Source organism: Bradyrhizobium sp. 179, assembly GCF_023073535.1.
In the GTDB taxonomy this organism is placed as follows: domain Bacteria; phylum Pseudomonadota; class Alphaproteobacteria; order Rhizobiales; family Xanthobacteraceae; genus Bradyrhizobium.
The window spans coordinates 109,496-167,166 of the sequence record NZ_JADPJR010000030.1 but is presented as its reverse complement, the minus strand read 5'-3'; the positions used below and the strand labels follow the sequence as shown (position 1 = coordinate 167,166).

General features: G+C 64.2%; 47 protein-coding genes (2 of these 47 running past the window's edge). 17 read left to right on the top strand and 30 right to left on the bottom strand.

What is annotated here, in order from left to right; all coding sequences use genetic code 11:
* The 3 genes from IVB12_RS07235 to IVB12_RS07225 all read right to left on the bottom strand — a co-directional run.
* Positions 1–264: the start of a transglycosylase SLT domain-containing protein gene (locus tag IVB12_RS07235; protein ID WP_247297173.1), read on the bottom strand. 534 nt of this gene lie to the left of the window's left edge; the window shows 264 of its 798 coding nt (coding positions 1–264); it begins with the start codon at positions 262–264; its stop codon lies beyond the left edge, outside the window.
* 425 nt (positions 265–689) lie between these two features.
* On the bottom strand, positions 690–1,667 hold the full coding sequence (locus IVB12_RS07230) for a hypothetical protein (RefSeq protein ID WP_247297298.1): 978 nt from the start codon (positions 1,665–1,667) through the stop codon (positions 690–692).
* Between the two features lie 283 nt (positions 1,668–1,950).
* Positions 1,951–2,733: a class I SAM-dependent methyltransferase gene (locus tag IVB12_RS07225; RefSeq protein ID WP_247297171.1), complete on the bottom strand. Its 783-nt coding sequence runs from the start codon at positions 2,731–2,733 to the stop codon at positions 1,951–1,953.
* Positions 2,734–2,842: 109 nt separating this feature from the next.
* On the opposite strand from IVB12_RS07225, the gene IVB12_RS07220 reads away from it, so the two are divergent.
* Positions 2,843–3,109 carry a DUF2312 domain-containing protein gene (locus tag IVB12_RS07220; RefSeq protein WP_025575662.1) on the top strand — a complete coding sequence of 89 codons (267 nt, stop codon included), beginning with the start codon at positions 2,843–2,845 and terminating at the stop codon, positions 3,107–3,109.
* Positions 3,110–3,230: 121 nt separating this feature from the next.
* On the opposite strand, the gene IVB12_RS07215 is transcribed toward IVB12_RS07220, so the two are convergent.
* The 5 genes from IVB12_RS07215 to IVB12_RS07195 all read right to left on the bottom strand — a co-directional run bounded on the left by IVB12_RS07215 (position 3,231) and on the right by IVB12_RS07195 (position 10,302).
* Positions 3,231–3,746 carry a ParB N-terminal domain-containing protein gene (locus IVB12_RS07215; RefSeq protein WP_247297160.1) on the bottom strand — a complete coding sequence of 172 codons (516 nt, stop codon included), beginning with the start codon at positions 3,744–3,746 and terminating at the stop codon, positions 3,231–3,233.
* Between the two features lie 32 nt (positions 3,747–3,778).
* On the bottom strand, positions 3,779–4,114 hold the full coding sequence (locus tag IVB12_RS07210; protein WP_247297158.1) for an ASCH domain-containing protein: 336 nt from the start codon (positions 4,112–4,114) through the stop codon (positions 3,779–3,781).
* A 13-nt stretch (positions 4,115–4,127) separates the two neighbouring features.
* Entirely contained in the window at positions 4,128–5,261 is a 1,134-nt protein-coding gene (locus tag IVB12_RS07205) for a hypothetical protein (protein ID WP_247297157.1), read from the bottom strand.
* Positions 5,249–6,259: a Druantia anti-phage system protein DruA gene (locus IVB12_RS07200; protein WP_247297154.1), complete on the bottom strand. Its 1,011-nt coding sequence runs from the start codon at positions 6,257–6,259 to the stop codon at positions 5,249–5,251. The genes IVB12_RS07205 and IVB12_RS07200 overlap by 13 nt, the downstream gene beginning before the upstream one ends.
* A 266-nt stretch (positions 6,260–6,525) precedes the next feature.
* Entirely contained in the window at positions 6,526–10,302 is a 3,777-nt protein-coding gene (locus IVB12_RS07195) for a vitamin B12-dependent ribonucleotide reductase (RefSeq protein ID WP_247297153.1), read from the bottom strand.
* Positions 10,303–11,061: 759 nt separating this feature from the next.
* Here IVB12_RS07195 and IVB12_RS07190 point away from each other — a divergent pair.
* Positions 11,062–11,958 (top strand): DMT family transporter, encoded by an 897-nt coding sequence (locus IVB12_RS07190; protein WP_247297152.1) that lies wholly within the window; start codon positions 11,062–11,064, stop codon positions 11,956–11,958.
* A 1-nt stretch (position 11,959) separates the two neighbouring features.
* Here the strand turns inward: IVB12_RS07190 and IVB12_RS07185 are convergent, their stop codons facing one another.
* From IVB12_RS07185 to IVB12_RS07175, 3 genes are all read right to left on the bottom strand, one after another.
* Entirely contained in the window at positions 11,960–14,215 is a 2,256-nt protein-coding gene (locus IVB12_RS07185; protein WP_247297151.1) for a CHASE3 domain-containing protein, read from the bottom strand.
* Positions 14,212–14,634, bottom strand: coding sequence for a response regulator (locus IVB12_RS07180; RefSeq protein WP_247297150.1), 423 nt, complete (start codon positions 14,632–14,634; stop codon positions 14,212–14,214). The genes IVB12_RS07185 and IVB12_RS07180 overlap by 4 nt, the downstream gene beginning before the upstream one ends.
* A gap of 226 nt (positions 14,635–14,860) precedes the next feature.
* Positions 14,861–15,526: a BA14K family protein gene (locus tag IVB12_RS07175; RefSeq protein ID WP_247297149.1), complete on the bottom strand. Its 666-nt coding sequence runs from the start codon at positions 15,524–15,526 to the stop codon at positions 14,861–14,863.
* 241 nt (positions 15,527–15,767) lie between these two features.
* Between IVB12_RS07175 and IVB12_RS07170 the strand changes: the two genes are divergently transcribed.
* Positions 15,768–16,178 (top strand): NADH:ubiquinone oxidoreductase subunit NDUFA12, encoded by a 411-nt coding sequence (locus IVB12_RS07170; RefSeq protein ID WP_247277255.1) that lies wholly within the window; start codon positions 15,768–15,770, stop codon positions 16,176–16,178.
* A gap of 437 nt (positions 16,179–16,615) precedes the next feature.
* On the opposite strand, the gene IVB12_RS07165 is transcribed toward IVB12_RS07170, so the two are convergent.
* Positions 16,616–17,302 (bottom strand): DJ-1/PfpI family protein, encoded by a 687-nt coding sequence (locus IVB12_RS07165; protein WP_247297142.1) that lies wholly within the window; start codon positions 17,300–17,302, stop codon positions 16,616–16,618.
* 91 nt (positions 17,303–17,393) lie between these two features.
* Between IVB12_RS07165 and IVB12_RS07160 the strand changes: the two genes are divergently transcribed.
* Positions 17,394–18,332 carry a GlxA family transcriptional regulator gene (locus IVB12_RS07160; RefSeq protein ID WP_247297297.1) on the top strand — a complete coding sequence of 313 codons (939 nt, stop codon included), beginning with the start codon at positions 17,394–17,396 and terminating at the stop codon, positions 18,330–18,332.
* Between the two features lie 231 nt (positions 18,333–18,563).
* On the opposite strand, the gene IVB12_RS07155 is transcribed toward IVB12_RS07160, so the two are convergent.
* Entirely contained in the window at positions 18,564–19,301 is a 738-nt protein-coding gene (locus IVB12_RS07155; RefSeq protein ID WP_247297141.1) for a hypothetical protein, read from the bottom strand.
* 499 nt (positions 19,302–19,800) lie between these two features.
* Between IVB12_RS07155 and IVB12_RS07150 the strand changes: the two genes are divergently transcribed.
* Together IVB12_RS07150 and IVB12_RS07145 are read left to right on the top strand one after the other, a co-directional pair.
* Positions 19,801–20,424: an NYN domain-containing protein gene (locus tag IVB12_RS07150; RefSeq protein WP_247297139.1), complete on the top strand. Its 624-nt coding sequence runs from the start codon at positions 19,801–19,803 to the stop codon at positions 20,422–20,424.
* A gap of 483 nt (positions 20,425–20,907) precedes the next feature.
* Positions 20,908–21,045 carry a hypothetical protein gene (locus IVB12_RS07145; protein WP_247297138.1) on the top strand — a complete coding sequence of 46 codons (138 nt, stop codon included), beginning with the start codon at positions 20,908–20,910 and terminating at the stop codon, positions 21,043–21,045.
* A gap of 602 nt (positions 21,046–21,647) precedes the next feature.
* On the opposite strand, the gene IVB12_RS07140 is transcribed toward IVB12_RS07145, so the two are convergent.
* Together IVB12_RS07140 and IVB12_RS07135 are read right to left on the bottom strand one after the other, a co-directional pair.
* The gene (locus tag IVB12_RS07140) at positions 21,648–22,655 is read right to left on the bottom strand and encodes a Na+-dependent transporter (protein ID WP_247297136.1); all 1,008 of its coding nucleotides are present in this window, start codon (positions 22,653–22,655) and stop codon (positions 21,648–21,650) included.
* A gap of 11 nt (positions 22,656–22,666) precedes the next feature.
* Positions 22,667–23,614, bottom strand: a complete 948-nt coding sequence (locus IVB12_RS07135; RefSeq protein ID WP_247297134.1) for an alpha/beta hydrolase — start codon at positions 23,612–23,614, stop codon at positions 22,667–22,669.
* A 209-nt stretch (positions 23,615–23,823) separates the two neighbouring features.
* On the opposite strand from IVB12_RS07135, the gene IVB12_RS07130 reads away from it, so the two are divergent.
* On the top strand, positions 23,824–24,843 hold the full coding sequence (locus tag IVB12_RS07130) for a DUF2155 domain-containing protein (RefSeq protein ID WP_247297132.1): 1,020 nt from the start codon (positions 23,824–23,826) through the stop codon (positions 24,841–24,843).
* A gap of 9 nt (positions 24,844–24,852) precedes the next feature.
* Here the strand turns inward: IVB12_RS07130 and aat are convergent, their stop codons facing one another.
* From aat to IVB12_RS07080, 10 genes are all read right to left on the bottom strand, one after another.
* Positions 24,853–25,533, bottom strand: coding sequence for a leucyl/phenylalanyl-tRNA--protein transferase (gene aat / locus IVB12_RS07125; protein ID WP_247277247.1), 681 nt, complete (start codon positions 25,531–25,533; stop codon positions 24,853–24,855).
* Between the two features lie 61 nt (positions 25,534–25,594).
* Positions 25,595–26,698, bottom strand: a complete 1,104-nt coding sequence (locus IVB12_RS07120) for a histidine kinase dimerization/phosphoacceptor domain -containing protein (protein WP_247297130.1) — start codon at positions 26,696–26,698, stop codon at positions 25,595–25,597.
* Entirely contained in the window at positions 26,695–27,135 is a 441-nt protein-coding gene (locus tag IVB12_RS07115; protein ID WP_247297127.1) for a response regulator, read from the bottom strand. The genes IVB12_RS07120 and IVB12_RS07115 overlap by 4 nt, the downstream gene beginning before the upstream one ends.
* Entirely contained in the window at positions 27,132–28,649 is a 1,518-nt protein-coding gene (locus tag IVB12_RS07110; RefSeq protein ID WP_247297296.1) for an ATP-binding protein, read from the bottom strand. The genes IVB12_RS07115 and IVB12_RS07110 overlap by 4 nt, the downstream gene beginning before the upstream one ends.
* 98 nt (positions 28,650–28,747) lie before the next feature.
* On the bottom strand, positions 28,748–30,106 hold the full coding sequence (accC, locus tag IVB12_RS07105) for an acetyl-CoA carboxylase biotin carboxylase subunit (protein ID WP_247277244.1): 1,359 nt from the start codon (positions 30,104–30,106) through the stop codon (positions 28,748–28,750).
* An 89-nt stretch (positions 30,107–30,195) separates the two neighbouring features.
* Positions 30,196–30,684, bottom strand: coding sequence for an acetyl-CoA carboxylase biotin carboxyl carrier protein (gene accB, locus IVB12_RS07100; RefSeq protein ID WP_247297126.1), 489 nt, complete (start codon positions 30,682–30,684; stop codon positions 30,196–30,198).
* Between the two features lie 36 nt (positions 30,685–30,720).
* Entirely contained in the window at positions 30,721–31,188 is a 468-nt protein-coding gene (gene aroQ / locus IVB12_RS07095; protein WP_232956704.1) for a type II 3-dehydroquinate dehydratase, read from the bottom strand.
* 225 nt (positions 31,189–31,413) lie between these two features.
* On the bottom strand, positions 31,414–32,319 hold the full coding sequence (locus IVB12_RS07090; RefSeq protein ID WP_247297124.1) for a DUF1236 domain-containing protein: 906 nt from the start codon (positions 32,317–32,319) through the stop codon (positions 31,414–31,416).
* 223 nt (positions 32,320–32,542) lie between these two features.
* On the bottom strand, positions 32,543–33,310 hold the full coding sequence (locus tag IVB12_RS07085; RefSeq protein WP_247297123.1) for a DsbA family protein: 768 nt from the start codon (positions 33,308–33,310) through the stop codon (positions 32,543–32,545).
* A gap of 99 nt (positions 33,311–33,409) precedes the next feature.
* Positions 33,410–34,810 (bottom strand): M48 family metalloprotease, encoded by a 1,401-nt coding sequence (locus tag IVB12_RS07080; protein WP_247297121.1) that lies wholly within the window; start codon positions 34,808–34,810, stop codon positions 33,410–33,412.
* Positions 34,811–35,003: 193 nt separating this feature from the next.
* Between IVB12_RS07080 and IVB12_RS07075 the strand changes: the two genes are divergently transcribed.
* The 3 genes from IVB12_RS07075 to IVB12_RS07065 all read left to right on the top strand — a co-directional run bounded on the left by IVB12_RS07075 (position 35,004) and on the right by IVB12_RS07065 (position 38,256).
* Positions 35,004–36,191: an aminotransferase class I/II-fold pyridoxal phosphate-dependent enzyme gene (locus IVB12_RS07075; protein ID WP_247297112.1), complete on the top strand. Its 1,188-nt coding sequence runs from the start codon at positions 35,004–35,006 to the stop codon at positions 36,189–36,191.
* An 88-nt stretch (positions 36,192–36,279) separates the two neighbouring features.
* Positions 36,280–36,837, top strand: coding sequence for a biotin transporter BioY (locus IVB12_RS07070; RefSeq protein ID WP_247297295.1), 558 nt, complete (start codon positions 36,280–36,282; stop codon positions 36,835–36,837).
* Between the two features lie 84 nt (positions 36,838–36,921).
* Entirely contained in the window at positions 36,922–38,256 is a 1,335-nt protein-coding gene (locus IVB12_RS07065; RefSeq protein WP_247297111.1) for a dicarboxylate/amino acid:cation symporter, read from the top strand.
* Positions 38,257–38,356: 100 nt separating this feature from the next.
* Here IVB12_RS07065 and IVB12_RS07060 read toward each other — a convergent pair whose 3' ends face one another.
* The 3 genes from IVB12_RS07060 to IVB12_RS07055 form a co-directional block, all read right to left on the bottom strand.
* On the bottom strand, positions 38,357–39,589 hold the full coding sequence (locus IVB12_RS07060; protein WP_247297105.1) for an FAD-binding oxidoreductase: 1,233 nt from the start codon (positions 39,587–39,589) through the stop codon (positions 38,357–38,359).
* Positions 39,590–39,627: 38 nt separating this feature from the next.
* Positions 39,628–39,759, bottom strand: a complete 132-nt coding sequence (locus tag IVB12_RS38105) for a hypothetical protein (RefSeq protein ID WP_256466493.1) — start codon at positions 39,757–39,759, stop codon at positions 39,628–39,630.
* 128 nt (positions 39,760–39,887) lie between these two features.
* Entirely contained in the window at positions 39,888–42,995 is a 3,108-nt protein-coding gene (locus tag IVB12_RS07055) for a ribonuclease E/G (protein ID WP_247297103.1), read from the bottom strand.
* A gap of 706 nt (positions 42,996–43,701) precedes the next feature.
* On the opposite strand from IVB12_RS07055, the gene IVB12_RS07050 reads away from it, so the two are divergent.
* From IVB12_RS07050 to IVB12_RS07025, 6 genes are all read left to right on the top strand, one after another.
* Entirely contained in the window at positions 43,702–44,997 is a 1,296-nt protein-coding gene (locus IVB12_RS07050) for an N-acetylmuramoyl-L-alanine amidase (RefSeq protein WP_247297101.1), read from the top strand.
* Between the two features lie 232 nt (positions 44,998–45,229).
* Entirely contained in the window at positions 45,230–47,731 is a 2,502-nt protein-coding gene (locus tag IVB12_RS07045; protein WP_247297098.1) for a penicillin-binding protein 1A, read from the top strand.
* Between the two features lie 107 nt (positions 47,732–47,838).
* Positions 47,839–48,970, top strand: a protein-coding gene (prfB, locus tag IVB12_RS07040) for a peptide chain release factor 2 (protein WP_247297088.1) whose coding sequence is annotated in 2 segments (ribosomal slippage) — positions 47,839–47,907 and positions 47,909–48,970 — 1,131 coding nt in all. Because the reading frame shifts where the segments join, the coding sequence is not laid out codon by codon here.
* 2 nt (positions 48,971–48,972) lie between these two features.
* Positions 48,973–49,854: an NAD(P)-dependent oxidoreductase gene (locus IVB12_RS07035; protein ID WP_247297086.1), complete on the top strand. Its 882-nt coding sequence runs from the start codon at positions 48,973–48,975 to the stop codon at positions 49,852–49,854.
* 143 nt (positions 49,855–49,997) lie between these two features.
* Positions 49,998–50,909 (top strand): DMT family transporter, encoded by a 912-nt coding sequence (locus tag IVB12_RS07030; protein WP_247297084.1) that lies wholly within the window; start codon positions 49,998–50,000, stop codon positions 50,907–50,909.
* Positions 50,910–51,019: 110 nt separating this feature from the next.
* Positions 51,020–52,255: an ABC transporter substrate-binding protein gene (locus IVB12_RS07025; protein WP_247297082.1), complete on the top strand. Its 1,236-nt coding sequence runs from the start codon at positions 51,020–51,022 to the stop codon at positions 52,253–52,255.
* 17 nt (positions 52,256–52,272) lie between these two features.
* Here IVB12_RS07025 and IVB12_RS07020 read toward each other — a convergent pair whose 3' ends face one another.
* Positions 52,273–53,640: a M23 family metallopeptidase gene (locus tag IVB12_RS07020; RefSeq protein WP_247297080.1), complete on the bottom strand. Its 1,368-nt coding sequence runs from the start codon at positions 53,638–53,640 to the stop codon at positions 52,273–52,275.
* 111 nt (positions 53,641–53,751) lie between these two features.
* Complete coding sequence (locus IVB12_RS07015) at positions 53,752–54,432, bottom strand: peroxiredoxin (RefSeq protein WP_247297078.1); 681 nt, start codon at positions 54,430–54,432, stop codon at positions 53,752–53,754.
* Positions 54,433–54,636: 204 nt separating this feature from the next.
* Between IVB12_RS07015 and IVB12_RS07010 the strand changes: the two genes are divergently transcribed.
* A protein-coding gene (locus IVB12_RS07010; RefSeq protein ID WP_247297076.1) for a DUF3971 domain-containing protein crosses the window boundary here: on the top strand, positions 54,637–57,671 show its 5' portion. It continues 766 nt past the right edge of the window; only the first 3,035 of its 3,801 coding nucleotides appear in the window; its start codon is at positions 54,637–54,639; its stop codon lies beyond the right edge, outside the window.

The window sequence follows — 57,671 nt, the reverse complement described above, 5'->3', positions numbered from 1 at the left end:
ATAGGTGCGGAAGAGCGGCCCGTAATGCGCCCACGTCTCCGCCGGCTCCTTGTCGAGGGCATGTCCGAGAAGGACGAACAGCTCGGTCGGCTTGCGGATCAACTGATAGGCGATGTTCACAAGCGCGATGGCCGCAAGCAGGATTGCCGCGCCGGCCGCGATCCGAACCATCCGCGGTGATCGCACGAATGTCTTGCGCATCCACCGGGCGCCTCGCCGGAGCTTGCGAAGGCGAGAGAGGAGGCGCTTGCTTTTTTTTGCCATGCCGTTTCGGGAGTGCGACCAGCGCAGATGATGGACTTGGTTAACGCAATCTAGGCTATTTGTTTGAGCATGATCTTTGCGGAAAACCGGTGCGCACTTTTCGCTCGCGGCTCATGGCGTCAACATCAGCAAGGCGGAGCCCGTCAACGGATTCGGAATCGCATCCTCTCTGACATCCACGGTCGAAGGTACCGGATCATGAAGCGCAGCACAGGTACTCCGGCATCGTGATCGAGGACGACGATCGCCGGCACAGCGTGTCATACAAGGTGTTCTGGACCTTCACGTATCGGAACGGCACGACGCGGCAGGTCGAGCAGGGTATCGACTACACGTTCGTTTCGGCCGGTAGCTCGCAGAATGGCCCTATCCTACGGGCCTTAAATCCAATCGCGCCTTCGGAAAAAAAAGCCTGCCCTGCGGGCTCACCAATCCGGATAGCCGTAAGGTTCAACCATGTAGGGCGGCGGAGGCATCCAGGGGCCTCGCGGCGGTCTGGGCCGTCGGGGTTCGGCCGCTGATACATGCGGCCGGGCATGCGCAGCCGCATCGTTGTTCGTCACGCTTCGCACGACGGGCTTCGCGGCTGCAGACGCGGACGAAGCGGTGAGTTGTGTCTGCAGCGCCTGGACCTGCGCGGCGAGTCGCGCATTGTCCGCCGCATCCTTCTCCTGCGCCGCCTTGAGCTGTTGAATGGTGTCGGCCTGCTCACGCAGGCTCTGCTCGTTGCGGCTCTTCAGCTGCTCGAGCTTGCCGTTGATGCTCGCAAGTTCGCTCGTGATGGCCTTGAGCGATTGCGCAAGATCGGACGACGACGGGTCAGGCGCTGTGGCGTCAGGCTTTGGGGCGCTGTCCGTTTCCTTAGCTATCGGCGGCGCGGGCAGCGGGCTCGACTCGTCCGCAGCAGCCAGTTGCACTGCCGGCGGCTGCGCCGGACTTTCCACCACGGGCGGGGGCCTGCTCGCGGCCGACGGAACCCATCGTGCCATGATCGACGTGCCGATCGATTTGGCCTCATCGCGATATTGCGACGCGAAGGCGGCTCCGAGAAAGCCGATCGCCAGCACCAGGCCGACCAAAGCGCGCACCAGGGTCCGGTCTCCCTTCATGCCTTGATCGCGAACCTTGGCATCAGGCGCCGCCTTGTTTCCGGAAGTTGCGGCTGCCGTCGCACCAAGACTTGCGTGCGAGGCCCGCTGGCCTTCGCTGTTGCGTTCCATTCCGGAAACCAGCCGGTCCAGCCGCGCAAGGTCTTCCTCTGCGCTCTTGATCCGGTCATAGGCCCGCGCCAGCCCGCCGTCGGCGCGCGCCTCATCCGGCTTGGCGGTGTCAGGCTTGTCGGCACCAGGCTTGTGGGTATCAGGGCTGGGGTCGTTCGTTTCAGGCACCGATGCGCTCTCCATCCGGTCGGGCGTCAATGGGAGGCGGTCCGATCACTGCAAGGATAGGTCTCGCCGCTGTCCAACACAACGCGTGTGCAAAGGAAAAATTGTGGCGGGCTCGGGAGCGCGACGGAGCGAGGCCGCTAACGCCTCCGGCGCACGAATTACGATGCAAGTGCACTTAATTGACACCGACCAAGCGTGAATCGAGCCGAGATTCGGCAGGGCGGATGGCGGACGAATCTAATGCACTGTCACCGTGATTCCTGCGGGTTGTCATAGGAATTCCTGCCTCCCCACATCTTCAGCGCGGCTTGCGTCCGCTGATCGCGTGCGCGCGGGCGCTGCAGGTGATGCGGCCGTCCGTGTCGGCGGGCAGGCGCGCCCTCACGCGCTGCATGAGCGCGGCGACGTCGGCCGCCGGCATGGCCGCGATCACGGGTGCGGTGGAGGGGGCCTTCGTCTCCACATTCCAGAACTCGTCGAAATCGGCAAACGTCCGCTGCACGGTGATCTCCCGGGTCTCGATCTGCTGCAGCCCGGCCGCGCTCCAAAGGCCCTGAAGCGCCGCAAGAGTGGACACTTCCATATGCGGCGGACGCGTCGGCGACAGCCCCATCGCGTGCATCTCATCGAGGATCGGATCGAGCGGAAATCCGCCGCCCAGCATGTCCCACATGTAGGTCGCAACGAGGCCGCCGGGACGAACGATGCGCGCCAATTCCGCGACACCCTTCGAGGGGGTCCGCACGAACACGAGAACCAATGCCATCACCGCGGCATCGAAACTTTCCACCTCAAAGGGCAGTGCCATGGCATCGCCGGTTTGAAACACGGCCCCGCGCGCGCCGGGACGCCTGCGGGCAAACGCGAGCTGTCCCTCAGAGGGATCGATGCCCTGCACGTCGCTGGGCGCGCAGCGTGCAAGAATGAGCTCGGTGAAGGCGCCATTGCCGCAGCCAACATCGATCCAGCGCAGCCCTTGTGGTGGCCTAAGCCAGTCGAGAAAGATCTCGCCGACCGAACGGCTCCAGACACCCATCACCTGCTCATAGGCGGCGCCGTCATCGAAGCGAAGCTCGGGCATGGAACCGCTCCCTCGGCGCTTGTCAGCAGGCAATGCGCGGGCTGCGAGGTTAACACATTGGTCATTTCTTTGCGGGCATTTTCACGATCTCAGTCAGCAAAGAGGCACCATGTCCGACATCACCATTCCCGGCGGCAAGATCCGTTCCTTCGTCGAGCGGATCGAGAACCTCGACAGCGAAATGCAGGAGTTGAGCGAACAGAAGAAGGAAGTCTTCGCGGAAGCCAAGGGCGAGGGCTTTGACGTGAAAATCCTCAAGGAGATCATCAAGCTGCGCAAGGAAGACAAGAACGAGCGCGATGAGCGCGAAAGCCTGCTCGATCTCTACATGCGCGCGATGGAGACGGCGTCGCCGGAGCAGGCGAAAGCGGCGTGAGAGGATCGCGGTAATGCAAGGAGAGATAGCCGCGGCTTGCGGCTATCGATGCCCCAGAACGACGACGGGCTGATCGATTTATGATCGGGCTTTTGGTTCGATCTCGCTGCAATCCGGGCCATCAATAGCGCCCGCCGCTTCCCTTTTGCTGCGTGATCCAGTCCGACAATGTTTTCCGTGCCGATCCCGCAGTCCGGCCCGGCGATGCCTTCGGATTGTCGCGGACGCCTTTCATCGAACGGGTGCGCGGCGCTTGCGTTGCGCCAGCGCTCTTCAAGGCAGAAGTCGATGCGTCTGCGGCTTCCTTCTCGAGGCGTAATTGTTTCAATCGCGCCATCTTGATGCGCTCTGCCTCCACTTCGGGTCGTTCGGCGAGCTGCGGCTTGTGCTGAGCAAGCTCGGCCGGGACCAGGACACCGATGATGGTCGTCTCGCCGAGCGCCTTGCAGGCTTCGAGCCGATGCAGTCCCTCGACTAGAACGAGGCGGTCTCCGTCGCGCCAAACGGAAATGGGAGCCTGCTGTCCGATGTCCAGAATACTTTCCGCGATCTCCCCGACGACCTCGGGCTTGATGGTTTTCTTCTGCTTCGTGGGAACGAAGATCTTCTCGATCGGGAAGCTTTCCGGTTTGGGCATGACTTCACTCCGCTTCTACCGGGCCCGCGCAGCTACCCTGCAAGTTCAAACCTAATTGTGGTGATCGGCTGCTCTGGATCGATCTTTCGATAATATTTCTCAAGATCCTTCTGAAGCTCGGTGACGTTCTGAAAGCCCTCCCACTGCGCGTGCTGATCAGAAAGCGCCTTGTAGGGTTCAGTCGCAACCGAGATGACCTTGACTTTGAGCGAATTCGCTCCGTCGGTGAGGTCTATATTTTCCCCCTCAACTGCCGCGATGCCTAAACGGATCGTGGCCGTTTTCTTGCCCTCGCGAGCGGCCTGAAAATCCTCAACGCTCACCTTGATGCGCTTTTTATAGGTGAACTGTCTGTTCACGATAGCCATCTACTTCTCCGTGTTACTTTGCGCCTGGAAGCTTAAACTTGCCCGTAAGGGTGGAATAGGACGTGACGCTCAGTAGAACGCCAACCACCACCGAGATTATGCCCCAATCTATGTGATCTTTGGCCAGAACAGCGCCAATCACTACACCGGCCGCCCCCAGGACCCCTGATAAAACTCCCAACTTCATCCTCGACGGGTCCATCGTCGCGCGAAGATCCAGGGAGAAGTTGGGGCCGATCGGGTATTTCCCTTCGGGTGTAGGGCCTGTAGTTAGATGCAACTTGCAATCCTGCGGACGGAAGCTGTCGATCGCGGCGATTTGGCCTTCCACCGATACATGCTGAAATCTACGTAGCGGTAGCGATTTTCCTTTGAACGCGGAGAGGGGCTCTGCATCGCAAGAAATCGAGATCGCCCGCGGTTCTCCTTCTGGGGCGTTCGAATCTTCCTCCGCTTGGGGCTGTCGGCTTTCGACTTCGATGCCAACCTGATCTAGCCCATTTACGGTAAAGACGGACCGCGACCTCTTCAAACCGCTTGACGAGGGGCGCTCCTCGATGTGCGGCTTGATCCCGATCGCATCCTCACCAGATACGAGCTTCGCGACCCTCCAAAAAGAATCGCCAGCGAACTGCGAGGGCGCGACACCCAACTTGTTAATGATGGCAGCCCAATTTTCTGCATCGGCACCGGCCCGCAAACTGCGGAAGTGCTCGTCTCCTTCCGATACCGCGATCCACTTCGAGAAGGGCGCCTCATTGCCCTCAATCAACGGACGCAGTATCTCGGATAGCGCATGTTCGTTCGGCGCCGGGTAACCTTCCAACTGCAGGTCGATGTAATACTGATCGACGGAGAACGCGGCGCTGCGAAGTGTGGCCAGGCGAGTTCCAACCCATAACCCGTCAGCGAACGGTATCGTACCTGCCGGCGGGTCGCCGTTTTTTTGGTAACTCTTGGATTGTGCGTAGACCAGCAAAACCTGATTGCCGCCGCGCCGCGCTTCCATTTCCGCCAACGCCCGTGGCGAAAAATACTTCGTTCTGTAGTCGTATGGGATGACGCAACCTGCGGGCATAGCCAGCAAGTTATGTACATCCTGGTAATATTCCCGCTTGGTGCTGCTGTCGAAAATTACCCAGAACATCTAGTTCGCTTCCTCCGGCTAACAGGAATCGGCCCTGAACGGACGAAACTGCGCAAGGCTTCCTGACGACTTCCCGACACGACTGCCTTGGCCAGATACTTCGCCTTCCAATACGCTAGGATAGTCTCGATTGCCACTCCACGAGCCCTGCGTCCGCGGCCGGATCTCAAAGCGTCTAGATCAGCCGTATGGAGGACTCCCAGGTAAACACCCTTAGGGTAAGAGCTTTGCAAGATGGTGCTGGAGCCAATGCCGCAATTGCGCATTGCGACACGCAGCACATGGATCGGCCGAACAGACTTGGAGAATTCGCCCTCTGGCGCACTGACAAAGCCTGGCAGGAATGCGCGAGCAGCCCCGAGCGTCCTCGGACTAAATCCCAAGGTAGAATAACCGCTGGTCTGGCCGATGCGCGAGAACAATCCGCCTGGTCTTAGGCCGATCCGATTGAGGATTGCACAGTGCAGCCCCGTCGCAGAGGTCGCCACAACGCCCAGCAGCTCTGACCGATAACGTCTTCGGACCTCCCTGACCACCACGTCGCTCATGGCGAGAGAGGCGATAAGCTTGCCGCCCAGTAGGATGTTGTAGGGCGGCAGCGCCACAATGGTGGCTAAGTCCATCAGTCGGCGCAATCCGCGATCCTTCACGCCCTTCCGGTCAACGCCGGACCAATTCAAATAGGCGTCTCGAGCACCCATCGTGTACGGTCCGCTCGATAGCTCAAACACTCCCATCAGCCGCTTAGGCGCCTGCCCAACGTCGTAGACGAGACACCTAACTTGCCGCCCGACGCGATTGGTTGTCGGGACATGTTGAAACAGCTTGGCGTACCGGAATAGTTCGTGATCGGCGACGCTGCGGCAAATCTTAATCTCTGGATTGATGTCTTGGACCTGGATCGTAGCGTCGCCTAGAAGATTTAGGATCCCCTTGGCTTCCAGCCTCTCGGCGAACGACCGCTCCAGTTCAATTTGTTCAAACCTTAGTCCCCGCATGGCCCGCTCTTGGGCTTTGCGACTTGGCGCCGTTACTTTCCAATCAGATTTACCAGAAAGCCTGACGCGATAACCCGCCGCCTTCAGATCCTCGCGTAGGTTCCTCCGAAAGACAGCCTTTTTTGTCGGAGAACGGTGTCGTTGCTGCGCATTCGCTCTGAGCGTACTGGTTGATAGAATAAAGTCATGCTGCTGAATAGTTGTAAACCACGAGCAGGGTACTGCTCGTGGTTTACAGCGGCATGAGACCAGGCGGTTTATAACCGCTACGAACACCCCGTCGTGCTACCGCAAGTATCACACTTCATGCACGTGCCATTCCGCACCAGCGTGAAGTTGCCGCACTCCGAGCACATCTCGCCCTCGTAGCCCTTGGCCTTCGCTTCCGCGCGGCGCTCGGCCTTGCTGGGGACCGCGACCGTTCCGGCGCTGCCGGCCTTGCTCCACTGGAGCTGCTCGAGCTTCTCCGTGGGGGAGAGATCGTGGCTCGCTTCCTGCTTCAGCGCGACTGCGCCTTCGAGGGCGTCGCCGGCGCTCCGGGCGGTGGCGCCGTGGGAGGCGAGCGAGGTGACGCGGCTGCCGCCGGCAGGCGCGCTGTCGTTGCCTTGCGAGACCGCGGTCGAGCCGCCGCGCATCACGACCAGCTTGTCCGTGCGCGAGCGGGTAAGGCCGCGCGAGACCAGCTTGGTCGCGTGGTGGCCGCCGTCCTCGTCCGGCTCCTTACCTTCCTCGACGCCCTTGCCGAGCGCGTCGAAACCCGTCTCGTTGGGGTCGACGTGGGCGAGGTCGAAGCGGGACAGATAGCTCACCGCGAGCTCACGGAAGACGTAGTCGAGAATCGAGGTCGCGTACTTGATGCTGTCGTTGCCCTGCACGGGGCCCGCCGGCTCGAAGCGGGTGAAGGTGAAGGCATCCACATATTCGTCCAGCGGCACGCCGTATTGCAGGCCGAGCGACACCGCGATGGCGAAGTTGTTGATGAAGGAGCGGAGCGCGGCGCCTTCCTTGTGCATGTCGATGAAGATCTCGCCGAGACGGCCGTCGTCATACTCGCCGGTGCGCAAGTACACTTTATGACCGCCGACGACGGCCTTCTGGGTGTAGCCCTTGCGCCGATCCGGCATCTTCTCGCGCTCGCGCATCACGATGATGCGCTCGACCAGCTTCTCGACGATCTTCTCCGAGACCTGGGCGGCACGCGCCGCCATCGGCTTGTCGTAGAGCTGCTCGATCGCATCGTCCTCGTCCTCATCGTCGCTGATGAGCTGCGAGTTGAGCGGCTGGGAGAGCTTGGAGCCGTCGCGATAGAGCGCGTTGGCCTTCAGCGCGAGCTTCCACGACAGCATGTAGGCGGATTTGCAGTCCTCCACCGTGGCGTCGTTCGGCATGTTGATGGTCTTGGAGATCGCACCCGAGATGAAGGGCTGCGCCGCCGCCATCATGCGGATGTGGCTCTCGACCGAGAGATAGCGCTTGCCGATCTTGCCGCACGGATTGGCGCAGTCGAACACCGGATAGTGCTCGGCCTTGAGGTGCGGGGCACCTTCCACCGTCATCGCGCCGCAGATGTGGACGTTGGCCGCCTCGATCTCGCGCTTGGTGAAGCCCACGGCCTGGAGCAGGTCGAAGCCGGGGGCGGCAATGGCTTCAGCGCCGATGCCGAGCTGGTCGCGGATGAAGTCTTCGCCAAAGGTCCACTTGTTGAAGGCGAACTTGATGTCGAAGGCGGTCGGCAGGGCTTTTTCGACCTTGGCGATGGCTTCATCGGTGAAGCCCTTGGCCTTCAGGGTCGAGGCGTTGATGCCCGGCGCGTTGGAGAGCGAGCCGTGGCCGACGGCGTAGGCTTCGATCTCCGCGATCTCGCTCTCGCGATAGCCGAGCGCGCGCAGCGCTGCGGGGACCGCGCGGTTGATGATCTTGAAGTAGCCGCCGCCGGCGAGCTTCTTGAACTTGACCAGCGCGAAGTCGGGCTCGATGCCGGTGGTGTCGCAATCCATGACGAGGCCGATCGTGCCGGTCGGCGCGATCACCGTGGTCTGGGCGTTGCGATAACCGTGCTGCTCGCCGAGCTCAAGCGCCGCATCCCAGGCCGCCTTGGCATGAGCGACCAGGTCCCGCTGCGGGCACGAGGCGTGGTCGAGCGGCACCGGGTTGACGCTGAGCGCCTCATAGCCGGAGGACTCGCCATGGGCGGCGCGGCGGTGATTGCGGATCACGCGCAGCATGTGCGCGGCGTTCTTCTTGTAGCCAGGGAACGTGCCGAGCTCGGAGGCGATTTCCGCCGAAGTCTTGTAGGTGATGCCGGTCATCACCGCAGTCAGGGCGCCGCAGAGCGCGCGGCCTTCCTTGCTGTCATAGGGCAGGCCCATGGTCATCAGCAGGCCGCCGATGTTGGCGTAGCCGAGGCCGAGCGTGCGGAATTCATAGGAGAGCTCGGCGATCGCCTTGGACGGGAACTGGGCCATCATCACGGAGATTTCGAGCACGAGGGTCCAGAGCCGGCAGAGATGCTCGTAGCCCTCGACGTCGAAATGCTTCGTCGTGGTGTTGTAGAACGTCAGCAGGTTGGCGGAAGCGAGGTTGCACGCCGTGTCGTCCAGGAACATGTATTCCGAGCACGGATTGGACGCGCGGATGTCGCCGGACGCCTTGCAGGTGTGCCAGTCGTTCATCGTGGTGTTGAAATGCAGGCCCGGGTCGGCCGAGGCCCAGGCGGCGTGGCCGATCTTCTCCCAGAGGTCGCGCGCCTTCAGCGTCTTCGTCACCTTCTTGGAGGTGCGAGCCGTCAGATTCCAGTCGCCGTCAGTTTCCACGGCGCGCAGAAAATCGTCCTTCAGCGAGACCGAGTTGTTGGAGTTCTGGCCGGAGACGGTGAGGTAGGCTTCCGAATCCCAGTCGGTGTCGTAGGTGTCGAACTGGATGTCCTTGTAGCCTTGCTTGGCAAACTGGATGACGCGCTTGATGTAATTGTCAGGCACGAGGCTGCGGCGCGCGAGCTTGATCTCGCGGCGCAGGGCAGGGTTCTTCTCGGGGTCGAAGCAATCGTCGCCCGAGCCTTCGCAATTGACGCAGGCCTTCAGCACCGCCTTGAGGTGCTTCTGGTTGATCTTGGATCCCGTGACGAGGGCGGCGACCTTCTGCTCCTCCTTCACCTTCCAGTCGATATAGGTCTCGATGTCGGGGTGATCGACGTCGACCACGACCATCTTGGCGGCGCGGCGCGTGGTGCCGCCGCTCTTGATGGCGCCGGCGGCGCGGTCGCCGATCTTGAGGAAGCTCATCAGGCCGCTCGAGCGGCCGCCGCCGGAGAGCTTTTCGCCTTCGCCGCGCAGGCGCGAAAAATTGGAGCCGGTGCCGGAGCCGTATTTGAACAGGCGCGCCTCGCGGACCCAGAGGTCCATGATGCCGCCCTCGTTGACGAGGTCGTCACCGACGCCCTGGATGAAGCAGGCGTGCGGCTGCGGGTGCTCATAGGCCGACTTGGACTTGGTCAGCTTGCCGGTGAACGGGTCGACGTAATAATGTCCCTGGCCGGGGCCGTCGATGCCATAGGCCCAGTGCAGGCCGGTGTTGAACCATTGCGGCGAGTTCGGCGCGACCATCTGCATGGCGAGCATGTAGCGGAGCTCGTCGAAGAAGGCCTGGGCGTCTTCCTCAGTCGAGAAATACTTGCCCTTCCAGCCCCAATAGGTCCAGCAGCCGGCGAGGCGGTCGAACACCTGTTTTGCGCTGAGTTCGCTGACATAGCGCTCTTTCTCAGGCAGGGCAGAAAGCGCCTCGGTGTCGGGCACGGAGCGCCACAGGAAGGAGGGGACGGACTCTTCCTCGACCTTCTTCAGGCGCGCGGCGACGCCGGCCTTGCGGAAATATTTCTGGGCGAGGACGTCGGAGGCGACCTGCGACCATTCGGTCGGCACCTCGACGTTCTCCAGCTTGAACACGACCGAGCCGTCGGGATTGCGAATCTCCGACGTGGTCAGCCGGAAATCGATTCCCGCATAAGGTGACTGTCCCGAAGTGGTATGGCGCCGCTCAATCCGCATGGTCTTGCCCCGTCCTTAATATTTGACCGAACCGCCTCCATTCAGGCGTTCCGATCGACATTTCGCTTCGCGAGTCCCTTTGGCCGTTCGGGCTCGGGCATCGCAGTTCAGCCGGTGAACCCGGCCCTTGTTCTCCCGACGGGATTGCTCGGTGCGCGCACCTCACATCCGCCGGCATGTCCAGGCCCATCCGCCCCCAAGGGAATGAGCCCGACATGCGTTCAACGCCCCACCGTCACCTCAACCGTCGCCATGCGAGCCTGTTGCCGGCCCGTTCTGGCGTCCGAAACGTCCTCCATCAAAGGGCAGACAAGCCCTCATCCGCTGCCTTTGGCTGGCGGGCGGAGTGTCGATTTGCGAGACCCTTTGGGGGAGTGCCGGCGGGACGCAAACTCACTCGCGCCGAACGGACCGAAAGCTAGGACTCTCCGTTGCGCCCGTCAAGAACTAGTGCGAGTTCCTGAATCAAATACTAAATATGGTGGATTGTGGGGGATAACAGGGGTTTCGGCCGCGCCTGTTGTGGAGCCAAGTATCAGTGAGTCCTCAGGGATTCCCAACCGAAAAAATTTGCATGGTGCACTGTTTGCAACCCTTCATCCCGCTGTTCACAGGGCAGGTATATTTTTGGCCGATGGGATTGCGTCAGCGGGACTCACGTAGCCCTACGGAAGGTGAGGGCAGGCATGCCCGCCGAGGTGGTGGTTTGCGCAGCGAATCCGCGCCAAGCTGACCTTCGATTTTGCCGGACCAACCCCCATGCACGATTCGACCCGCCGGGATGCGCGGCCGCGCATCGCCCCGGCCGGCCTCATGTTCCTCGCGATCACCTCGATCGGTTGGGGCTTCAACTGGCCGGTGACGAAATTCCTGCTCGCCGAGCTGCCGCCGCTGACGCTGCGCGGGGTCACCGGCGTGCTCGGCGCGGTGCTGCTGGCGCTGCTCGCGGTCGTGCGACGGCAGAGCCTGCGGGTCGAGGGCGCGGTCTGGCCGCGCTTACTGACCGCCGCGGTGCTCAATGTCACCGGCTGGATGGTGCTGATGGGCCTGGCGCTGCTCTGGCTGCCGGCGAGCGAGGCGGCGCTGATCGCCTACACCATGCCGGTCTGGGCCTCGATCATCGCCTGGCCGGTGCTGGGGGAGCGGCCGACCCTCTTGCGCACGCTGGGGCTGGCCATGGCCTTTGCCGGCCTTGCCTCGATCATGGGCGGCAACGGCATTGCCGCCAGCGCGGAAAAGCTGCCGGGCATCATCATGGCGCTGTGCGGCGCGTTCGGCTTTGCCGTCGGCACGGTGTTCTCGAAAAAGTACCCGATCCGCCTGCCGCCGATCACGGCGGCGGCCTGGCAGATCGGAATCGGCTGCCTGCCGATCTCGATCATCGGCCTCCTGGTCGAGACCACGCATCTGTCGCGGGTGACGCCGCTCGGCTGGTGGCTCTTGGTCTATTCGACCGTGGTGCAGTTCTGCATCGCCTATGTCAGCTGGTTCGCCGCGCTCGCGCGCCTGCCGGCCTCGGTCGCCGCGATCGGCACCATGGCCGTGCCGGTCATCGGCGTCGTCGCCTCGGCGATCGCGCTCGGCGAGCCGCTCGGCGCGGGCCAGATCGCCGCGCTGATCTTCACGCTGGCTGCCGTGGTGCTGGCGACGCGTTAATTTAGGTTGCCGGCATCCCGCCGCCGAGCGCCTTCCGGATCATCGCGGCGAGCTGGTTGCGGCGGTAGGGTTTCGTCAGCAGCAACACGCCGTCGTCGAGCTTGCCGTGGTGGACGATGGCGTTGTCGGTATAGCCGGAGGTGTAGAGCACCTTCAGGCCGGGCCGGCGCCTGACCACCTCCTCGGCGAGCTCGCGGCCGCTCATGCCGCCGGGAATGACGACGTCGGTGAAGAGCAGATCGAACGGCTGGCCGGCCTCGATCAATTGCAGCGCGGCCCGGCTGTCGGCCGCGGCCACCGTCTTGTAGCCGAGGCTCTGCAGCTGCGCAGTGACGAAGTTGCGCACCAAGGTGTCGTCCTCGACCACGAAGATGGTCTCGGCGCCGCCTTGGGCCTGCGGCGCGACGGGAGTGGCCACGTCCACCGTGCCTTCGCCCGGCGGCAGATAGAGCTTGATCGTGGTGCCGTAGCCTTCCTCGCTGTAGATTTTGATGTGGCCGCCAGACTGCTTGACGAAGCCGTAGACCATGGAGAGGCCGAGGCCCGAGCCCTTGCCGACTTCCTTGGTGGTGAAGAACGGCTCGAACGCCTTCTGCTGGACCTCGGCCGGCATGCCGGTGCCGGTGTCGCTGACGGCGAGCATCACGTAAGGGCCGGGCCGGACGTCCGGATTGTTCTGCGCATAGGCCTCGTCGAGCTCGACCCGGTGGGCCTCGAACAGCAACTTGCCGCCGTTCGGCATGGCGTCACGAGCGTTGATCGCCATGTTGAGCACGGCATTGGTGAGCCGGGACGGATCGATATGCGCCGTCATCGGCCCCTGTTCCAGCACGGTCTCGATCTGGATCTGCTCGCCGAGAGTGGGGCGCAGGAGCTTTGCGATGTCCGCGACCGCGGCGCTGATCTCGACGTTGCGCGGCTGCAGCGGCTGCCTGCGCGCGAACGCCAGTAGATGCTGGATCAGGTCGGCGCAGCGCTCGGCGGCATCGTCGATCAGCCGCGCCGTGCGCTGGAGCTCGGGCTGGTCCTTCAGGCTCGCCACCAGCGTCTCCGTGTTGCCGGAGATCACGGTCAGCATGTTGTTGAAGTCGTGCGCGACGCCGCCGGTCAGCTTGCCGATGGCATCCAGCTTCTGCGACTGATAGAGTTGGCGCTCTGTCTCGCGCGAGGTGGTGGCGTCGTGATAAACCAGTACAGCGCCGGAGATATTACCTTGCCCATCCCGCATCGGCCGGCCGCTGATCATGAGATGGCGGGGAGAATTGTCGCCGTGCGGGCGGACGATCATCTCCAGCTCTTCGAACTGCTCGCCGCGCAGCACGCGCGTCGACGGCAGCTCGTCGGCCTTCAGCGGCGTGACGCCGTCGCCGTGAAACACATCCGACAGCGCGCGCAGATTGCGCAAATTCATGCCGGCGCGATGCAACAACATGCGCTCGGCGGCCGGATTGGATAGCAGGACGGTGCCCTCGGCATCGATGACCAGAACCGCCTCCGCCATGCTGCGAAACGTGCTCTGGAGCACGTTGACCGACAGGCGCAGCTCGTCGTGGGCTGCGACCAGATGCTCGGTGCGCTCGGCCACCGCTGCCTCGAGCGCCTCCTTGGCGGCCGTGGTCTCGGTCAGCGTGCTCTGGAGCGCGACCGTGGTCCGCCGGCTCTCGCGCATCACCAGCCCGACAAGGAGCAGGATCAGCACGGCGCCCGCAACGTCGATGCCGAGCAGCACGATGCCGGTGCGGCGCGAATCCTGGGAGCGCGCGGTGAGCAAGCGTTCTTCCTCGGCGCTCAGATGGTCGAGATTGCGCATCACCGTGTCCATGAGGCCGCGGCCCTCGGCCTTGCCGTTAAGCGCGGCAATGCCGGACTGGTCGTTCTCAGTGCGCAGGCGCATCGCCGCGGCGGCGATCTCGATCCGGCGCAGTGCCAGCGGCTCCGTGCCCTCCAGCAGCGCGACCTGATCGGGATGGTCGCGCACGTCGCGCTTGAGCTCGGCGAGGGCCGGCCCGATCCGGGCGCGGACTGCCTGGAACTCATCGCTGAAACCCGCGCTGCGATAGAGCTCGTAGCCGCGCGCGGCGCTCTCGGCACGGCGCAGCAGCACGCGCAGGTCGGAGATCTTCTTCTGCACCTGGACGGCTTGGTTGACCCAAGCCGCATCGGACCGCGACTTGAAGTCGAGGGCGATCGAGGCTGCGGTGATGATCAGGAGGATGGCAAGTCCAGCACCGAGAATGACGCGCTGCGTTGGAATCAAGGGGCTTCTTTCTTGTCCTTCGGCTGTGCGCTCTCGGCGGCACCGGCGAGGCATTCCCGGATCGTGGTCAGCAGCGCGTCCGGGGTGAACGGCTTGCGCAGGCAGCGGGTCGCGCCGAGCTCCAGCGCCATGCGGAGAAAGTCGGGGGAAGGCGAGGCGGACGAGGCGAAGGCGTAGCCGGACATCGCGATCAGCGGCGTAGCCGGCGCGCGCTCGTGAAAGATGCGGATGGACTCGAAGCCGCGCATGTGCGGCATGAAGATGTCGACCAGCATCACGTCGAAAGCCTGAGTTTCGAGCGCAGCCAATCCCGCTTCTCCGCCGTCAGTCAGCGTGACGTCGAAGCCCTGACGTTGGAGGAGGACTTCGATGGTCGCACCGACCATCGGATCGTCATCAACCACGAGAATACGCGGCATGACACTTCCCAGCAATCGAGGTCCCCACTGTGATGGTGATATCCGCGAATCGTAGGTCGGGTCAATTTTGGATTGGATGGCAAGGGGTATGCACGGCGCGGTGAATAAAGGTCCCTTTGAATGAAGCGTGGTCCGAAATAGGCGCGCAGCAAGTGAAGCGCACGACCAATACGAGAAAAGCGCCGCATCGCTGCGACGCCTTTTGCTTCAAATGCCACAGATCGGCTTACGGGCAAGGATGCCGCCGGCCGTCATAGCCGAGATACGTACCCGATGCCGGGTCGTACGACTTGTAGCGCTGTGCGCAATAAGTGGACGAGTCGCCGCCGCCGTCCGGCACCACGGCCACTGTTGGCTCATCATAATAGCTGTCGTAGTAATAGGGGTCGTCGTAATAGCCATAGCCGCCGCCGTAATAGGCGTACGAGCCGAGGCCGCCGATCGCCGCACCTGCCGCGAAGCCGGGCCAGAAGCCGCCGTGCCTATGATGCCAGTGGCGACCGCTCCAGTTGCCCCCGCCCTGCCAGTTGCCCGCGGTTGCGACACTGCGGCTGCCGCTGAAGGACGGCGACATCGCGGGGCGGCTCACCGTGCCGGCCGCGAAACTGCCACCGCTTGGACGCATCGCGGTGCCGGCCGCGAAACCGCCGCCGCTTGGTCGCATCGCTGCGCCGGCCCCGAAATTGCCGCCACCGCCCTGGAACGCGGCGCCGCCACCGCCCATGCGCGCACCGCCTCCGCCGAAATGAGCACCGCCGCCACCGCCGCCACCGCCGACATGGGCGCCGCCCGCTCCGACCACGGCGGCACGACTCTGCGCGAAGCTCGGGCTCGCCAAGGGAAGAACCAACGCCATCGCCGCGGCAGCACTCAGGTATTTCAGACTGTTCATGGTCAAACTCCTTTCCCGGAAGCAAACCCTATGAAAGCGTTGGGGTTCCTGGGATCACGCCGGTTTGCGTGCGAAAGAGAGCTTCAGCCGCTGCCGCTGTACCCGGGATGAATGGATCGCGGCCGCTTTGCGGCAGATCTTGCTCGGTAGCCGGATCTGCGGAGGCACCGACGGACCCTCCGAACTGGACATTTTGCCGTTCGGATGGCATCAGGACCCGAGTAAGCAGGGCCCTTGCCGCATGAAACAATTCTTTCTCAAGTTCTTCACCTGGTGGAATGGCCAGACGTTTGGCACCCAGCTCTGGACCAAACGGTACGGCGAGCTGGTCGGCCAGGACGAGCAGGGCAATCTCTATTATCGCACCCGCGGCGGGGCGATCGATCCGACGCTCGGCTTCGAGCGGCGCTGGGTCGTCTATAACGGCTATGCCGAAGCGAGCCGCATTCCGCCCTCGTGGCACGGCTGGATCCATCACGTCGTCGATGTGCCGCCGACCGAGACCAACTATCAGCCGCGCGAGTGGGAAAAGCCGCACCAGCCGAATCTCACCGGTACGCCGAAGGCCTACCGTCCTTCGGGCTCGACCCTTGCCAGCGGCCGGCGGCCGAAGGCGACCGGCGACTATCAGCCCTGGACCCCCGCCAACTGAGCGTCTGCCCGGACGCGAATCTTCATCGCGCCACTGGATGCACGCGCATCCGTCTCGTACCGCTGGGGACAACGGGAACAGCGGGGATGCCGCTTGCGCCGGCGTTGCGCTCCCGCCAGCGATGCGGCTCAATGGTCCCATCTTACGGAGATGGGAGACCATCGCGTTCGGTTCGGGCAACAGTTCGCGACTGTCCCGAGATGCAGCGGCCGCCGACCAGGACTCGATCGCGGAGATAGGCCCCCGGTCTGGAAGTTCGAAATCGCCCGATGGAATGTGCAGCCGCCGTAAGACAGGAAAGGCCGCTTGGGAAACCGAGCGGCCTTTTTCTTTGGGGGACCAGCACGAATTTCTTTGGGGGACCAGCACGAAGTGCGCGTGCCCCAGACGCAGCGCAGCGCTACATGTTGGGCGCGTCCGGGACGCGAGAGCGCAGGCTACGCCATCCGCTCCGCTGCGCGCTTCACCGCCTCGAGCCGCCGCGCCTGGTTTTGCGCGCCGCGTTCGCGGAGCAGGGCCAGCACCTCGGCAGGCGCGGTGTCGGGCGAGCCTGAATTGAACGGCGGGGCGGGATTGTATTCCATCTGGAGCTGGATTGCTTCCGCCGTGGTGCGGTCGACCAGGATCGAGACCAGCGTCAGCGCGAAATCAATGCCGGCGGTGACGCCGCCGCCGGTGATGCGGTTGCGGTCGATGCAGACGCGTGTCCTGGTCGGCGTTGCGCCGAACTGGCCGAGCATCTCCATCGCGCTCCAATGGGTGGCGGCGCGGTAGCCCTTCAATAGGCCGGCGGCGCCGAGCGCCAGCGATCCCGTGCAGACCGAGGTGACGTATTTGGCGCCTTCGGCCTGCCAGCGCAGGAAATCGAGCACCTCCTCGTCGTTGAGCAGGTCGTTGGTGCCGCCGCCGCCGGGCACACAGATGACGTCGAGTTGCGGGCAGTCGGCAAAGGTCGTGGTCGGCGTCAGCGTCAGCACGGAATCGCTCGGCACGGGCTCGATCCGCTTCCAGATCAAGTGCAGCTTCGCGCCCGGAAGCATGGCGAACACCTGCAAGGGTCCGGTGAAATCGAGCTGGGTGACGCGCGGAAACACCAGGAGTCCGATCTGGAGCGGTGACGACATGGGAGCCTCCGAGAATGAGCTTGACGCCGGCAGGATCGCATGGTGCCATTCCGTCCGAAATGGCATAATTCCCTCAATTTCGGACATGACTATGATCGGCATCCTGATCTTCCCGGATTTTCAGTTGCTCGACGCGGCAGGCCCGATCTCGGCATTCGAGGTCGCCGCGCGCTGCACCGGCATGGCCCCCGGCATTCGCGTGCTGGCGGCGAAAGCGGGGCTCGTGCGCAGCTCGTCCGGAGTCGAGATGATGGCGCGCGATTTCAAGCCGGCGAATGCGATCACGACCCTGGTCGTGGCCGGCGGCGTGGGCGTCGCGGACGCCGCGCGCTGTGAGGTCACGCGCGCCTTCGTGCAGCGGCTGGCGCGGCGTGGCGTGCGGGTCGCCAGCGTCTGCTCGGGTGCCTATGTGCTGGCCGAAGCCGGCCTGCTCGATGGGCGCCGCGCCACCACTCATTGGGGGCGGACGCGCGATTTCGTCGCGCGATATCCCAAGGTGAAGTTCGAGCCGGACCAGATCTTCACCCGCGACGGCAATGTCTGGACCTCGGCAGGCATCTCCGCGGGCATTGATCTCGCGCTCGCGATGGTCACCGAGGACCACGGCGAGGAGATCGCGCAGCAGACCGCGCGCCAGCTCGTGCTCTATCATCGCCGCAGCGGCGGCCAGTCGCAATTCTCCTCGCTGCTGGAGCTGAAGGCGCCGAACGGCCGCTTCGGCGCGCTGTTGTCCTGGGCGCGCGAAAATCTCGATGCGCCGCTGACGGTGGAGGACCTTGCCGATCGCGCCGGCATGAGCGCGCGACATTTCGCCCGCGCCTTTGCCGCCGAGACCGGCACGACGCCATCCAAAGCAATCGAGCGGTTGCGGCTCGAAGCGGCACGCGAGCGCGTGCAGTCCTCGCGCGAGGCGATCGAGCTCGTCGCCGAAGTGACCGGATTCGGCGACCCCGAGCGAATGCGGCGCGCCTTCATCCGCGCCTTCGGCCAGCCGCCTCAGGCGCTGCGGCGCGCGGCACGGGCAGGTTAGGGCGCGCGAGGGCGGGACCTCGCCGTGTGCGGTCCAACGCATTGGCATTTGAAAGGCGGCGGATACCGTGCCTGAGACGTCGGCGCGAGTTCTCGAAGACGTGCGGAATGTTTGCGGCCGTCACGCCGCCGGCGCTGCCGTCGACCTCCTCGAGATTGAGTCACCGATCAGGCGGCGCGGCAGCTTCGCATCCGCCTCCTCCGCCTGGTGTGGCCCCGGGCGCTTCGTTCCTCAACTGCGCAACAGCACCGCTTCGCGCAGCGCACGGCTCGAGCTTAAGACAGAGCCGATTCCCAGGACCATCAGCAGCAAGCCCAGCCAGGTTGCTGTCCAACCCTTTCCTTCATGGCCCGCCTCCGCAGGGGGCATGCCCACCGGAATAGCCGGTGGCACCGAGGCGGCGGCCGCGTCGCGTACCGGCGCGAGGGGCTTCTCCACGTCAATTTGGAACGGCACGGAATGCTCGGACGTGTACTGGCCGGTGGGAAGATCCGTGAAAGGTGCGGCTGGCATCACGGCCGTCGTGCCCGTGCCGACAACGAAGGCGGCATCAGCCACCTTGACTTCGCGTGCAGGCGGCATCGGCTGGACCCCCTCTGCCGGTGCGGAGCGTTGCAACTCCGCACGTGCATCAACCACCGGGCTGCGCCTGAGCCGCGCGGCTTCGTTCTGGTCGGGATTGGCGCCGCGGTTGGCGACGCGACGATGCGCCGGCTTTTGCACCCGCGCGACACCCTCGGCCAGGAACCAGCATTTGCGGTGGCCGTCCCGCCGATAGACCCAGTGTTGGCCGGCGCCGGTCGAGTCGCCGGGCCGCGGCAAGCATTCCGCTTGCACGGGAGGGCTTGCCGCGGGCTCGCGCGAAGCGTTACCGAAAAGGTCGGCAAAAGGGTTGGAAAACGCAGGTGTCGCTGCAAGAGCTCCAACAAGAACCAAACTCGTCAAGCAAAGCCGCAAATAACCGGACATCGAAAACTCCCGGTGTTGCGCCCCCCTACCAGCTCGACCCTTCGCGGCAAGATGGGCCGCGATGCGGCTCAAATTTGGCAGCGCCATGGATTCATTGTGTACCCGCTGGGAGATCCTGGGCCGAATCCAAACCCGCTCCAGCATCTCCCGCTTGCAAAATGCAGTGGCCAGCTCATGTGGTTGAGCCCCTCCTGCCGCCAGGCGGGTGGGGCTCAATAGGTCTGCGGAAATGGCGCACGGAAGCGCATAAGGATTTGATTGCAGCAGTTGCGGGCAGGTCGAGAATACCCGGGCCGCCCAATCCATGCAGATGCGCTGTCTCATCCGAGACGTTTGTTCGTGCTTTGGATATTGCGAATTAATCTTCGGCTCACAGCAAATCGTTTGAAGGCTAATGATCGCCGGTATAGCATGGGCCTTTAAAGGGGTTGAACGTGCCGCCTTCGTTAATGTGCACTCAGCCCGCGGCATGCCACCTCGTCCCAGAAGTCAAGGCATCATGTCATCTTCCAACCGGATTGCGCTCTTCATCGACGGAGCCAATCTCTATGCCACGGCCAAGACGCTCGGCTTCGACATCGATTACAAGCGCCTGCTGAAGGAATTTCAGAGCCAGGGAACGTTGCTGCGGGCGTTCTATTACACCGCCATCATCGAGGATCAGGAATACTCCTCGATCCGTCCCCTGACCGACTGGCTCGACTACAACGGCTACACTGTCGTCACCAAGGCGATCAAGGAATTCATCGACGCCTCCGGCCGCCGCAAGGTCAAGGGCAACATGGACATCGAGCTCGCCGTGGACGCCATGGAGCTCGCCGAGCATATCGACCAGATGGTGCTCTTCTCGGGTGACGGCAACTTCCGCTCCCTGGTCGAGGCCGTCCAGCGCCGCGGCGTGCGGGTCACCGTGGTCTCCACCATTGCCAGCCAGCCGCCGATGATCGCCGACGAGCTGCGCCGCCAGGCCGACGTCTTCACCGACCTCGTCGAGCTACAATCCAAGCTCGGCCGCGACCCGTCTGATCGCCCGGCACCTCGCGAGCGCGAGTTGCGCTATCGCCCGGCACCAGGTCAGACCATCACGGGGCCCAAGGGAAATGATAGCTTGCTCGAGGAGTGAGCTGCGAACGAGACCGTTGGTGGAATGGCCGCTGGTAAGGCTCGGGTGCCGACGCACATGGTCGTTCTTCGAGCTGGGCGCAGAGATGAGCATGGCGAATAAGCCCGGCATTTGCGCCGGGCTAAATCGCCAATAAGATTCAGGTTCTCAGCAACGGATCAATTAGAGAGGAGTTCGCGGGTGGCAGTCGGTTCGGTTTCTGACATTAGGATGCTCGCTCACGAGCTTGCATAGCTGTGTTGCCGCCCAGCTCGCTCCCGCGGGGAGGCGCGATCGGGCGGAGATGCGCAATCGGGGCGCAACACGACCTAGTACCGAAGCATTCGAAATTGATGTGAAGCCAAAAGCGAAAATAGTTCACGCGCGGCACGGTGTCAGAACCAAATTAACTGCGACAAAATAACAAATTTAGTTATGTTCGATAATCGTGATGACTCCACCACAAAATAAAAAAATATGTTGGGGAAAACACGGGAGGTTGGAATGGAAGCTGCCCGCCGCTTTCGCGCAATGGCGTCACTTTGCCGGCAGACTGCCGCGCTTTATCCTGAGAGAAGCTGGAAATTGCTCGCCGAGGCAGAGTACTGGGAGCATCTGGCGACTGCAGCTTTAGCTCACTGAGTTTCGGCCGCGAATATTCACTTCCTTGGTGTTCTTGGTGTTTTCGTCGACTTCTGAGTTCAAATCATATTCTGAGGCAGCAATGTCCAGCACTGGTCAGGTTTATACTTGCGCTGTCCTGCGCGAACGTCTGCAAGCGATCGTGGCGGAGCTTAGAGAAGTGGAGACGCTTCGAAGAAGGCTCCGAAACGTAGAAGCGAGAACAATCGGCCGAAGACGGCGTGCCAAAGTGGGCCGCAGATCAAGAGCCGTTTGAGGACGCTCAGTCACCGCAACATTGAACCCGCATTGGACTCACTCAGGACTTCGACGTGCGGTTACTCGCGCATAATGGAAAGCAGCGAGACGAAAGCGGGACGAAGTTTGGCCTCCGCCCCAGTCTGCCCACTGTTAGGAGCCGTGGCAGACGCTTCGCCGGCGGCCTGCGAATTAAAGGTATAAGCAGGCTATGTGGGATTTAAACAGTTAAACAGTGGCCCGCGTAACTGGCGTTGTAGCCGAATGCTGCACTGAAAGTCTGATTCGGGGTACAGAGGACATTCGCAGCGTGGGCCCCGGTCCAATTACGCGCGGAAGCAGACATCCTGGATTATGCGCACTGCTTAGGTAGCGCTACTTGCCGTTGCTCCGTCGGAAGTATCTGCGCGCGCGGTCAATCGCCGCGCGATCGGCATCAGCATGTACGGCGCAAGATGAATCGGAAACTGCGTCAGCGCGAAATAGAGCCAGGTCGACGCCGGCAGCGCGCCGGCGGTTGCTGCCAGCATCAGGCCCAGATTGCGCTGGGACACCATTAGGCCGATCGCGAAGGCGCGTTCGGTGCCGACGCGACGGAAGATCAGCGTCGTCACGGCAAGCAGGGTGAAGTAGACCATAAACGCGAGCAGCGCGACGGCGATCGTGAAGAGGGGATCGGCGACGAGGTCGGTGGCGACGTCGCCCATCACCGCAGAGGCGAACACCAGCAGGATAATGATGTTGAGGCCGTCGATCGGCCGCTTGTGGCGCTGGATCGTGTCGGTGCCGAACAGGCGACGGATGGTCGTCGCGGCAAGCAGAGAGGCAGCGAGGATGCCGAGCAGCTTGAGGCCGAGCGTCAGCGGCGAGATGCTGAGCATGCCGCCGAGAAAGAGGCTCGCGAACAGGGACGCCGTGAAGGGCACGAGCGCGGTCGAGGTCACCAGCGTGACCAGCACCAAGGTGGCATCAAGGCCCATCAGCGCGGCGAGCGCCGGCGAGGCCATCATCGGCGAGGCCGTGCCCTGGAGCATCAGCGCAAGCGCAAGGCCGGGCGAGCTAGTGGTGAGCCCGGTCACGTAAGCGGCGAGGGCGACGATCAGCGGCACGCCCATCGTGGTCCAGGCGGTGGCAGCTGCGACCAGCGCCGGCCGGCGCAGATGTCCGTACAGCGCCACGAGATCGACGCGCATGAAGGAGATGCAGAGCAGAAGGAAGATCGCCTCGGTGACATAGGGGCGCAGCAGCGCGCCGAGCGGCGGCACGGCGACGGCGATGAACACGATGGCCGCCACCGCGCGGGTGCCTTGGCCGCCGAGCCATGTCAGCCCGCGCAGGGGGAGGGCGAAAAATGATCGAAGAAGAGAGGCCATGCAAACGGCGTTCAGCCCAATGCTTTCAACCACGCGCCGATCTCGCGCGCGGCGACATTGGCCTCTCGCAGCAATTTTCCCATGGTGAAGAAGCCATGGAATTGGCCGGGATAATGCTTGTAAGTGACGGGCACGCCGGCCTGCTTGAGGCGCTCGGCGTACTCGGCGCCTTCGTCGCGCAGGGGATCGGCACCGGCGGTGAGTACGTAGGCCGGCGGCAGGCCGGCAAGGCTCGTCGCGCGCGCCGGCGAGGCGCGCCAGTCATGGATGTCGGCGGCGCCGTTGAGATAGTGGTCGCGGAACCAGCGGATCACCGAATGGGTCAGCAGCACGCTGGTCTCGGGCTCGCTGTGGGAGCCGTGCGTCATGGCGAAATCGGTCGCCGGATAGATCAGCACCTGTCCTGCGAGCGCGGGACCGTTGCCGTGGCGCGCGGCGAGCGCGACGACCGCGGCGAGATTGCCCCCGGCACTGTCGCCGCCGATCGAGAGGCGCGAGGCGTCGATACCGAGCTCGCGCGCATTGGCGGCGACCCATCCGGTCGCGGCGATAGCGTCCTCGGGTGCGGCGGGAAACTTGTGCTCAGGCGCAAGGCGGTAGTCGACCGAGATCACGATTAGCGCGCCCTCGACCGCGAGCTGGCGGCAGACAACGTCGTGGGAGTCGAGATCGCCGATGACCCAGCCGCCGCCATGGAAGAACACGAGCGCCGGCGACAGGCCGTCGTGCCGGCGCGGCTCGTTCGGAACATAGAGGCGCGCCGGGATCACCCCATGCGGCGCCGGGATCGCGAGCTCTGCGACGCGGGCGAGCTCCGGCGGCTCGGGGTTGGTGGCAAAGCGCGCCTGCGAATAATAGGCGCGCGCCTCCGGTGCGGTCAGGGTCTCGTAGGCCGGGCGGCCCGCCTCCTGGAAGGCCTTGTAGACGGCAGCAGCATCGGGATCGAGCACAACGGGCATGGGCAGCGGCCTTCTGGGTTTCCAGTTCTGGTTGGATGTCGTTTCGCACGGCGATGCCCGCCTCCCGGGAAGGGGCTGTCCTCCGACTATCCCATCGGGAGGCCGGTCTGGCCAGTCGGCGCCGGGGGGGGGGGCAGGGATACCGCCCTTCCCCCGCCGTATTCGCCGTGTTAACCGGAGGGCCTGCGAGCGGCGGTATTCCCTATAAAGTGTCCAACGAGCCCGATTCGCTGTTGAAGCCGCGCGAGATGTTCAAAACCTTTTCCCTGACAGGCCTTGCGGCACTGCTGGCCGCCACCGTGTTGACGGTTGCGACGCCTGCGCAGGCGCAGATCGGCACGATCTTCTCCGATCCGCCGCCGCTGCGGCCGCCCGGCAACATTCCGCGCGGCCAGCCGCAGCCGCAGCAGATCCCCGAAGACGACGAAGAGGTGCCGGAGCTGCCGCCGCAGGGCCGCGTGCTCCCGTCGCGCCCGATGCCGCCGCCTCCGGGCCGGCAGGGGAACGTGATGCCGGGGCCGGTCGAGACCCAGCCTCTGGCGCCGCCGCCGGGCTCGACCGTGGCTCCGCCGAACCAGCCGCCATCCGCGGCGATCGCCCCGCCCGGTCCGCAAGGCGCCCCGGGTGGGCCCGGTCAGCGCCAGCCGCAGCAGAAGGGCGCAGTCCCGCAGGCGCCGGCGAGCCTCCAGCCGGGCGACGAGGTCGTCACCGAGCCGCCGGCCCAGAAGATCGTGAACAAGAAGGCGACCTTCTCCGGTCTCGACAAGATCACCGGACGCATTATCAATTTCGACGAGGAGATCGGCGAGACCGTCCAGTTCGGCGCGCTGCGGGTCAAGACCGACGCGTGCTATACGCGGCCGGCAACGGAGGCCACCAACACCGACGCTTTCGTCGAGGTCGACGAGATCACCTTGCAAGGCGAGGTGAAGCGCATCTTCTCGGGCTGGATGTATGCCGCAAGCCCCGGCCTGCACGGCGTCGAGCACCCGATCTACGACATCTGGCTCACCGACTGCAAAGAACCGCAGCAGACCATTGCGACCGCCGCGCCGGACCCCGCGGCCAAGCCGGCCCCGCCACCGCCTGCGCAGAAGAAGGCTGTGCCGAAGCAGGCCGTGCAGCAGCGTCCGCCGCAGCCCTTGCCGCCACCTCCGCAACAGCAGCCCGCACCGCCACCGCCGCCGCAGCAGCCTGGCCTGTTCAATTTCCCGGGCTTCAGCCGGTAAACTCAGTGATCATTGCCGCGAGGCGATGATATCGAGCGCGCGTGCGCCCGGGATCGGTTCGCCGGCAGAGAGCCTCAGGAAATCGCCGGGCTCGCCGGCGAGCGCCTTGTCGAGCAGCGCGGTGTAGCGCCGCCGCGAAATCTCGACCGCACCGAAGCTCTTCAAGTGCTCGGTGACATATTGCGTGTCGAGCAGCTCGAAGCCGCCATGGATGAGCCGCGCGACCAGATGCACCAGCGCGACCTTCGAGGCGTCGCGCGCGGTGTGGAACATGCTCTCGCCGAAGAAGGCGCGGCCCAAGCTGACGCCGTAGAGCCCGCCGACAAGGTCGTCGCCCTGCCAAGCCTCGACGCTGTGGCAATGGCCGAGCTCGTACAGGCCGCCATAGAGATCGCGGATGCGCTTGTTGATCCAGGTGTCCTCGCGCCCGGCCTGCGGCGCCGCGCAGCCGGCGATGGTCGCCTTGAACGCGGTGTTGACGGTCACGCGAAACGTATCCGAGCGTACCGTACGCGCGAGGCGCGAGGCGACGCGAAATCCCTCCAGCGGGATCACGCCGCGCAGTTCCGGCTCGACCCAGAACAGGGTCGGATCGTCGGCGCTTTCCGCCATCGGAAAGATGCCGCAGGCATAGGCACGCAACAGCACGGCCGGCGTGATTTCAGACGAGGCAGAGTCGCGAGACGTCATGGCGCGCGACAATAGCAGGATCGCGATGCGGTTGCGATGGGTGACGCAACGCCTCGCGCCGTCAGCCCGCGGCGGCGTGGTTGGTCTTGCCGGGGGCCGTGGGCACGCGGCGGAACCTGAGCACGATGCGGGTCCCGGAATGGGCGGGATCACGCTCCACGGAGGCGTCGAGCTTGGCGGCCATGGCCGCGACGATGCGCTGGCCCATGCCGGTGGAGCGCGGATCCGCCTTGCCATTATCACCGACACCATCGTCCGTAATCGACAGCAGGAGATCGTCGCTTTGCGAGGCCAGCTCGACATGGATCGGGCCGGCGCCATCGGGATAGGCATATTTCACCGCATTCATCACCAGCTCGTTGACGATGATGCCGACGGCGACGGCGCGGTCCGGATCGATCTCGATCGGCTCGGCCTTCAGCGTCAGGCGGGACATGCGGTTGCCTTCGGCTGAGCGCCTGAGATCCTCGAGCAGCGAGTCCAGATACTGGTTCAGAACCACGCTCTTCAGGTCCTGCGAGGTGTAGAGGCGGCGGTGCACCTGCGCGACCGCGGCGACGCGACCCATGGCATTGGTCAGCGCCGCTTTGACCTCGTCCTGCGCGGCGGAGCTCGCCTGAAGATGCAGAAGCGAGGCGATGATCTGGAGGGAGTTGCCGACGCGGTGGTTGACCTCGCGCAGCAGCAGCTCGCGTTCGGCGGCGAGCGCCGCGTAGCGGTCGCGCGAGGCGTGGATCTCGGCTTCGGCTTCCTCGCGCGCCCTCTGCAATTCGGCCTGGCGCAGCGCGCCTTCGGCGGCGACGTGGAGGAGCGGGATGAAATCGCCCTGGACGTCCTTGACCAGATAATCGGCCGCCCCGGCCTTCAGCGCGGTGACCGCGATGCTGGAATCCTGCGACGCCGTGACGAACACGACCGGGGGCGCGTCCGGGATCGCCATGATCTGCTCGAGCGTCTCCAGCCCGTCGAGGCCCGGCATATACTGATCGAGTGCCACCACATCGATGCCGCCCTCGGCGCCCGCGCGGCGGATGCGCTCAAGGCCTTCCTCGCCGCTCGCGGCATGAACGACCCTGTAGCCGCGCCGCGTCAGGCCGCGATCGACCAGGCGCGCCAGCGCGTCGTCGTCGTCGATGTAGAGCAGTGTTGGCGTGTGCTGATTCATGTGGCGGCGGGCGGGACCTGGATGACCGAGAAGAACAGGCCGAGCTGCCGGATAGCATTGGCGAAGTTCTCGTAGTTGACCGGCTTAGTGACGTAGACGTTGCAGCCGAGCTCGTAGCAGCGCTTGATCTCCTGGGTATCATCGGTGGTGGTCAGCACCACCACGGGCGAAGCCTTCAGATATTTATTCTCCTTGATCTGCTTCAGGATGTCGATCCCGGTCATGTCGGGGAGGTTGAGGTCGAGCAGGATCAGGAGCGCATTGCCCTTCTGCACGAGCCCGGTGCCGTCGGCGCCGAACAGATGCCTCATCGCGTCCGTGCCGTTGGCAAAGGAGACGATCTCGTTGTTGACGCCGGACCTTCGGATGTTGCGCTCGATCAGGCGGGCGTGGCCCTCGTCGTCCTCGATCATGATGATGGTAACTGGCTGAGTCATCGATCTGCGTTCCGGTTGCTCATGTTCCAGGCGATCGGCAGCGTGATCGTGAACGTGCTGCCAGCGTTCAGTTCCGATGATACCGACATGGTGCCGCCGAGGCGACGCACAAGTGCACGCACATGTGCAAGACCGATGCCCTGGCCGGGCTTGTCCTGGGTTCCCGCGCGGCGGAACAGGTCGAATATCCGCTGGTGATCCTTCGGATCGATACCGCGGCCGTTGTCGCTGATCTCGAAGATCGCGTAGCCGAGCTTGGTGCGCCCGCGGATTCTGATCTCGCCGGGCACGCCGCTCTTCAGGTATTTGATGGCGTTGTCGATCAGGTTGGAGAAGATCTGCTCGAGCGCGAGGCGGTCGCTGACGAGGTTGGGCAGGGGTTCAACCTGAATCTCGGCCTGTGCCTCGGCGGCCTGGTGCGCCAGCGTCGACACGATGGCTCCGATCAGCTCGCCCGTGTCGATTTTCACCGGCTGGAATTCGCGGCGGCCTTCGCGTGTGAGGTTGAGGATGGCGGAGATCAGCCGATCCATCTTGGCGATCGACGTCTTGATGAAGCCGAGCGCTTCGCAGAAGTCCTCCGAAAGCTGCTTGTCGGCGCCTTCGAGCACGATCTCGCCGGAAGCGGGCGGCGGCCCGTCGGCGGCGACATGGGTGAGACCGCCGATACGGCGGAAAATGTCGCCGCCGAGCTCTTCGAGCTCGCTGGTAAAGCCCATGATGTTGACGAGTGGCGAGCGCAGATCATGGCTGACGATGTAGGCAAAGCGCTGAATCTCGTCATTGGCTTCGCGCAGGTCCGCGGTGCGCTCATCGACGACAGTCTCGAGGTTGGCATAGGCATCGCGCAGGCGGTTCTCGGCCTCGTCGCGGGCCCGCGCCGAACGCCGCACCAGCCAGATTGAGATCATCGCCAGCAGCACGACGAGGCCGGAGCCAATGCCGGTCATCGATGCGGCGAGGGTCTGGCTGCGGTCGGAATTGGCCGTGCGGAGGCGGAACAGCCGTTCCTCTTCCTGAAGCATTCCGGTCGCGATTTCGGCGATCGCGGCCGTGGCGTCGGTAGAGGCGAACTCGCGAACCAGCGCTGTGGCCTTGTCCGGCTGATCCTGGCGGATGAAATCGATTTCCTGCGCCAATTGGCCGAGCCGCGTCTCGATCGCCGAGCTCAGCTTGTCGATGCTTTTGCGTTGTTCCGGATTGTCGCCGATCAGGTGCGTAAGCCTGTCGAGGGCAGGTACGATGGCCGCCACGGCTTTGTCATGGTCGGCTTTGAAATCCGCCCCTCGCGTCAGCAGGTAGGCCCGGGCGGAGCTTTCGGCACGCCGGATTTCCAGCAGGAGGGCGTTAATCTGGTTCTCGGCCTCGATGGTGTGGATGACCCATTTGCTATCATCCCTGGCCTTGTTGACGAGGTAGACGGAGCCGGCGCTGATCACGGTCAGCACCAAAAGGCCCGCCGAGAACAGCAGGATCTGCCAAAATGCGCGCCGTCGCTGCGCCCAAGCCTTCACGACGGTCTTAGGTTCAGCAGAATTCAAAGCGCCCCCTTGGAACTGTCCCCGCGGTCCAGAACGCAATCAGGGCCAAACGGTTCCAGAAACAGGGAGGATTATCTGGGGGTAGGTTCCGCCTTGCCGGCCAGGTACTGTTCCAGCCAGTGGATGTGATAGTCGCCGTTGATAATGTCGTCCTCGCGCACCAGCGCGCGGAACAACGGCAGCGTGGTCTCGATGCCCTCGACAACCATCTCGTCCAGCGCCCGGCGCAGTCGCATCAGGCATTCGGCGCGGGTCTTGCCGTGCACGATCAACTTGCCGACCAGGGAATCGTAATAGGGCGGGATCGTATAGCCTTGGTAGACGGCGGAATCGATGCGGACGCCGAGCCCGCCGGGGGGATGATATTGCAGGATGCGGCCCGGCGAGGGGCGGAAGGTTTGCGGATTTTCGGCGTTGATGCGGCACTCGATCGCGTGGCCGATGACCTGGACCTCGTCCTGCCGCGCCGGCAGATCCCCGCCCGCGGCGATACGAATCTGCTCCAGCACGAGGTCGATGTCGGTGATGCTCTCGGTGACGGGATGCTCGACCTGGATGCGGGTGTTCATCTCGATGAAGTAGAACTCGCCGTCCTCGAACAGGAATTCGATGGTCCCGACGCCGAGATATTTCATCTCGCGCATCGCTTTCGCGCAGGTCTCACCGATCTTGGCGCGCGCGGCCGCGGCAAGTACCGGCGAGGGGCCCTCTTCCCAGACCTTCTGGTGGCGGCGTTGCAGCGAGCAGTCGCGTTCGCCGAGATGAATGGCGCCGCCGCGGCCGTCGCCGAGGATCTGGATCTCGATGTGACGCGGCTTCTGGAGGTATTTTTCGAGGTAGACGGAGGCGTCACCAAAGGCGGACTTGGCTTCGTTGGCCGCGGTCGACAGCGCCACCTGGAGGTCGGTCTCGCTGTGGGCGACCTTCATGCCACGGCCGCCACCACCGGCCGCAGCCTTCACCAGCACGGGAAATCCGATCTTCTTCGCGATCGAAAGCGCATCATCATCGGGACCGACGGCGCCGTCGGAGCCGGGCACCACCGGGATGCCGAGGCGCTTGGCGGTCTTCTTGGCCTCGATCTTGTCGCCCATCAAGCGGATGTGCTCGGCCTTTGGACCGATGAAATGCAGGTTGTGCTCTGCGAGGATTTCCGCAAAGCGCGCGTTCTCGGACAGGAAACCGTAGCCGGGATGCACCGCATCCGCGCCAGTGATCTCGCAGGCCGCGAGCAGTGCGGGCACGTTGAGATAGCTGTCCTTCGAGGGTGGCGGCCCGATGCAAACGCTCTCATCCGACAGGCGCACATGCATGGCGTCGGCGTCGGCGGTGGAGTGCACCGCCACGGTCGCAATCCCGAGCTCCTTGCAAGCCCTGAGGATGCGAAGAGCGATCTCGCCGCGATTGGCTATGAGGATCTTGTCGAACATGTTGTCCTGCAGCGAATGGCGAATGGCGAGTGGCGAATGGCGAGTAGGGAAGGCTGACGCCATTCGCTATTCGCTATTCCCCATTCGCGTCACTCAATGATCACCAGCGGCTCGCCGTATTCGACCGGCTGGCCGTCCTCGACCAGGATCTGTGTCACCGTGCCGGCGCGCGGTGACGGGATCTGGTTCATCGTCTTCATGGCTTCGATGATCAGCAGCGTCTGGCCGACCGAGACCTTGGTGCCGACCTCGATGAACGGCTTGGCGCCGGGCTCCGGCGCCCAATAGGCGGTACCGACCATCGGCGAGGTCACGGCGCCCGGATGTTTCGACAGGTCGGTCGCAGCCGTTGCGGGCGCGGCGCCGGCCGGCTGCAGGGTGGCGGGAGAGGCGGTGACCGGCATCGGCATGGTTGCGGCAACGCTGACATTGCGTGCGACGCGCAGGCGCAGGCCCGCACGTTCGATCTCGATCTCGGTCAGGCTGGTCTCATCGAGCAGCAGGGCAAGCTCGCGGATGAGCGCGGAATCCTCGCTGGAAAACCTTGCGGCTGCTTTGTCGTCTGGCTGGCGCGCCATGTTGTTTGATCCGAATGTCCTGTTGGAAGGGGGGCGTCAGGCTTTGGGCTTGATGCCGAGCTTGGCGGCAAGGCCCTGGATGGCGAGGCGGTAGCCTTCGATGCCGAAACCGCAGAGCGAGGCGAAGGCCGCGCGCGCGGTGTAGGAGTGATGACGGAAGCTCTCGCGGGCGTGGATGTTGGTCACGTGCACTTCGACCGTGGGAATCTGCACCGCGAGCAGTGCGTCATGGAGCGCGATCGAGGTGTGGGAGTAGCCGCCGGCATTGATGATGATGCCCTTCATCTTGCGCGCATGCGCCTCGTGGATGAAATCGATCAACTCGCCTTCGCGGTTGGACTGCCGGCAGTCGGCTTTGAGGCCGAAGCTCGCCGCGGTCTCTCGGCACAGCGCCTCGACGTCAGCCAGCGTCGCGTGGCCATACTTTTCGGGCTCGCGCGTCCCCAGCATGTTGAGGTTCGGCCCGTTCAGGACGAGGATCGTGTCGGTTGCAGGTTCGGCCATTCCAATCCCGGCAGAGGTGCTTCGGCGTGGCGGGGTTATAGGTAACAAAGCGGGCGAGGGGAAGAGTTGAAGGCCTCCCGGGTAGCTTCAAGGACCTCATCCAGTGCGCAAAAACCTGTGCGGAAGCTGCGGAAATTGCTTGTTAACCAGTCCAAAGCATGGCTGCCGGCCGAACGCAAAGGGGCGGGCATCGCTGCCCGCCCCTGAGGTTGCCGTCATCCGGACTTAGGCGTTCAGGACCGCCACGATCTCGTAGGTGTCCGGATTGATGATCACGATCTCATCGCGAACCAGGACGTACTTATAGGTCCGCCACTCCGGATAGATCGTCACGACCCGCGACGGCAGGGGGTGCAGCGTGATGCCCTCGCGCGGAATGCGGGTGCCGACCGACACCTGGAAGTTCACATTCGTCACGGGGGCGACACGCTCCTCGCGGATCACCGACGTGATCTGAGTCCGCTGCTCGGTCGAGAGCTTCGCAGCGGCGCCTGCCTGGCCGACGGTGGTCGAGGTCGAGCTCTGGCCCTGCGCGTTCTGGGTCGAGCTGGTGCCGGCCTGGCCCTGCGCGTTCTGGCTGCTGCTGGTACCAGTCTGACCCTGGGCATTCTGATTGGTGCTCGTGCCGGTGCCCGGACGGTTCTGGGCATTGTTGGTCGAGGTGCCGCTCTTGCTGCCCTCAGCCTTCATGTCCTTCTGGTCCTTGCTGCCGGATTTCGTCGTGTCCTGGGTCATGCTCTTGGACTTGTCCTGCTGGGACTTGTCCATCTGGCCCTGCGCGCGTTCGTCGGTGCGCTGGCCCTTGGTCGCGCCAGACTTATCCTCGGCCGCATTCTTGTTCATCGCGCCGCCGGAGTGCTCGTCCTTCATCGCGCCGGAGGACTTGTCCTCGGAGCCTCGATCGGACTTCATGCTGGAGCCGCCGGCCTGGCCGACAGTTCCCTTCTCGGCGCTAGAGGACTCCTTGCCCATGGAGCCGCGCTCAGCGGCGCCGCCCGAGGACTGCGAGTGCTGCATCTGCTGCGAGCCACCAGCGCCGCTATCGCGGCCCGTGGTGTTTTGTGCGTTCGCCAGACCGGTGCCCGCGACGAGTGCGAGTGCGGCAACCGAGATCATAAAGCGGTTCAACATCGAAATTCTCCTCACGTGTTCCTTACGTCATTGCCCGCGCCGACAACGAAAGGAGATTTGAGTTGTTCCGGAACTTCGCCTGTTCCGCGGCATTTGTTTCTTGAATACCAGATGAATGACCTTGCACGAAGGCGCCACCGTTCGGCGCACGAAAAAGGCCGGCTTTTCAGCCGGCCTTTTTGCGTGTGCGAGTTGTGAAGGGCGCGATTGGCAAGTCGCTTTATCAACAAGTCGCCTTGCCGCAGCGGGCAATACCGATCTTTTCCCTGAGGCTTTCGACGCCGACGGCGCCAATCACGATCTGCTTGCCGATCACGTAGCTCGGCGTGCCGTTCATGCCCATCGCTTCGGCGAGCTTGAAGTTCTCCTCGATGGTGGCGCGCACTTCGGGGCTGGCGATGTCCTTCTCGATTCTAGCCGTGTCGAGACCAGCCTCCTTGGCGGCCTGAATCGCGCGCGCCTTGTCCGCCGCGCCGCGGCCGCTGAGCAGCCTCTGGTGGAAGTCGAGATATTTCTTGCCGGAGGGATCTTGCATGCGCACGGCGACGGCGACCTGGGCCGCCTCGACCGAGCCCTGGCTCAGCACGGGAAATTCCTTCAGCACGACCTTCAGCTTCGGATCGCTCTTCATGAGGTCGAGCATGTCGCCCATGGCGCGTTTGCAATAGCCGCAATTGTAGTCGAAGAATTCGACGAAGGTGACGTCGCCGTCCTTGTTGCCAAGCACGACTTGGCGCGGCGAGTTGAAGATCGCGTCGGCATTCTGCGCGATGCTGGCCTCGTGCTTCTGGGTTTCGGCCGCGGCCTGGCGCTTGCCGAGCTCGGCCATGGCCTCTTCGAGCACCTCGGGATGGCTGACGAGATAATTTTTGATGATCGCCTCGATGTCGGTGCGCTGGGCATTGGAGAAGCTGTCGGCCGACGCGGGCGCGGCTGCGCCGAACATGGCGAGCGCAAACAACGCGGGAGCTAGCAGGCGCAGCGAAGGCATGGGCAAATCCTCTTATCCAAGGCAGGTTTCGGTAAAACGTCGCGGCGGACTAAAGCTCGATGTCGTGACGTCGTGGTGTCGGGCGTCGATTACGTTGCGTCAGTTGCGCGGCGGCTTGGCCGCCAGGATGTCGTCGGCCTTGACCCAGCCGGGTGTGCCGACAGCGAAACGGGTTTTCGCGCGCGTGGCGAGCTCGCGGGCGGTCTTGTTATCACCGCGCAAGTAGGCGGCCTGTGCCGACGCGAGATCCGCCTCGGCATAATCTCCCTTTCGTCCATAGGCCATCGCGAGCTGGGTATAGCCGAGCGCGGCCTCGGGCTCTCGTGCCACCGCGGCGCGGAGAATCCGAACGGCGTCATCGGTGTAGGCCTTATTATCGGTTCCAACCAGAGCCTGCCCAAGTAACATCTCGATGAGGGGCGCATTGTTCGAAAGCTGCACCGCCTTGCGCAGGGGAGCGATCGCCTCGGCGGGCTTGCCGCTCTCCAGCAAGGCCTGCCCGCGCACCTCGTAGAAATACGGATTGTTCGGCTGGACCTGGATCAGCGCGTCGATCTGGGTGAGCGCGCTGCGCAAGTCCCCATGCAGATAGGTGCTGATGGCACGGGCATAGCGCGCCGGCATGCTGTCGTTGGTCTGGGGATAGCGGCGGTACACCGTCTCCGGCCGCTCCATGAACGCCGAGATCTTGGCGCGCACCATGTCATGCCGGAGCTGGAGCGCGGGATCGTCCTTCTTGTCCCAATAGGGGCTTGAGCTTGCGAACTCCTGGAGCGAGGCGACGCGCTCGGCCGGCATCGGATGCGACTGCAGATAGGGATCGGCGCCGCGCGCGGCGAACAGGCTCTCGCTGGTGAAGCGCTTGAAGGTCTCGTACATGCCCTTCGGCGACTGCCCCGTCGCGGTGAGGAATTTCACGCCGGCACGGTCGGCGTTCTCCTCCTGCTGGCGCTGATAGGACAGCAGCGTGCGGCGGATCATCTCCTGCGGGCCGGCGATCGCGGCGGCGCCGGCATTGGCAAGGCCGTTGTTGCCGGCGCTCGAGCTGCGGGTGCTGCCGGCTGCGATCGCGCCGGCGCCGAGCAGCATCGCGATGATCATCTGGGTCTGGGCCGTGGCGAGCTGCTCGCGGAGCTTGGACAGATGGCCGCCTGCCAGATGCCCGGTCTCGTGCGCGAGCACGCCGATGATCTGGTTCGGTGTCTCCGACTGCAGGATCGCGCCCCAATTGACGAAGATGCGGCGGCCGTCCGCGACGAACGCGTTGAACGAGCCGTCGTTGATGATCACCATCTGGATGTTGTGCTTCTCCAGACCGGCGACGCGCAGGATCGGGCGGGTATATTCGCGCAGGAGCTGCTCGGTTTCGGTGTCGCGTAGGACCGGCGGCCCCTTGGCCTGCGCACGCGCAGCCGAGAACGGCGTCAGCGCGATCGCCGTGGCCGTGATGAGAGCGGTGAGGGCGGAAGCCTTCTTGCGCAATGCGATCTGGAGCAACATCAAGCGGTCTGGGTCAAACGGTCTTGGTCAAGCAGTTTCGTGATTGGTTTTTGGCGATTGGCGGCGGACCGGATACGCGATATGCCCTTGTGAGCGTTACCCCTTATGAGCCGTACAATGCGGCTAGTCTGGGGCGCAAGCGCCCCGTTTTCCGGACCGGACGGACCGGTCTGCCAGCGAATAGCGGAAATCGATGCACGATGCGACATTGAGGAACCGGTTGGGGCAGTGGCTCGAGCCCTCCCGCCGCAGCGATGTTCCCCCGTTCATGGTGATGGACGTCATGACCGCGGCGGCCCGAATCGAGGCCGCAGGTGGCCGTGTCATCCACATGGAGGTCGGTCAGCCCGCGGCCGGCGCGCCCAGGACCGCGATCGCGGCCGCCCATGCCGCGCTCGAAGCGGGACGGATCGACTACACCTCCGCACTCGGCATCCCCTCACTGCGCGAGCGCATCGCGCGGCATTATCGCGATGTCCATGGCTGTGACCTCAGCCCCGAGCGGATCGTGGTGACCACCGGCTCCTCCGGCGGATTTATCCTGGCCTTCCTGTCGATGTTCGAGCCCGGCGATCGCGTCGCGGTGACCGTGCCGGGCTATCCACCCTACCGCCATATCCTCACCGCGCTCGGCTGCGAGCCGGTGCTGATCGAGACCACGAACGAGACGCGCCACGCGCTCACCGGCGAGGCGCTGCTTGCCGCCCATCGCAAGGAGCCGCTGAAGGGCGTGCTGGTCGGCAGTCCCGCCAATCCGACCGGGACCATGATGCGCCGCGAGGCGCTCGCTGGCCTGATCGCAGCCGCGCAGGATGCAGGTATCCGCTTCATTTCCGACGAGATCTATCACGGGCTCGATTATGCGTTTCCGGCCGTGACGGCGGCGGCGCTGTCGGAGCACACGCTCGTGATCAACTCGTTCTCGAAGTATTTTTGCATGACGGGCTGGCGCGTCGGCTGGATGGTCGTGCCTGAGATTCTGGCGCGGCCGATCGAGCGGCTCCAGCAGAACCTCTCGATCTCGGTGCCGTCGCTGTCGCAGATCGCGGCGGAGGCCGCCTTCGACGGCGCGGCCGAGATGGAGGAGATCAAGCACGGCTATCAGGAAAACCGGCGCGTCCTGATCGATGGATTGCCGAAGGCTGGACTGACGAGATTCCTGCCGGCCGACGGCGCCTTTTATCTCTATGCCGACGTCTCCGACTTCACTGCCGACAGTTTCGAGTTTGCCAAGCAGATGCTGGAGCAGGCCCATGTTGCGGCGACGCCCGGCCTCGATTTCGATCCCATTCACGGACGCTCGTTCCTTCGCTTTTCCTACGCACGTTCGTCCGAAGAGATGCAGGAGGCAGTTGACCGGATCGCCCACTGGCTTAAATAGCCGCCAGTTTTGACGCCTTCCGGAGTTCATCTTGTCTGAACAATCTGCCGCGCCCGCTGCCACCTCGCATTCTCCTCTCGCCGCATTGATGTGGCCGATCCGGCCGGGTGAAACCGTCGGCGCTTTGCGCGCCTTCGTGCTGATTGCGCTTGGCACCGCCCTGATGGCGCTATCAGCCAAGGTCAGCCTGCCGCTGCCTTACGTGCCCATGACGTTGCAGACGCTGGTGGTGTTGATGATCGGCGCTGCCTATGGCTGGCGCCTTGGCAGCGCAACCATGATTGCCTACCTCGCCGAGGGCGCGCTGGGGCTTCCCGTATTTGCCGGCCCGGTAGGCGGGATCGCTCCGCTGGTCGGACCGACCGCGGGCTATCTGTTCGGTTTCGTTGCGGCAGCCTTCGTGACCGGCTGGCTCGCCGAGCGTGGCTGGGATCGCAGCGTGGTGCCGCTGTTTGCGGCAATGGCCGTCGGCCATATCGTCATTCTCGCCGCTGGGTTCGGCTGGCTGGCCTTTGGCCTCGGCCTCGGTGCCGCGAAGGCCTGGCAGGTCGGAATTGTGCCGTTCATTGCGGCTTCGCTGGTGAAGAACGCGCTCGGCGCGGCGTTGATGCCGGCAGCGCGCCGGATCGTCGACCGCCGCGGGTAATACGCGCAGCAACGACCAGTTCCGATTGACAGGGCCGGCCAAGTTGATCTTGGCTGGTCCGATAGTCTGAGGGGGAGTGAAACGATGACGACGACAACGATCGCGGAGGCGCCGGTCGCGCCGCCCGCGGCCAAGCCGTGGTACAAAGTTCTGTACGTTCAGGTGCTGATCGCGATCGTGCTCGGCGCCATCGTCGGTTGGTTGTGGCCATCGCTCGCCACCAATGAGTGGATCAAGGCGCTCGGCGATGGCTTCATCAAGCTGATCAAGATGGTGATCGCTCCGATCATCTTCTGCACCGTCGTCTCGGGTATCGCCCACATCCAGGATGCCAAGAAGGTCGGGCGCATCGGCGTCAAGGCGCTGGTCTATTTCGAAATCGTCTCGACCTTCGCGCTGGTGATCGGACTCCTCATCGGCAACTTGGTGAAGCCCGGCGCGGGCTTCGGCAGTGGCGCAGCAAACGAGGCGGCTGTCGCAAATTACGCCAAGCAGGCCGCCGGTCAGAAGTCGGTCGACTTCGTGCTGCACATCATTCCCGACACCGTGGTCGGCGCCTTCGCGCAAGGCGAGATCCTCCAGGTGCTGCTGTTCTCGGTGCTGTTCGGCTTTGCTTTGATGAGCCTTGGCGAGCGCGGCCACACCATGCGCAGCTTCATCGACGATGCCGCGCATGCCGTGTTCGGCGTCATCTCCATCGTCATGCGTGCAGCACCGATCGGCGCGTTCGGCGCGATGGCCTATACGATCGGCAAGTTCGGCACTGGCGCCATCCTCAACCTGGTCGGGCTGATCGCCACGTTCTACCTCACCGCGGCGCTGTTCGTGTTCGTCGTGCTCGGCATCATCGCGCGCATGGCGGGGTTCTCGATCTTCAAGTTCCTGGCCTACATCAAGGACGAACTGCTGATCGTGCTCGGCACCTCGTCGTCGGAAAGCGCGCTGCCGTCGCTGATGGAGAAGCTGGAGCGGCTCGGCTGCTCCAAGTCGGTGGTCGGCCTCGTGGTGCCCACCGGCTACTCGTTCAATCTCGACGGCACCAACATCTACATGACGCTGGCAACGCTCTTCATTGCGCAGGCGCTCGGTTACGATCTCTCCTTCAGTCAGCAGCTCACGATCCTCGTCGTGGCCATGCTGACCTCGAAGGGCGCCTCCGGCATCACCGGCGCGGGCTTCATCACGCTGGCGGCGACGCTCGCCGTGGTCGATCCGCGGCTCGTCCCGGGCATGGCGATCGTGCTCGGCATCGACAAGTTCATGAGCGAGTGCCGCGCGCTGACCAATCTGTGCGGCAACGGCGTCGCCTGCGTGATCGTCGCCTGGTGGGAGGGTGAGCTCGACCGCGACAAGCTCAACGCCAACCTCTCCAAGCAGATCGATCCGACCGACATGGAGACCGCGATCACGACGGACTGATCTGCGCGACGCGTCGGGCTTCGAAGTCGTAGGGCTGGTCGAGACTCCTCGATCAGCCCTTTTCTTTCGGCGCGCATCCGAGTAAGGCGCCTGTCGACAGCTAGAACCGCTCCGGCCGGTAGGGCGCGGGATCGATCGCCGGCGTCTCGCCGCTCATGATTTCCGCGAGCAGGCGTCCCGTCGCCGGCCCCAGCGTAAAGCCCTGGTGGCCGTGGCCGAAATTCATCCAGAGGCCCGGATGTCGTGGAGCTTGCCCAAGCACCGGGAGCATGTCGGGTGTGCAGGGGCGCGTGCCGAACCACGGATCCGGCTCGACCCGCTTGCCGAGATCGATCAGCTCGCGCGCGGAGGCCTCGGCGCTGGCGAGTTGCACCGGCGTTGCCAGCGCGTCCATACCGGTCAATTCCGCGCCGGTGGTGATGCGGATGCCCTTGGCCATCGGACCCATGGCGTAGCCGCCGCCCTTGTCGACGAGGGGCAGGTCGAGTGAGGCGCCGCCGCTGTAGTGCATGTGGTAGCCGCGCTTGCGGACCAGCGGAATGCGATAGCCGAACTTGTGCAACAGATCGGGTGACCACGGCCCGAGCGTCACGACGGCATGGGCAGCGTCAAGACGTCCCTGGTCCGTATCGACGGACCAGCCGGTTGCGGTCTGCCGCAGGCTCTGGGCGTCACCGAGCACAACCGTGCCGCCGAGCCGCTCGAACAGCTCGGCATAGGCCGTGACGAGGGCACCTGGATCGGACACGGTCCAGGTGTCGAGCCAATGGATCGCGCCGGGGAGATCGTCGCGCAGGATCGGCTCGGCCTTGGCAAGCTCGCTGCCGGAGAGCACGCGGAAATTCACGCCGAACTCGCGCTGGTCTTCCTCTGCGGTCTTGATCGCGAGATCGAATGACGCAGGGTCGCGATGCAGCATGCGATAGCCGGCGCGGCGGATGAGATTGTCGGCGTGGGCTTCGCGAATGAGGATGTCGTGCTCAGCGGTCGCATAGGCGATCAGCCGGGCCCAGGCCTCGATCGCCTCGCGATGCCGCTTCGGCGCCGAATGCCACCAATAGCGGAGCAGGGGCTCAATATGGAGATGAAGCGACGACAGGCTGTAACGCACGTCATTGGTGCGGCCGGTCGCGATCTTCAGCAGCGTGGCGAGGTCGCGCGGCATCGGATAGGGGCGGACCGCTTCCGCCTGGATCATTCCCGCATTGCCGTAGCTGGTCTCGCGGCCCGGCTCCCTGCGGTCGACCAGCGTGACGGACCAGCCGCGCTGCCGCAGGTGCAGCGCCGCGCTGACGCCGATCATGCCGCCGCCGAGAACGATCGCGCTTTGCATTGGCAGATTTCTCCAGGCTGGTTGTGGGCGAGGTCCGGTCAGTCCCAGGCGAGGAAGCCCGGTGCGGCCGACAGCGGCGGCGCCGCGGCGAGCCGCGCCGGATCGGTCACGTCGGCTGTTTCGAAGAAGCTCTGATCGCCGCGAGCACTGGAATCGCAAAGCTTTGACAACGCCAGTCCCATTCAAAATGATGAAAGCGATCTAGCATATCGGAAACGGCCGGGCAGGTGATCAGCGCGCATAGCATCGAAACAAAAACGCCCGGCTGTGCCGGGCGTTTTGCATTGGATGCTCGGCTTTATTCGCCGCCACCGAAGCGGCGCGACCACCAGCCGGCACGGCGCGGGGCGGGGCGAGTTTCGTTTGCGGCTTGCGGTGCCGGCTCAGCTGCCGGGGCGGGCGCAGCACCCGATTCGGTCGCCTGCGCAACCGGTGTTGCGGGCTCGGGCTGGCTGTTCAGCAGGAAGCTGACCTTTTCCCGGACGGTGGAGCGGCGTCGCGCGGCCTTGTCATCGGCGGGCTCTTCGACCGGCGCTGTGGTCGTCGCCGCAGGAGCCGCTGCGGGAGCGGGCTCGGCCGGTATCTCGCTCTGCGCGTCGGCGCGCGATGCAGGCGCCGCCGCCTGCGGTTCGGCCCTGTGTTCGGGCTCTGCGATCGAAGGCGCGGCCTCGTTGCTGAAGCCATCGAAATCGGCGACGGCGTCGGTTGCTTCCGGCGGAGCGTTGGCTGCGAGCTCGTCGCCGATGGACCCGGCGAGACCTTCCTCGTTGCCACCGCGACGACGGCGTCCGCCACGGCGACCACGCCGGCGGCGGCGATCGCCGCTACCCTGCTGCTCGCCGCGGGCCACCTGTTCCTCGCCTTCCTCGCCGTCCTGCTCGGACTCGGAGTCCTCTTCGCCTTCGCCGGCTGCCATGGCGGCCTCAGGATGCGTGGGCGCGCTATCCTCGCGCAAATCGCCGTCGCGCTGGCCACCGCGGCCGCGGCGGCGGCGGCGGCGCTTGCGGCGCTGACCGTCCTGCTCGACGGCTGTCTCGCCGGCAGCTTGTTCCTCGCTGAGACCTTCGGTCTCCTCGGTCTCGATCTCGGATTCCAGCTCCGGATCGAACTCCTCGTCCTCATAGGCCTCTTCCACCATGGGCGGCGGGCTTGCAGCCGCCTGCGCCGCGAGCAGCGCCTTGGCCGCTTCCAGCGTATGCACCTGCTCGCCGCGGTCGATCACATAAGCCTGAGGTCCGCTGACGCTGGGATCGGCGATGACCGACAGCGTGACCTTGAAGGCGGTCTCGAGGTCGCGCAGGTGGCCGCGCTTGTGGTTCAGCACGTAGAGCGCCACGTCGGTGCGGGTGCGGACCACGAGATTGTGGGTCGCGCCCTTCATCAGGATCTCTTCGAGGCCGCGCAGCAACTGGAGCGCCACCGACGAGACCGAGCGGACATGGCCGGTGCCGCCGCAATGCGGGCAGGGATCGGTCGAACTCTCCAGCACGCTGGCGCGAATGCGCTGGCGCGACATTTCCAGCAAGCCGAAATGCGAGATGCGGCCGACCTGGATGCGCGCGCGATCCTGCCGCAGGCAATCGGACAGCTTGCGTTCGACCGCGCGGTTGTTGCGCTTCTCGTCCATGTCGATGAAGTCGATGACGATCAGGCCGGCGAGGTCGCGCAGGCGGAGCTGGCGGGCGACCTCTTCGGCCGCTTCCAGATTGGTCTTGAGCGCGGTGTCCTCGATATGGTGCTCGCGGGTCGAACGGCCCGAGTTGACGTCGATCGAGACCAGCGCTTCGGTCTGGTTGATGACGATGTAGCCGCCGGAGCGAAGCTGCACGGTCGGCGAGAACATCGCATCCAGCTGGCTTTCGACGCCCATCCGCGAGAACAGCGGCTGGCCGTCGCGATACTGCTTCACCGCGCTGACATTGGCGGGCATCAACATCTTCATGAAGTCGCGCGCTTCCCGGTAGCCGGCCTCACCGGCCACCTGGATCTCGTCGATCTCCTTGTTGTAGAGGTCGCGCAGCGAGCGCTTGATCAGCGAGCCTTCCTCGTAGACGAGGGTCGGGGCCTGCGACTTCAGCGTCAGGTCGCGCACCGTCTCCCACATCCGGATCAGATATTCGAAGTCGCGCTTGATCTCGGGCTTGGTGCGGGCGGCGCCGGCGGTGCGCAGGATGATGCCCATGCCCTCGGGCACATCGAGATCCTGCACCACTTCCTTCAGACGGGAACGATCCTGCGCGCTGGTGATCTTGCGGCTGATGCCGCCCCCGCGCGCGGTGTTGGGCATCAAGACGGCATAGCGGCCGGCGAGCGACAGATAGGTCGTCAGCGCCGCACCCTTGTTGCCGCGCTCTTCCTTGACGACCTGCACCAGCATCACCTGGCGGCGCTTGATGACTTCCTGGATCTTGTACTGGCGGCGCGGGCGGAAGGTGCGCTCCGGCACTTCCTCCAGCACGTCGTCGCCGCCGACGGATTCGACGACTTCCTCTTCGGCTTCTTCGTCCTCGTCCTCGTCCTCGTCGTCTTCGCCGGCTGCTTCTGGGGCCTCGGCGTGCGGGGCCTCGACGCTTTCGCCGGCGGCGTAAACGGCATCGGCCGGCTCGGCAGCAGAGGTCACGGTCTCGGCCAGAGCCTCCGCGTGCATCTCGGAGGCGACGGCCTCCTGCGGCTCGGCACCGGTCTCAGCCGCAACCACGGGCTCGGCGCCGACGGCCGCGACAGGCGCGGGCGTCGCCTCGGCATGATCATGGTCGTGATCGTGCTCACCGTGATCACCACGGTCGTCATGATCGTGGGCGTGATGGTGATCGTCATCATGGGCATGATGATCGGCGTGATCATGATCGCCATGATCGTGTTCGTGATCATCGTGGCCGTCGTGCTCGTGATGCTCCGCATCGGTGTGCAGGTGCTCGCCTTCGTGCGACGCGCCCTCGCTCAGCGCCGGCTGGAGCTCGCCCTCGACCGGCTGGGCCGCGGGATCGGCGCCGGCATCGAGGCCTTCGACGATGTCGCTGCGGACGCGTTCGCCATGACCTCGGCGGCGGGCGTTACGGTGGCGCGAACGGCGGCGGCCGTGGGAGCGGTTCTCGCTCTCTTCCTCGGCCTCGCGATGGGCCTGTTCCTCGGCCTCGATCAGCGCCTGCCGGTCGGCGACCGGGATCTGGTAGTAATCGGGATGGATTTCGCTGAAGGCGAGGAAGCCGTGGCGGTTGCCGCCATATTCGACGAAAGCGGCCTGAAGCGAGGGTTCGACCCGGGTGACCTTTGCGAGATAGATATTCCCGCGCAGTTGCTTGCGTTGTGCGGTCTCGAAGTCAAACTCTTCGACGCGATTGCCGCGGACCACGACGACCCGGGTCTCTTCCGGGTGGGTGGCATCGATCAACATCTTGTTGGGCATGTCTTAACTCTTGGCGGCGGCGGGCGCGATTCACCGTGGGCGCGTATCGCGCCGCCGGGTGACGCGACGGTCCACCTGATTCGGGGGTGAGGGGAAGGCCGAAACGCCGTCTCTTTCGCCTTGCCGAACCGGAAGCTTCGGGACCAATGCGGCGCGCGGGATTTTCAATCCGCAGCGTCGCGAATGGTCCTTCAGAGTTCGTCGGCACAGTCTGGCGCATCAAGCGTCGGCCCGTATGAAACATTGGGCGGCGAGGCCGCCCCTCAATCAGTTGCTGCTGGCCAGGCATGGCGCGAGCGCGCTCGCCTTTTGGGATCACGAACCGCTCCCTTGGGATCAAGGGCTCGGGTAATGGGTTACGTCGCTGTCAGAACCGCCCGGGTGACGTGAGTGGTAACCCAGGACCGTCCGCCGCCGGAGCTTGACCCGCTCCCTCTCGTTGCCGCGCACCGCGCTGGTCTTAGAGGGGAACGGAAAACGCTGGAATTCCCAAACGTTGAGAGTTCCGGCGCTGCACCGGGAGGCTGAATGCGACACAACCGGAAATATCGGCCGTCAGCAGTCCGTACATACGAGGAATGAGCCATCCGTGCAAGGGAGCGTCGCACGGCGGTCACAGTCAGCGAGTTTCGCGCATCCGTCATTAAGGATCGTTTAACCCTGTGGTTCTATTGCGTTAAAAGGGCTGCTCGGAGGCACGGAATCGGTGGCGAGCCGCACAAATCAAAGGGTTTTGCTGGGATGCGTGCTGCTGTGCGCCGCGGCATTGCCATGTGCTGATTCCTCCCGCCTGAGCGCAGCGGAAAGCCAGCCGCAACCCTCTGTTGCGGTGGCGAATTTTCCAATCGCCTCGGCCGCCCGTCTGGCCGGCGACGGGAAGCAGACCCGCTTCATCCTTGACATCGACCAGACCGTTACCTTCCGTGCCGTCACGCTCGCCGACCCCTACCGCGTGGTGGTGGATGTGCCGCAAGTCAATTTTCAACTGCCCGTCGGTACTGGCAGCGGGGGCCGGGGGCTGGTCAAGGCCTTCCGCTATGGGCTCGTCATGCCGGGCGGCTCGCGAATCGTGTTCGACCTGACCGGACCGGCGAAGATCGCCAATTCCTATGTGGTCGACGCAGCCAACGGCCAGCCGGCCCGGCTCGTGGTCGAACTGGAGGAAGTGGACCGGGCGGCCTTCGTGCCGTCACCCGCGCCCGAACACCGTCCCGAGCTGCGGCCCGCGATCGCCGAGGCGCCGCCTGCCGCGGTTCCCGCTACGGCAACTCCAGATGCCGCACAGCAGAAGGCCGATGGCCGTCCGGTGGTCGTGATCGATCCCGGCCATGGCGGCATCGACAATGGCACGCAGTCGAGTGGCGAGAGCGAAAAGAACCTGGTGCTCGCGTTCGGCCTTGCACTACGCGACCGGCTGGAAAAGGCCGGCAAATATCGCGTGGTCATGACGCGGGACGACGACACCTTCATTCCCCTCAATGACCGGACCAAGATCGCCCGCAATCTCAAGGCCGCCTTGTTCGTCTCCATTCATGCCGATGCGCTGCCTCGTGCCGAGGGTGACGCGCAAGGCGCGACCATCTACACGCTCTCAGACAAGGCATCTGACGCCGAGGCCCAGCGGCTGGCGGACGCCGAGAACCGGGCCGACGCGATCGCCGGCTTCAACCTCGCGGAGGAGCCGACCGACGTCGCCGACATATTGATCGACCTCACCCAGCGCGAAACCCGCACCTTTTCAAACCGCTTTGCCCGTCTCCTGATGGGAGAAATGAAGTCGACGGTGCGGATGCACAAGCATCCCCTGAAATCCGCGGGCTTCCGGGTGCTGAAGGCGCCCGACGTGCCCTCGGTGCTGGTCGAGATCGGGTATGTCTCCAATAAGGGCGACCTTGAGCACCTGGTCTCCGAGGGTTGGCGGTCCCGCGCCGTGGGCTCCATGGCGCAGGCGATCGACGGGTTTTTGACGAAGCGGATGGCCACGGCCGGCTCTTCGAATTGAAAGGGTTTTTCCGTCTCGCCGCAAAAGCCCTAGTTTGGCCACAGCGGGCGCTTTATAAAAATGCCGCAGGGGGTTCCGGAATCGGAGAGAATCCCGCTCGGCAAGCGTCTAAAATCCGGCACTGATGTGATTGCGTAAGCCGGTGAATGCGCGACGTAAAGGTTGGCCCCTGTTTGGGGTGCCAAGGGCACTGATACTGGGCTGATCCAGAATTTGAACGGATAAACACATAATGCGCTTGCTGGTGCGGTTCATGGGCTTCCTGTTCGCCGCGGGAACAGTGGTGTTCCTTGTCGGTGTAGGGGCCGTGGCAGGCCTGATCTGGCATTTCTCCAAGGACTTGCCGGACTATTCTCAGCTTCAGGATTACGAGCCGCCGGTGATGACACGCGTGCACGCGGTCGACGGTTCGCTGCTCGGGGAATACGCCAAGGAGCGACGGCTGTATCTGCCGATCCAGGCGGTGCCCAAGCTCGTGATCAACGCGTTCCTGGCGGCCGAGGACAAGAATTTCTACGAGCATGGCGGTATCGACTACACCGGCATGGCGCGCGCAGGTCTGGTCTACATCCAGAACTACGGCTCGAACCGGCGTCCGCAGGGCGCCTCCACCATCACCCAGCAGGTCGCCAAGAACTTCCTTCTGACCAATGAGGTCTCCTTCGCCCGCAAGATCAAGGAAGCCTTGCTGGCGATGCGCATCGAGAAGACCTACTCGAAGGACAAGATCCTCGAACTGTATCTGAACGAAATTTATCTCGGCCTTGGCGCCTACGGCATCGCGGCGGCGTCGCTCGTCTATTTCGACAAATCGGTGAACGAGCTCACGGTTGCTGAAGCCTCCTATCTGGCGGCACTGCCGAAGATGCCCGCGACCCTGCATCCGGTGCGCAACCGCGACCGTGCCATCGAGCGCCGCAATTACGTGGTCGATCGTCTGCTGGAGAACGGCTGGATCAAGCAGGCCGACGCCGAGAAGGCGCGCAAGGAGCCGCTGGCCGTCACCAGCCGTTCCAATGGCGCCCACACGTTCGCCGGCGAATATTTCGCCGAGGAAGTCCGCCGCGATATCTTCGAACGCTATGGCGAGAAGAAGCTGTATGAGGGCGGTCTTTCTGTCCGCACCACGCTCGATCCCAAGATTCAGGTCATGGCGCGCAAGACCATGGTCGCCGGCCTCGTGAACTATGACGAGCAGCAGGGCTATCGCGGCGCCATGAGCAAGCTCGATATTTCGGGCGACTGGGGCGTGAAGCTTGCCGAGATCAAGTCGCTCTCCGACATCTCGCCATGGCGTATGGCGGTGGTGCTGGAGACCAGCGACCAGTCGGCGCGCATCGGCTTTCAGCCGAGCCGTGAACTCGGCGGCGCCGTGAGCAAGCAGCGCGAGACCGGCCTCGTCACACTCGACGGCGTGCGCTGGGCGCGGGCCGTGCAGGGCGGCACAAAGGGCAAGACGCCGACGGCGGTGTCGCAGGTGCTCCAGCCCGGCGATGTCATTTATGCCGATCCGCTCTACAAGGACGGCCAGCCCATCGAAGGCCAGTACCGGCTGCGTCAGATCCCCGAAGTGTCGGGCGCGATGGCGGTGATGGACCCCTGGACCGGCCGCGTGCTCGCGATGGTCGGCGGCTTCTCGTTCGACCAGAGCCAGTTCAATCGCGCCACGCAGGCCTATCGGCAGCCGGGTTCGTCGTTCAAGCCGATTGTCTATTCGGCCGCCCTTGACAACGGTTATACGCCGTCGACCGTGGTGCTCGATGCTCCGATCGAAATCGACCAAGGCCAGGGCGCCGGCGTGTGGCGGCCGGAGAATTTTGATGCCGGCAAATATAACGGACCGATGACGCTGCGTAATGCACTGCGGCTGTCGCGTAACACGGTGACGGTGCGCCTGGCGCAGGATATCGGCATGCCGTTAATTGGCGAGTATGCTAGGCGTTTCGGCGTCTATGACGAGTTGCCTAATTACTTGTCATACTCCCTGGGCGCCGGCGAGACCACGGCGATGCGGATGGTCACAGCGTACTCGATGCTCGCCAATGGCGGCCGCCGGGTGAAGCCGACTTTGATCGACCGCATCCAGGACCGCTACGGCCACACCATCTTCAAGCACGACCAGCGCGAATGCCGCGGTTGCGACGCGCCGGGCGGCTGGAAGAACCAGCCCGAGCCGCAGCTGATCGACCGCCGCGAGCAGGTGTTGGACTCCATGACCGCCTACCAGATCACCGAGCTGTTGGAAGGCGTGGTCCAGGCCGGTACGGCAACGGTACTCAAAGACGTGGGCAAGCCGATCGCGGGCAAGACCGGTACCACCAACGAAGCCAAGGATGCCTGGTTCGTCGGCTACTCGCCGGACATCGCGGTCGCGGTCTATATGGGCTATGACAAGCCGCGTCCGCTCGGCAGAGGCAATGCGGCGACTGGCGGCCATCTCGCCGCGCCGATCGTGCGTGATTTCCTCAAGCTGGCGCTCGCAGATAAGCCCGCTGTGCCGTTCAAGGTGCCGGCCGGGATCAAGCTCGTGCGCGTCGTCGCCAAGACCGGCATGCGCGCTGGCCCGGGTGAGACCGGCGGAACCATCCTCGAAGCCTTCAAGCCGGGCACTGCGCCGCCGGACAACTACGCAGTCATCGGCGTTGCTGACGCCGATGGGCGCATGCCGGCGTCGCAGCAGCAGCAGCCGGATTCCGGCTTTTTCATGCGGCCGGGCACCGGTGGGCTGTATTAGCGGATAACGCCGACGTTTGAGAGAGTGGGCGGTTGCGCTTTGGTGCCGCCGCCGTTACATCCCGTTGCAATCGTAAGCGGAACAATTCCGCGACATCTGAGAGCGACATGCGCGCCGAAATCGAGCGGTTGGTAGAAGAGATCAAGCAGTCAGTCGGGCTGCTGAGGAGGCATCTTTGACGTCGAGAAATCGACGGCGCGCCTCGCTGAGCTGAACAAGCTCGCAGAAGATCCCAACCTCTGGAACGATCCCCAGAAAGCCCAGAAGCTGATGCAGGAGCGCACCTCGCTCGAGGACGCGTTGTCGGGCATCGGCAAGGTCGAGCAGGAACTCGAAGACGATATCGGCATGATCGAGCTCGGCGAGGCCGAGGGCGATGACGGCGTGGTCGCCGAGGCCGAAGCCGCGCTGAAGAACCTGAAGAAGGAAGTGGCGCGGCGCGAGCTCGAGGCGCTGCTGTCGGGCGAGGCCGACCGTTTCGATTCCTATCTCGAAGTCCATGCCGGCGCCGGCGGCACCGAGAGCCAGGACTGGGCGCAGATGCTCTTGCGCATGTACACGCGCTGGGCCGAAACCCACGGCTTCAAGGTCGAGGTGCTGGAAGAGTCCGAGGGCGAAGAGGCCGGCATCAAGTCCGCAACCATTCAGGTCTCCGGCCACAACGCCTATGGCTGGCTGAAGACCGAGGCCGGCGTGCATCGCCTGGTGCGCATCTCGCCGTTCGATTCCAACGCGCGGCGGCACACCTCGTTCTCGAGCGTGCAGGTGTTCCCCGTCATCGACGACAGCATCAAGATCGACATCAAGGAATCCGACGTCCGCACCGACACGATGCGTTCGGGGGGCGCCGGCGGTCAGCACGTCAACAAGACCGAATCCGCGGTGCGCCTGACGCATATTCCGACCGGTGTTGCGGTGGTCTGCCAGGCCGGTCGCTCCCAGCACAAGAACCGGGCACAGGCCTGGGACATGCTGCGCGCGCGCCTCTACGAGATGGAACTGAAGAAGCGCGAGGAGAAGGCGGCCGCCGACCAGGCCGCCAAGACCGATATCGGCTGGGGCCACCAGATCCGCTCCTACGTGCTGCAGCCCTATCAAATGGTGAAGGATCTGCGCACGGGTGTGCAGACCTCCGACACCTCGGGCGTGCTGAACGGCGAGCTCGACGAGTTCATGGCGGCGACCCTGGCACAGCGCGCCTTCGGCACCACCACCGGCGAGATCGAGGACGTGGACTGATCATGCCCCGCGTCGCCTTCATCGGGCTTGGACGGATGGGCCATGGCATGGCCGGGCGCTATCTCGATGCCGGCTTCACAGTGACGTTGTGGAATCGTAGCAAGCCCAAGGCCGAAGACCTGATCGCGCGTGGCGCGCATTGGGCGACGTCCCCTGAGGACGCCGCGATCGATGCCGACGCCGTCGTGACCATGGTTGCCGATGACGAGGCCTCGCGTGCGGTCTGGCTTGGGCCCAAGGGCGCTGCCAAGACCGCGAAGGCAGGCACCATCGCGATCGAATGCTCGACCGTCTCCTATGACCATGCCCGCGAGATGGGCCGCGAGCTGAATGCGCGCGGTCTCATCTACATCGACTGCCCCGTGACCGGATTGCCCGATGCGGCCGCAGCCGGGAAGTTGACGCTCTTGGCTGGCGCCGATCCGGCCGATCTCGCTCGCGCGCGGCCTTATCTCGACCCAATCGGCACGACCATCCGCCATTTCGGTGCGGTCGGCACCGGCACGGTCTACAAGCTCATCAACAATCTGATGGGCGCGATCCAGATCGCCGGCCTCGCCGAGGGCCTTGCGATCGCCGAGCAGGCCGGGCTCGACATGAATCTGGTGCTGGAGTCGATTCTGTCGGGCGTCGCGGCAAGCCCGCAGGTGCAGCGCCACTCCAAGCGCATGGTTGCCCGCGACTTCAGCGGTGCGACCTTCACATCGGCGCTGCGGCACAAGGATGCCGCCTATGCCGTCAACTTGGCGGAGAGCCTGCTGGCCAGCAAGCCGCTGGTCGCGCGCGCCGCCGTGGAGGCTTACGCGCAGGCGAAAGCGACGATGCCCGACGATGATGAAGGCAGGATGATCGAGCTGGTGTCGCGGCCGAAGACATCCTCCTAGCCAAGTGCACCAATATGGGGCCGCCTTGGCCGCTCCATTCATTCCAAGCGCCGGTTTTGTAAACCGATGCTTCATCGGAAATCGGGTGGCACTGTCCACCGCACCGTTCTAGGGGATGGGCTGGGCCGCCAAGCTGAGACGCCATGCCCCGGAACGACAACCGCATCGATGCGCGCGACTGGTCGCTGCTCGCCATGCTCTCGGTGCTCTGGGGTGGCTCGTTCTTCTTCAACAGCGCGGGCTTACGGGAATTGCCGCCGCTGACGCTGGTGTTCCTGCGCGTCGCGCTTGGCGCCGCCATTCTCCTACCGTTGCTCCGTATGCAGGGGATCGGCTTCCCCTCGGGCACGATGGGATGGAGGCCGTTCGTCGCGATCGGGCTGCTCAACAACGTGATTCCGTTCTCGCTCATTGTGATCGGCCAGACTTTCATTCCGAGCGGGCTGGCGTCGATCCTGAACGCGACCACGCCGCTGTTCACTGTGGTGGTGATGGCGGCGGCCGGTGAGGAGGCCTTGCAGATGCGTCGTATCGCCGGGGTGGCGCTGGGGCTTGCCGGCGTGATCATCCTGCGCGGATGGGGTTTCGAGACGAGGCCGGGGCAGGGGCTCGGTATCCTGCTCTGCCTCGCCGGCGCCTTCAGCTATGGTCTTGCGGCGCTCGCGGCGCGACGGTTGCTGAAGGACACGCACCCGCTTGGAGCGGCGACATTTCAACTGATGGCATCCACCGTGATGATGACGGTCGTCGCCGGCGCGGTGGAGAGGCCATGGCAGCTACCGCTACCGAGCCCGACGACCTGCCTCGCCGTGCTTGGCCTTGCCGCGCTTTCAACGGCGCTCGCCTACATCGTGTTCTTTCAGATCGCGCGACGCTCGGGCGCGAGCAATGTCATGCTGGTGACGCTGCTCATTCCCGTCACCGCGATCTTTCTGGGATGGCTGGTGCTTGGTGAGGCGATCTCCATGCGCGAGATCGCCGGCGCCATCGTCATCGGCAGCGCATTGCTCGTGATCGACGGACGCGTGCCCGGCCTGCTGCGTCGCGGCGCGTAAGTTCCCGCTCCATCGTTTCATCTCGCGGAAAATCCCGGCGCTTGCCAGCGGCAGGGCGCCTTGCGACACTCCCTGCATAACAAGACTACAAAAATACAGGGGAGAGAACGATGCCGGGTCGTCGCACCAACCTTGCTGCCCTCGCCATGCTTGCTGCCGGAGTGCTCGCCACGACACCGGCCTTCGCGCAGAAGAAATACGACCCCGGCGCCAGCGACACCGAAATCAAGATCGGCAACATCATGCCCTATAGCGGGCCGGCGTCTTCCTATGGCGTGATCGGCAAGACGGAGGCCGCCTTTTTCAGGATGATCAACGATCAAGGCGGCATCAACGGGCGAAAGATCAACTTCATCAGCTATGATGACGCCTATTCGCCCCCGAAAGCGATCGAACAGGCGCGCAAGCTCGTCGAGAGCGACGAGGTTCTCTTGATCTTCCAGTCGCTCGGCACGCCCTCGAACTCCGCGATCATGAAATACATGAACGCCAAGAAAGTGCCGCAGCTCTTCGTGGCCTCCGGTGGCACCAAGTTCGGCGATCCCAAAAATTTCCCTTGGACCATGGGCTTCCAGCCCAACTATCAGAGCGAGGGGCGGATCTATGCAAAGTACATCCGCGATCATTTCCCCGACAGCAAGATCGCGGTGTTCTGGCAGAACGACGATGCCGGCAAGGACCAGTTCAAGGGACTGAAGGACGGGCTTGGCGACAAGGCCAGTATGATCATCGCGGACAAATCCTATGAAGTCAGCGATCCCTCGATCGACTCGCAGATCGTTGCTCTTCACGATTCCGGTGCGGACATTTTCTTCTCATGGGCCGCGCCAAAAGGATCGGCGCAGGCGATCCGGAAGGTGGGCGAGCTCGGCTGGAAGCCAAAGTTCTTCCTGGCCAACACTGCGACCTCGGTTGCCTCGGTGCTCAAGCCGGCCGGGCTGGACTATTCCAAGGACATCATCTCGACGGTCTATCTGAAAGACCCGACCGATCCGACCTGGGACAAGGATCCGGCTGTGGTGAAATGGCGCGCGTTCATGGACAAGTATTACCCTGACGGCGACAAGACTAACGCCAACAATGTCTATGGCTACGTCCAGGCCGAAGCGATGGTCCAGGTCTTGAAGCAGTGCGGCGACCATCTCACCCGCGAGAACGTGATGAAGCAGGCTGCGAACCTGAAGGACTTCCACACTGACCTGATGCTGCCGGGCATCATGGTCAACACCTCGCCTGACGATTATTTCCCAATCGAGCAGATGCAGCTGATGCGCTTCAACGGGCAGGCTTGGGAGCTGTTCGGTGACGTCATCACAGGTGAGGTCGGCCACGAGCGCAGCCAGTAATCCGCCGTGTATCTGCGTTAGCCCGCGCTGAGCCGCACGCCGGCGCGCAAAAATTTCTGCGGATCGACCGCCTCGCCCTCGATGCGGGTCTCATAGTGCAAATGCGGACCCGTGGAACGGCCGGTCGAACCGACGAGACCAATCACCTGGCCGATCTTGACGACCTCGCCGATCCTGACGTTGATCTCGGAGAGATGGCCATAGCGGGTCGAAAGCCCGTTTCCGTGATCGACCTCGACCATGCGGCCATAGCCGCCGGACCAGCCGGCGGAAACTACCTTGCCGTTGGCGGTGACGCGAACGGGATCGCCGGTGGCGGCGCGGAAGTCGAGCCCGGTATGCATTGCGGGCCGGCCGAGGAAAGGATCGCTGCGCACGCCGAAGCCGGAGGTGAACTCGACCTCGCCGATGACGGGCTTGCGATAGGGCACCAGCGCCAGCGTGCGATTGAGCCGGTCCAACTCGGCGCGCGTGGTGTTGATGCGATAAAGCTGCTTCTCGAACGGCCCGGCGTTGGGCGTCAATTTGACGGGTACGAAAGGCCCGCCCATTGCGGTGCGCGGTACGGCGGCTTCGAGATTGGCGAGGCTGAGGCCGAGATCGCTGACGACGCCGCGCATCCGGCGCATGCGTGAATCCATGCCTTCCTCGACGGCGTTAAGCGCCGCCATCTGGCGACGCTCGACCTGATCAAGCGAAGCCGTGAGCCGGACCAGGACGTTGTCGAAGCCCTGGTTCTTGGCGAATTGGCTGGTCGGCGGCGCCGCGACAGTCGGCGCGCGCGACTCGAGCCGCGCTTCGCGATCCGGCGGCGCCACAAAGATTACGGTGTCGCTGATCGGCGACGGCTTCGGCGTGCCCTGGGTTGCGTTCTGGCCGGCGTCGCCACGCTGCGGTGTCGAGCGCGGGATCGACCCGGTCACGTCGGGCATGGCGCCGAGCGCCGTAGCCCGGGATTCCAGCGCCGTCTGGCGCTTCATGATCTGGTCGAGCTTTTGGTCGAACTGCTCCTGGTCGAGCAGCTGCCGGCTGGTGGTGCGGTCGACCTTGGCCCGCAGCTCGGCGATACGGTCTTCATAGGCGTACTGCATCTCGGCTTGGCGGGCGATCAGCCGGGTCAGGACGTCGTCGCGGAAGGCGAAGTAGGTGGCGGTGGCGGCCGACCACAGTCCGAGCAGCACGACCGTACCGACCACGATCCAGAACACCACGGGTCCGAAGCGGACTTGCTTGCCGGCATGGACAATGGTGTAGGCGTCGTCGGTCGCGGGAAGGGGGACCGCAACCGCCGCCGCTGGGGCGGCTGGATGGCGATGGAAGGCCCGTCCGTGGTCGTGGGCATGATGTTGGGGGTACTGCGAGTATTGGGCAGAACTTTTCGACATCGGCACTCCCGCGCCGGTCGGATGAGTCCGTACGGCCCTAATTGCCGCAGCAATCTGGGCCGGTCATGGTTAATTTTCCGGAAACGGGAACATTCGAATTCAAAGGACTGATTAAAGACTTCTTGCCGCTTCCAGGACCTCATCGGCATGGCCGTCGACCCGGACATTGCGCCAGATCCGGGCCACTTTGCCATCGCGGCCGACCAGCACCGTGGTGCGAAGAATTCCGAGGAAGCTTTTGCCATACATGGACTTTTCGCCCCAGGCGCCGTAGGCCTCCAGCATCTCGTGCGTCTCGTCCGAGATGAGCGGAATGGCGAGCTTGTGCTTGTCGCGGAACTTTTCCTGGGCCTTTAACGGATCCGCGGAGATGCCGAGCACGGCCGTGCCGCCAGCCGTGAAGGCGTCCGCCAGCCGGGTGAAGTCGATCGCCTCCCTGGTACAACCGGGCGTGTCGGCGCGAGGGTAGAAGAACAGCACGAGCTTTTGCCCGGCATAGTCCGCCAGCGTGACCACATCGCCGCCGTCGCGGGGCAGACGGAAGGCGGGAGCCTTCTGGCCCTCGGTCAAGGCGACCTTCGCCGCCGCGGGCGACTTGGAGGAATTTAACTGTTTCGAGGCGGCCTTATGTGATCCTGCTTTTGCTATGGTCTTGGTTGATTTGCTCGCCGGCGTCCGCTGTGTTTTCGCGGACCTTGTTTGAGTCGCTGCCCGCGTTTTCAGGGTCTTCTTTTTAGCCGTCGGACTGCCGGAGGGCGTTTTGGACGATTTCTTTTGGGATTTCTTGGACATACGCCTTCCTTTCGTCGCTTTCGACAGGTCAACCAAAGCGGTATTGCAGCTCTCGTCCGGTGTGCCGGAATCGCGCCCTCGGCTGGGCAAGTCTGACGACGCCGGAGTATGGTTACAAGGAATTCCACGCACCACCCCACTGCTCGTTGAACGCGCTGCCGGGGCGAAATGACGAACAGCAGGAATATTCGAAGTACGGCGGCAATGCCGGCGCAGGGGCCTTCGCTCCCCGTCGGCGGCTGCGGTCCCGGCGGCGCTCAATCCGACGATGGACGCCTGTATCGAGAGGCAATGGCAAGGAATAAGTCGCCCCAGGATTACACGCGGGACTTCGATCGGCGCGGCGGTCAATCACAGCCGCAGGAATGGGACGACGCCGATTGGGATCCGGATCAGGAGGAGGCGGCGGGCCATCGCGCGCGCCGGCTGCTATCGCGTTCCAATTCGGGTTTCCATCGCCTCGGTGACGGGTTTGGATCTTTACGTCGCCGGCTGGGCAGCGGCCGCTGGCTGAAGCGGCTGGCCGTCGTCGTTGGCGTCCTCGTCGTCATTTTCGTCGGCTGTTTCGGCACGCTGTGGTGGCGGCTCGGCGCCGGGCCCATCAATCTCGACATTGCAACGCCATGGCTGGCAGCCGCCATCGAGGACAATATCGGCCACGGCAACACCGTAGAGGTGGGCGGCACCCAGATCGAGCGGGCGGGGCGGGTCCGGATCGCAGTCCGCATCCGTGACATCGTCGTCCGCGACCGCGATCACGCCATCGTCGCCAGTGCGCCGAAAGCCGAGGTCAAGCTGTCGGGTGCGGGTCTCCTCATGGGGCACCTGCGCGCAGAAAGCCTCAATCTCGTCGATGCCGAGCTCGCGATCCGCATCGCACCTGACGGCACCGTCACGGTCTCGGCCGGCGACACCGCAAAGCCGCTGGCAACCGGCGTGGCCTCCAAGAAAGAGGCAGGCTTGCCGCCGACATTCCCACGCAACGGCGTCCCGCCGCCGCCATTCGCCACAGCGCCTGCGAGCCCGGACACATCCCAGGCTGCTCCCCAGGCGACCGCACAGAGCGGAATTCTTCAGGGCCTCGATTGGCTCGACAGTCTGAGCATGACCGGCCTCGACGGCCAGAACCTCAACGAGATCGGTCTGAAGAACGGCAATCTGATTGTCGACGACCAGCAGCGCGGCAGCAAATGGTCGTTCGAGAACATCACGCTCAGCCTGCGCCGGCCGAGCAGTGGCGGCGTCGCGCTCAGCCTCGGCGAGGAGGGCGCGCGCCCGTGGATGCTGCGCGCCACGATCGGGCCGGCCGAGAACGGCGTGCGCTCGGTCGACATCCGCGCCGACAAGGTCTCGACCTCCAACATCCTGTTGGCGCTGCGGGTCAAGGATCTCACCTATACCGCGGACCTGCCGCTGACGGGCGAGCTGAAGGGCGAACTCGGCCGCGACGGCGTGCCGACCTACTTCCGTGGCAAGATCGCGGTCGGCGCGGGCAACATCATCGACACCGACACGCCCGATTATCCGATGACGATCGACTCGGCCGAGATCAACGTCGAGTGGGACGCGAACCGGCGGGTGCTGGTCGCTCCGTTCAAAATTCTCTCCGGCGCCAACCGCCTGACCCTGCTGGGCCATCTCGAGCCACCGAACGGCGCCACCAATGACTGGCAGCTCGGCTTCAGTGGCGGCTCGATCCTGCTTGGTGGCATCGACAACGAGCCGCCGCTCGTCTTCAACCGTATTGCGATCGGTTTCCGTTTCGACACTGACCACAAGCGCCTCTTGCTGACGCAGGCCGATATCAGCAATGGCGAGATCGGTGTCGCCGGCACCGGTGCCATCGACTATTCGGGCGAGCCGCGGCTGACGCTCGGCTTTGCGGGAACGCCGATGTCGGCCTCCGCGCTGAAGCGGATGTGGCCCACATTGATCGTTCCCGAGCTGCGTGAATGGGTGATCGAGCGGATCGAGCGCGGCACGCTCCAGCGGATCGAGATCGGCGTCAACTCGCCGGTGAAGAACCTTCCGCGCAAGGGGCCTCCCATCCCCGACGACGGCCTGTCGGTCAACATCGTGGCAAGCGGTGTCGCGGTGCGTCCGGTGGACGGCATGCCGGTGGTGCACGATGCCGATCTGAAGGCGCGCGTGACCGGCCGCACTGCGACCGTGAACATCGGGCAGGGCATTGCCGACACGCCCGCCGGCCGCAAGATCACGATCTCCGACTTCACGTTCGAGGTGCCGGATATGGCGCCCAAGCCGTCGCCGTCGCGCACGAGATTTCGCGTCGACGGACCGGTGCCCGCGGCGGCCGAAATGCTCTCCAATGATCGCCTGAGCGATCTGTCTTCGACCGTCGTCGATCCCAATACCAGCAAGGGGACGTTCTCGGCGAACATCCAGCTCGGCATGCCGGTCAAGGGCGAGCTGACCAGGGCCGACACGACCTATGCCGTGACAGCCGAGCTCAACGGCTTTGCCGCCGACAAGCTGGTGATGAACCAGAAGCTGGAGGCCAACAACCTCAAGATCATCGCGAGCAACCAGGGCTATCAGGTCAAGGGCGACGTCAAGATCAACGGGCAGGCCGCCTCGCTCGACTATCGCAAGCCGGCCGAGGGCGATGCGGACGTCAGATTGCAGGCGACGCTGGACGATGCCAGCCGCGCGCGCCTGGGGTTCGATCTCAGCCCTGCCGTGAGTGGATCGTTGCCGATCAAGCTGTCGGGCAAGATCGCGAGCGGCGCGGATCAGACGACGAAGCTCGCCGTCGAGGCCGACCTGACCTCAGTCAAGCTCGACAACATCCTGCCCGGCTGGGTCAAGCTGCCGGGCAAGTCCGGCAAGGCCAGCTTCAAAGTGGTGCCGACGGCGCAATCGACGCGTTTCGAGGACATCGTCATCGAGGGCGGCGGCGCCTCGATCAAGGGCTCGCTCGAGATCGATGCGAATGGCGACCTGATGAACGCGAACTTCCCGACCTATTCGCCCTCCGACGGCGACAAGGCCTCGTTGAAGGTGGAGCGCAGCCAGGACGGCGTGGTGCGCGGCACCATGCGCGGCGACGTGTTCGACGGCCGCGGTTTCCTGAAGTCGGCGATCTCAGGCAATTCCAAAGACGATGCCAAGAACAAGCTGAAGAACATCGATTTCGACATCGACGTGAAGCTCGGCGCCGTCGCCGGTTTCAACGGCGAGGCGATGCGCAGCGTCGATGCCAAGATGTCGAAACGCAA

Bases quoted from the DNA above. Each gene is read 5' to 3' on its own strand.
- IVB12_RS07230 (WP_247297298.1), bottom strand. From the start codon at position 1,667: ATGGAGAGCGCATCGGTGCCTGAAACGAACGACCCCAGCCCTGATACC.
- IVB12_RS07225 (WP_247297171.1), bottom strand. From the start codon at position 2,733: ATGCCCGAGCTTCGCTTCGATGACGGCGCCGCCTATGAGCAGGTGATG.
- IVB12_RS07220 (WP_025575662.1), top strand. From the start codon at position 2,843: ATGTCCGACATCACCATTCCCGGCGGCAAGATCCGTTCCTTCGTCGAG.
- IVB12_RS07215 (WP_247297160.1), bottom strand. From the start codon at position 3,746: ATGCCCAAACCGGAAAGCTTCCCGATCGAGAAGATCTTCGTTCCCACG.
- IVB12_RS07210 (WP_247297158.1), bottom strand. From the start codon at position 4,114: ATGGCTATCGTGAACAGACAGTTCACCTATAAAAAGCGCATCAAGGTG.
- IVB12_RS07205 (WP_247297157.1), bottom strand. From the start codon at position 5,261: ATGTTCTGGGTAATTTTCGACAGCAGCACCAAGCGGGAATATTACCAG.
- IVB12_RS07200 (WP_247297154.1), bottom strand. From the start codon at position 6,259: ATGCGGGGACTAAGGTTTGAACAAATTGAACTGGAGCGGTCGTTCGCC.
- IVB12_RS07195 (WP_247297153.1), bottom strand. From the start codon at position 10,302: ATGCGGATTGAGCGGCGCCATACCACTTCGGGACAGTCACCTTATGCG.
- IVB12_RS07190 (WP_247297152.1), top strand. From the start codon at position 11,062: ATGCACGATTCGACCCGCCGGGATGCGCGGCCGCGCATCGCCCCGGCC.
- IVB12_RS07180 (WP_247297150.1), bottom strand. From the start codon at position 14,634: ATGCCGCGTATTCTCGTGGTTGATGACGATCCGATGGTCGGTGCGACC.
- IVB12_RS07175 (WP_247297149.1), bottom strand. From the start codon at position 15,526: ATGAACAGTCTGAAATACCTGAGTGCTGCCGCGGCGATGGCGTTGGTT.
- IVB12_RS07170 (WP_247277255.1), top strand. From the start codon at position 15,768: ATGAAACAATTCTTTCTCAAGTTCTTCACCTGGTGGAATGGCCAGACG.
- IVB12_RS07165 (WP_247297142.1), bottom strand. From the start codon at position 17,302: ATGTCGTCACCGCTCCAGATCGGACTCCTGGTGTTTCCGCGCGTCACC.
- IVB12_RS07160 (WP_247297297.1), top strand. From the start codon at position 17,394: ATGATCGGCATCCTGATCTTCCCGGATTTTCAGTTGCTCGACGCGGCA.
- IVB12_RS07155 (WP_247297141.1), bottom strand. From the start codon at position 19,301: ATGTCCGGTTATTTGCGGCTTTGCTTGACGAGTTTGGTTCTTGTTGGA.
- IVB12_RS07150 (WP_247297139.1), top strand. From the start codon at position 19,801: ATGTCATCTTCCAACCGGATTGCGCTCTTCATCGACGGAGCCAATCTC.
- IVB12_RS07145 (WP_247297138.1), top strand. From the start codon at position 20,908: ATGGAAGCTGCCCGCCGCTTTCGCGCAATGGCGTCACTTTGCCGGCAG.
- IVB12_RS07140 (WP_247297136.1), bottom strand. From the start codon at position 22,655: ATGGCCTCTCTTCTTCGATCATTTTTCGCCCTCCCCCTGCGCGGGCTG.
- IVB12_RS07135 (WP_247297134.1), bottom strand. From the start codon at position 23,614: ATGCCCGTTGTGCTCGATCCCGATGCTGCTGCCGTCTACAAGGCCTTC.
- aat (WP_247277247.1), bottom strand. From the start codon at position 25,533: ATGACGTCTCGCGACTCTGCCTCGTCTGAAATCACGCCGGCCGTGCTG.
- IVB12_RS07120 (WP_247297130.1), bottom strand. From the start codon at position 26,698: ATGAATCAGCACACGCCAACACTGCTCTACATCGACGACGACGACGCG.
- IVB12_RS07115 (WP_247297127.1), bottom strand. From the start codon at position 27,135: ATGACTCAGCCAGTTACCATCATCATGATCGAGGACGACGAGGGCCAC.
- accC (WP_247277244.1), bottom strand. From the start codon at position 30,106: ATGTTCGACAAGATCCTCATAGCCAATCGCGGCGAGATCGCTCTTCGC.
- accB (WP_247297126.1), bottom strand. From the start codon at position 30,684: ATGGCGCGCCAGCCAGACGACAAAGCAGCCGCAAGGTTTTCCAGCGAG.
- aroQ (WP_232956704.1), bottom strand. From the start codon at position 31,188: ATGGCCGAACCTGCAACCGACACGATCCTCGTCCTGAACGGGCCGAAC.
- IVB12_RS07090 (WP_247297124.1), bottom strand. From the start codon at position 32,319: ATGTTGAACCGCTTTATGATCTCGGTTGCCGCACTCGCACTCGTCGCG.
- IVB12_RS07085 (WP_247297123.1), bottom strand. From the start codon at position 33,310: ATGCCTTCGCTGCGCCTGCTAGCTCCCGCGTTGTTTGCGCTCGCCATG.
- IVB12_RS07080 (WP_247297121.1), bottom strand. From the start codon at position 34,810: ATGTTGCTCCAGATCGCATTGCGCAAGAAGGCTTCCGCCCTCACCGCT.
- IVB12_RS07075 (WP_247297112.1), top strand. From the start codon at position 35,004: ATGCACGATGCGACATTGAGGAACCGGTTGGGGCAGTGGCTCGAGCCC.
- IVB12_RS07070 (WP_247297295.1), top strand. From the start codon at position 36,280: ATGTGGCCGATCCGGCCGGGTGAAACCGTCGGCGCTTTGCGCGCCTTC.
- IVB12_RS07065 (WP_247297111.1), top strand. From the start codon at position 36,922: ATGACGACGACAACGATCGCGGAGGCGCCGGTCGCGCCGCCCGCGGCC.
- IVB12_RS07060 (WP_247297105.1), bottom strand. From the start codon at position 39,589: ATGCAAAGCGCGATCGTTCTCGGCGGCGGCATGATCGGCGTCAGCGCG.
- IVB12_RS07055 (WP_247297103.1), bottom strand. From the start codon at position 42,995: ATGCCCAACAAGATGTTGATCGATGCCACCCACCCGGAAGAGACCCGG.
- IVB12_RS07045 (WP_247297098.1), top strand. From the start codon at position 45,230: ATGCGCTTGCTGGTGCGGTTCATGGGCTTCCTGTTCGCCGCGGGAACA.
- IVB12_RS07035 (WP_247297086.1), top strand. From the start codon at position 48,973: ATGCCCCGCGTCGCCTTCATCGGGCTTGGACGGATGGGCCATGGCATG.
- IVB12_RS07030 (WP_247297084.1), top strand. From the start codon at position 49,998: ATGCCCCGGAACGACAACCGCATCGATGCGCGCGACTGGTCGCTGCTC.
- IVB12_RS07025 (WP_247297082.1), top strand. From the start codon at position 51,020: ATGCCGGGTCGTCGCACCAACCTTGCTGCCCTCGCCATGCTTGCTGCC.
- IVB12_RS07020 (WP_247297080.1), bottom strand. From the start codon at position 53,640: ATGTCGAAAAGTTCTGCCCAATACTCGCAGTACCCCCAACATCATGCC.
- IVB12_RS07015 (WP_247297078.1), bottom strand. From the start codon at position 54,432: ATGTCCAAGAAATCCCAAAAGAAATCGTCCAAAACGCCCTCCGGCAGT.